Source organism: Marinobacterium lacunae (assembly GCF_000705555.1).
GTDB classification, from domain to species: domain Bacteria; phylum Pseudomonadota; class Gammaproteobacteria; order Pseudomonadales; family Balneatricaceae; genus Marinobacterium_D; species Marinobacterium_D lacunae.
Genome location: NZ_JMQN01000040.1, coordinates 115343 through 173013 on the forward strand (window position 1 = coordinate 115343; position 57671 = coordinate 173013).

Below are 57671 nucleotides of genomic sequence, written 5' to 3' on the forward strand. Positions count from 1 at the left end.
CGATCATTTTGATCATTTACAACTCCTGTCTAACGAATACCAATCTTTTCCGGTGATGTTTCATCACGCAGGCAGGCGCTCAGCATGAAAACCCGCCGCCTCGATGCCGACAATGGCGCAGCGCTCGTCGTTATCGCCAAGATCGCCGGATATCCCGACCGCACCGACCACCTCACCGGAATCGTCCCGGATAAGTACACCGCCCGGAGACGCAACGAGGCGACCGCCGCTCGCGGTGGCGAGCATCGAGAAAAAGGTCGGCAGATCCTTCGCGCGCGTGGCAAGTTCCCGCGAGCCGAAGCCCATGCCGATAGAGCCCCAGGCCTTGCCGAAGGCGATGTCGAACCGCAGGATACCGGCGCCATCCTCCCGTTTATAGGCGACCAGATGGCCCCCGGCATCGAGCACGGCGACCGCGAGCGGCGCGAGGTTATTCGCCCGCCCCTCAGCCAGGGCCGCATCGACGATTGCCGATGCCCGTGATAGTAAGAGCATACTCATGCTGATATCTCCATTTATGAACCTGTATGTTTGCTTGCCTGACACGGCGGTTATAGACGTTTTGCCGGGACCTCCCGCGTCAAACGAACATCGCCAGCACACCCAGATCCGTTTCCGGACGCGGAATCTTGAAGCTGATCACCTTCCAGTCCGCGGCAGCCGGACGCTCGAGACACGCCTCCAGCCAACGGTCGACGTTGGGCCATGCCGACATATCCAGCGCAGCAAGCCGCGCCAGTGTCATCACTGCGGACACGTTCAGATCGGCGACGGTGAATCGCTCTGCTACCAAATAGCGCCGCTCCGACAGGTGCTGGTTGAGCACACCCAAGGGGCGCGCCAGTTTTTTGAGGGCAATCTCGAGCTCCGCCAGGCTGCGCTTATCCTCATCGAACAGGATCAGGTTTGCAGCGGCGAGCAGCAGTGGCTTCTCGATCTCGGTGATCACCCAGTGCGTCCATTGCGTCATCAGCGCATCCTCCTCGAGATTGGCCGGAGAAAGCGGACTGTCATGCTTGCGCGCCAGGTATAGATTGATCGCCAGCGACTCAAACAGGCAGAGGCCGTCGGACTCATACGCCGGCACACGCCCGTTGGGATTGATCTTGAGAAACTCCGGTGTATGGGTACTTCCATCCGTGAAGTTGACCGGTACGTGCTCGAACTCGATGCCAAGTTCTTTCAGCATCCACGCCGTTCGATGTGCGCGTGAATACAGCGACCCATAGAGTCTGTTCATCTTCTGCTCCCAATCAGTTTTTTGTTAGTTGCCGTTACCTCGTCAATAGCTTCCCCCTGGAAAGCCGAGGTGTGACGGCCGGTCGTCACGAACGTACGAAGAGCGGTCGTTTCCGCTCAGCTCACAGGTCCAGAACCAGCCGGGCGCTCCTGGCCCTCGAACAGCACAACAGCATCCGGTCATTCCTTTCGCGTTCGGCGGTGGTCAGAAAGCTGTCGCGATGATCCGGCTCCCCCTCCAGGACACCGGTCAGGCAGGTTCCACAGATCCCCTGTTCGCACGAAACCGGGATGTCGATGCCCTTTTCCGCCAACACCGAAACGATTGACTGGTCCGGGGGGATAGCGATCAAGTCGCCGCTGCTGCCAATCTGAACATCGAACGCTCCGCCATCCACCGGCAGCGCGGCGGCGCTGAAGAACTCGCGGTGGATGCGCTGCTCCGACCAGCCGACCCTGCGGGCGGTATCGATAATGAGATCGATAAAACCCGACGGCCCACAAACGTAGAGGTGTGCATCCCCGTCGGCCCGTTCAAGAATGGACTCCGGCTGCAAGCGTTGCCGCTCATCGGCATCGTCGAAATGAAACTGCACCCGGTCGGCAAAACCCGACTGGCGAATGCGATCTGCAAACGCCGCCCGTTCGGGGCTGCGTGTGCAGTAGTGCATCTCGAAACACTGTCCGTTCTCTGCCAGCTGCTCAGCCATGCAGAGGATCGGCGTGATGCCGATGCCACCGGCAAAAAGCAGGCTCTGAGGTACATCTGGAGTCAACGGAAACAGGTTCTTCGGTTCGCTGATACGAATGACATCACCCTGTTGAACCTGCTGATGCATGGCAACCGAGCCGCCGCGGCTCTTGGGATCGAGCAGCACGGCGATCACATAGCGATGATCCTCGGCTGGCGGATTGCATAGCGAGTACTGCCGGACAAGGCCCGCACCGATCTCCACGTCAATATGTGCACCTGGTGAAAATGTCGGCAGACACTCTCCATGGAGAGACGTTAACTCGTAGCTGTAAACGCCGCTCGCCTCCAAACGCTTTGCGGACACCTGTACCTGCAACCATTTCGGTGTTGTCGTTTCAGTCCGGACAGACAGATTCACTGGCCAACCTCCGCCGCCTCTTGCTCGGCCTTTATCAGTGCATCGAGAACCCGCCGGGCACGCACCCCCGGACCGTCCACCGACAACAGCACCGGCTTCAGCTCCCAGAAATCGGCGTCGCACCCCATGGTGCGCTGTTGCGCCTCAAGCATGGGCAGGTCCTCTGTCTCGAACGGCTTTTTCAGGAACTGAATATCCGAACTCACCGCCTCTTTCGCCGCCTCACCGCCGGATTTGTGTTTACTCACTGCGAACCAGTAGTGCGTGGTCGTTTCGCTTTCCGGTGTGAACAGGTGGAAGAAATACATGGCGTTGCCGACGTTACGGGGCTCCGGGTTGCCGGTCGGCGCCCTGCCCACGATCAGTTCCATGACGCCGGGGGGCTCCCATCGCACATCGAGCCAGCGATCGAAACGCGAACCGGGTTCCACGCCGTTGCGCTTCTCCAGTTCGGGCGACAGGCGCTCATTACGTACCAGTCGCAGCGAATAGACCGTATCGCCCTCCTGCCGGACCTCCGTTTCGGCACTTTCGGAACCCGGGCTGCCCAACGTTCCGCTGTGCAGGTAGTCGATGTGGCTGAGGTCCATGATGTTGTCCACATCGAGCTGGTAGTTGGACAGCACGTGGAGATAGTCCTTGCCGACAAACCACTCGTCGGGCGCCATCCGCTCGAAGCACGGAATGAGCGTTTCATCCGCCCGCTCCGCATCACCCATCCAGATCCACAACAGGCTGTAACGTTCGGCAACGGGGTACGCGGTGACTTTTGCCGCTCTCGGGATCCTGCCGTCGCCGTGTGGATTGAGTGTGCAGTGGCCACTGCCGTCGAACCTCAGCCCATGGTAGGGACACTGCACACTGTCGCCGCACACCTGCCCCTTATGCAGGGGTGCAAACCGGTGAGGACAGCGGTCGGCCAGCGCTTTGGCGCGACCGGAGCTGTCCCGAAAGAGGACCACCGCTTCGCCCAGGAATGTCCGCGGTAGCATTTCTCCTGGCTTAACCTCCTCATCCCATGCGGCGACGTACCAGCAGTTGCGAAGGTAGTTGATCTTTTTATTCTGCATTATGCGACCTCTTTTTTTACCGTTCACTCTCGACGCGACACAGGTGCTCTACAGCACAGCTGTCAGCAGGACCGCACCGGCGGCGCGGTCCTGCTAACGTCAGGCCTTGCCTTCGGCAGCGAGTGCCGATGAGCGCACCCAGATACCATGGAAGCCTTCATGCACACGGCAGGGGAACTTGATCACCGCCAGCGGCCCCTGCTTGAGGTTACGCGCATCGAGAATCACCAGATCGGTACGGTTTTCCGCCCGTCTGCCGACCATCGTCATCAGGAAGCCGTCGCCCTCCTCCGCATCCGGGCTGCGCGGCACAAAGCAGGGCTCTTCGGGCGATGACTCCGGCCCCGCATAGTAGAGTTCGATCTCGCCGGTCTGCTCATCGAAATGCCCGAGGCAGGTGAATGGGGGACCCTTTGGACCCGGCTCGAGCATCGGCCACAATTCCGGGTTGTTGGTACCGAACCAGTAGTGGCGGGTTCGCTGCATCACGAAACGTGGATCGACCACTGGCATCTCGCCGATATGGTTGATGAATCGTTGAATATCGACCTCGTCGCTTTCACTCGCCAGGTCGACCGTCCAGCGCTCGCCAAAGGGCGGCATCTCCTGTGCGTTCGGATTGTGCAGATCCGGAAACTGACTGATCCACCCGGAATCGTTGACGAAATGATCCAATACGAGCTTGCCGCCCTCTTCCCAGGCATTGAAGCTGTGGGTTTGCATCGCCACCTTGGGCGCGGTGAACCAGCGGATACCGGACACACCCCGGTCGCGCGGGATCACGGCAACATAGGTCTTTTTAGTACCATCCCAGTGCCAATAGGATTCGCCCTTCTGCACACGCTCCCAGTCACAGACAACAGGACAGATGACGAAAGCAATGTAGTTACGCGAGACCAGGAAGTCATGAACCATCGAGCAGTAGGGTGCCCTGAACCGCTCCGTACTCGTGAACAGCCCCTCCTTGTCAATGGTGTAGATCTCGATCTCGTCGCTGGCGACACCCTCGCAATTGTAGGCAAAGGCGATGCATTCACCGGTCAGTGGATCGAACTTCGGGTGCGCCGTAAACGTTTTGCTTTTCAGTTGCCCGCCGAAGTCGCTCTCCCTCAGCGTCGACAGATCTTCGGGGTCCAGCTCGTAGGGGCGACCGGACTCCTTCAACGCATAGAGCTTACCGTGGTGCCACATCACCGAGGTATTGGCGGTATTGGCGTCCTCGCCGACCACCTCCGCAGAGTCGGTAAACGGGTTCCGGTAGGCACCGAACAGCGCCCGACGTGCCTCGCGCTCCAGTTCGAACTTGCGGGTGCGAACAAAGCGGGTGGTCAGATCGGCGTGGCCATTGCGGATGCTGACCTTGTGCACCATACCGTCGCCGTTCAGGAAGATATCCTTCCCATGCAACGGCGGGTAGGCGTGGTCGGCACTGTTGCGGAAATAGACACCGTCCAGCTCCGGGGGGATAGTGCCGATAACTTCCAGGTCATGCACATGACCTTCGATGCGCACAGGTGCGGCATAGCCGTTGAACACGATATCATTCGGAAATCTCAGCCCTGTGGGCGGTTTTACCAGGTCGTTCATTATTGCCTCCATGGACATGTTGAGAGAGTGTTGGCCTCAGGCGCCGGCCAGCACAGGCGTATCACTGTTTTTGGCAAGATCCCGCCGTACGCACAGCATCAGGCCGACCGCTATGCCGGCGATAACGGCAACCGCCCAGCCGAGGCCCTGATATCCGCCCCCCGAGACAATAACGCCGCCGAGCAGGGGGCCTAGGCAGGAGCCGAACATCATCATCGCCGGAGTCGCCGCAACCGCCCGTCCCGATGGATCGACCTTCGATACCAGACCGAACAGGAAGGTGTGCGTGAAGATAACCAGCGTTACGTATAGCGCCGTGGGCACGGCGTAAAACGGGAAGTCGACGGCGCTGGTCAACGTCAGCGCAAACAGAGCCTGAAGCAGCGGGCCGGCGATGCCGACGGCGATGGGCGACAGACGCTTTTGCAGCAGGGCCGCGAGTACGCCAGGCGCCAGGTTGATGAACCCCATCAACACCAGGATCATCTGGATCCGGTCTTCGCCGAAATCACGCGCCATACCGATGCGTTCCACATAGGAGAAGATGGTGGCCTGGCTCAGCGTCAGGCAGACAACGACGCCGTTGATCATCCAGGCCGCACGTGGAATCGGCTCACGCCGACGCTCGGCGTCGCGATCGGCTGAGCCCGCCTGGTCGTCAACCTGCGGAAAGAACAGCAGTGACACCAGGGCACCGCAGCCCATGACGATTGCAAAGGCATGAAACAGAGTCTGCCCTCCGATCTTTCCGATCATCTCGGGCAGCGTCGCGTACATGGCGATGGCCAGCATTCCCAAGGCGATATTGACGATACCGAACAGACGATGCGGGTTATCGGTCCGTCCGATACAGCCATGGGTGACCGACAACGCAGATCCTGCGCCAACCCCCGCCACGGCGTTCAGAATCAGGAAAATCTGGAAACTATCCGCAGAAACCGCCTGCCGAGAGGCGGCAAAGAAACAGAGCGCAGCAACGGCGAAGCCACCGGCGGCAATGAAACGATGCGGCAGACGGTTGAATTTCGGCGCCAGTACCATGCTGGCAAAAACAACTGCCGCAAGGAATACAGTAACGGTCAGCCCGGCCTGGGCGGACTGCAGCCGATAGTGCTGCATCAACACACCGATCCACAGCGGCAGAGCCGCCATGTCGATCATCCCGGCCATATGACCGACACTCAGAGCGGCCTTGCCACTCAAACTATTAAGCGTTGTCATGCTATCTCCTGATAATTATTGTTCTAACAGAGTGCACGGAAGCATCGACGCAGGTGACGACGTGATGCCGTCATACCCTGCGCCGACGGCACGTCACCTCTAGAAATTCCAACTCATGATCGCAGCCAGAGCCTGGTTCGAACGGTTGTCTTGCAGACCTTGGTGCCGTGTGTAGGAGAGTTCCAGGCGACTGCCCTTCTCCAGCGTCATCGAGACACCGGCACCGAGTACGGCATAGGTGCGCTCATCGACGAAGAGATCGAGATCATTGACATATTCATGCTCGATTCCGAGCAGGAGATTTGGGGAAGCGCTACCGGGTCGAATCTCTTTTTCCAGGCGCAGATGCCCCCAGAGCGTTCCGTAATCCTCCGTATCGCCGACAACACCGGAGGAAACCTCACCAAAGCTGTCGGCTGTCTCCTCGAGAAAGTTGCGCTGATACTGAACACCGAGGATCGGGTGCAGTGCCCAACCCTCCGGTGCCACGCCCAGATCCTGGTGGTGGAATGTCCCGATAACTTCGGCCTGGGTATAGAAGCGGTCATCGCCCTGGGCATGGCGAAGCTTGAGCCCCGGCCCCACCGCAACCTGAGTTGTGGTATCGCCCCAGGAGTATTCGGCGCGTGCGGCCACACCCCAACGCTCGCCGAACTTGTTCAGCAGGTCGACACGGATCCCGCCGCCGTCATGGTCTATGGAACCCGCACCTACGATTTCGAGATTGGTCTGCTCGACGAATGCACCCACACCCAGCATCGTGTTGGCACTGGGGTAACGCAGATACTGGAGATCGAATCGCATGATCTCGCCATCAAGCTCGACCCGGTTGTCGTCGCCGTTGGCGAATGTCCCGCGCAGACTGAACAGCAGGTCCGAGCGTCCGTCCGGCAACATGTGCATAAAGCTGAGCGGAACGATCACATCGGTCGTACCGTCGGCATAGCCCGTCGTCGGCGCGCCCGGAGCGGTTGCCGTACCGACCGTGGTACGTCCCTGGCCGATCCGCCACTGCACCGAACCGAATTGATCGTTCTCGAAGAATGACCGCATAAGACCTGCCTGACCCAGGTTCATCTTTGCCTGAATCGCCGGTGGCAGTTGGGGAGCTTGTGGAGAACTTGCCTGAGCGGCCGCGTGAGATGAGACCACGAGAGCGGCAGCCGTAACTGCGCAGCGCATTACTGTCATATTTCACCCTTGTTATTTTTATAGTTACTGTCAGCTTTCACCCTTGTAATAGTCGTGCTCATGGCACTGTCGCCGGGTGATAAGCGCGTCTGCATTGCGGATCACGGTTGAACCCGTATGCATCCTGATTACACCGTCATTGACGGTATGGGTAGAAATTACCGCTCGCGCTCCCACCGATGAAACAGATTGTATTTATGCCATCCAACGATAGAATTAATACCTAAGCCGAAAATTCAGGAGAGGCAGCGTGCGTCTGGACCGATTCGATTTGAACCTGCTGATCGTGCTCGACATTTTGTTGGAGGAGCGCAACGTGACGCGTGCAAGCGAACGCCTGCATATCGGCCAATCGGCCACCAGTGCAGCGCTCGGTCGACTGAGAGACTATTTCGGCGACAATCTGCTTGTCCCGGTAGGTCGGCGCATGGAACTTACGCCGCTTGCCCAAAGCCTGGCGGCGCCGGTGCGCGACACCCTGATGCGGGCTCGCGCTACGATAGCCCTGCGGCCGAACTTCGACCCGGCCACCATGTCACGCGACTTCTCTATCGCCGCCTCGGACTACATGGTGGAGGTTCTGGTTGCTCGCGCGGTGCGCAGCCTGGCAAAAAGCACCCCCGGATTGCGGCTGGATCTCTCCAGCTTGCCTAACGATCTGATGGAGGCGTTTGAAAGGGGCGCGATCGATCTGCTCTTCATACCGGAGCAGTATGCGAGCCGGCTTCAGCATCCACAGGTCGAACTTATGCGTGACGACCAGGTATGCATGATGTGCCAGGATGCCGACATCGATGAGCTGACCATGGAGCAATATCTGGACCGGGGACACATCGCCATTCGGCTGGGAGACGAGAGCAGTCTTGCATTCGAGGAATGGTTTCTACCGCGCTTCGGCCGCCAGCGCCGTATAGAGTGTACGGTGGATCATTTCAGCGCCGCCCCCCTGCTGGTCATGGGCACCGACCGCATCGTGACCCTGCACCGCCGCCTGGCGGAGCAGATGGCGCAGCGCTTTCCTGTCAAACTGCTGGAGGCACCATTCGACATGCAGCCCGTGGTCGAGGTCATGGTTTGGCCACACTATCTCGATGAAGATCCGGCGCACAAATGGCTCAGAAGCACCGTTCAGTCCATCGCCTGCTCGCTGACAGGCACAACGGAGACCGGTAGCCAGCCGAGTTAAGTTCACATCACTCAACCCGGAGTTGGTTGGATGAACTTAAAGCAACCACTCAACGGTCGGTTGCCTCACCATCCTCATCGTCACCGAACAGGTCTCGATATGCGTCTTCGATCACATCAAAAAGACCCTCCGGTACTCGGTACTGGTCGCTCCCTATGGCGACCATGTACATACGATCACGGCGGACAATGGCAGCGAGTTCGTCGAGCACAAGGCTATCGCCAAAGCGTTGGACGCGGAGTTTTACTTTGCCCATCCGTATTCGTCATGGGAGCGTGGGCTGAACGAGAATTTTAACGGCCTGCTGCGGCAGTTCATCCCGAAAGGCATGGATCTGAACCTGATCACGGATGAGGATGTACGGCGTGCCGAGAAGAGCTTAAACCTGAAACAGCGCAAGTGCCTCGGGTTCAGGCAGCCTGAAATCGTGTTCCAAGAATGCCTTCAGGCTGCATAGGCGGGTGTCGCACTTCGGAGTTGAATTCGCGTCCGGCGAACACCCCAGCAACAGCCTTTCCCTGATGATCCGATGCTGCTGGGCATCCTGTTTACCGGCTTTGACTGCGGACCGCTTTCTTCGCAACGCCATCTGATCGGCGGTATCCGCAATGTACTCTTGGGCGGCGGTGTTGCGCCGCAACTCCCGGGCGATCGTATTGTATTAATCCAGCCCAAACTGGACATCGCGCTCGACTTTAAGTCTGTTTCAGCGGTTTACGACAGCATCCATCACAGTACTTCCGTACGCCGACTTACCATTGAAATTAACTTCCACTGCGCCAACACTCTCTCTAAGTAGTTGACAGTATCATCCATGTAGGACATAGTTGACAAAATCAACCATATAGCAACGAAGTAAGATGATCGAAACACCTATAGGCGAAGCCCTACATCGCCTGCTGCATGCTTACAAGCGCGCCATGCGCGAAGCGTATCGTGACATTGGCATAGAGCTGGCGATCGCCCATATCCGGACCCTGAAGTTGATACATCACTTTCAAGCTTCGACGGGTGCTCCTTGCACGGCACAGGCGATCGCCATCCGCTTAGAGCGAGATAAGGCGCAAATTGCCCGGCTGGTAAAGGACCTTCTGAGCGCCGAGCTGATCGAGAAGCAAAGCAACCCCGATGATGGACGTAGCCAGCTCCTGACAGTGACTCATCAAGGCGAAACGATGCTAGAACGGATCCGGATGGCGGAACGACGGGCAAGCCAGCGCATGGCGGCCGGTTTAAGCAATGAAGAACTGACAACGTTCATCCGGCTGGGTGACACCATGACGGCTAACCTCGGCGAACCAGACGGGCGCCGTCAGTCCAGCAAATCAGTTCCACAGGAAAAATTATGAACAGACCCGCACCGCGCGAACTCACATTGCTTTACAAACAGCAACTGTCGCCCCATATGCTACGCCTGACTCTCGGCGGTAAAGGCATGGGCGACTTTCCCACTGATCAGGCAAGCGCCTACGTCAAACTGATGTTGCCTCGACCCGGCTCAGACCACCCCGTTGTACGCACTTACACTGTCCGTGCAGATCGCGAATCGAATAAAGGGCGCGAGATCGATATCGACTTCGTCATTCACAAAGATGCTGGCCCTGCCTCGTCCTGGGCGATGGCCTCCCAGCCTGGTGACAGCATACTGGTCGGCGGACCTGGACCGACGAAAATGGTCGACCATAGCGCCGACTGGTTCCTCTTCGTCGGCGACATGACAGCGCTACCCGCCATTAGTGCCAATCTGGAGCGCTTACCCGAAGATGCTCAGGGTCATGTGGTGATCGAAGTGATAGACGCCGACGATATCCAAACACTCAAGGCCCCAGTGAACATGGAGCTCCATTGGCTGGTTAATCCGCATCCGGGCATGTACGACTCCCTCCTGCTAGACAAGGTGCAGCAACTATCTTGGCTTAAAGGACGCCCGTCGGTCTGGTGCGCATGCGAATTTTCCAGCATGCGCGCATTGCGGGATCACTTTCGCCCCCATCCCGATTTGACGCGCGACAACCTATATATTTCCAGCTATTGGAAGCTTGGCATGAAAGAGGAGGAGCATAAGGCAATAAAGCAGGCAGAGGCTTGCTAGAAACTCTTTTGGGGGCGACAACCCATACCGCCCATTTTTATACGCCACGGCACTCGTGAAGCAGCTGATTTCGACGCACAGGCTCCGGCGCTGTTTCGCTGCGCTCTACTCGAACCCTGTCGAGGGTTCTCACCCTCCCTGGGCTAGATCGGTAGAACCCCAGGAAGATCTGATCTGTCATGAAGTCTACATTGCCGCACTCGCAGCAGATCTTCTTGTGTCCTTAGAAGATGACCTGTTCCGCACCTCACCAAACGTCCGAGCGCTTACATCGGCAGAGCGCTGCATAGTCCAAGCCCTCCCCCATGTTCATCGTGACGAATGGCTTGGAGAGCTTGCGGAATCTGAGCGAGAGCACATCCTGTCACAAGTGGACCTGATCGGCGGCTATCCGTTTAATCCGATACTGGCACAGGAGGCCGAAGAGGACAGCTACTCCTATGCGTATGACCCTGAGTCCTTCGACGAGCCTACAGCGTGAGCAAGCGCCCAGTGCTGGAAGAGAGAACCTTCAAGCTCCCGCGACGAGCATACAAGGAGCTGTGTAGAGCGGCTGCGTATCACCGGATGACTCCGAGCGTTTACGTTGAGTGCTTGGCGCTGAAGTGGCCCTTAGAGCAGAGCGAGAGAGAAGCGAAAGGCTGACTTGACGAGGCCCTGTGTCGGACTAAACGGCATAGGGCTGTAATCGCTTGTAAGGGAATCTTTGAGTGCTGATTCGGTGTCAACATCGGTGTCAACATTGCGTCGACTTTGTCACCGTAACTCATTGAAAAACAAGGAAAATTATAGGATGGCGGTCAGGGAGGGATTCGAACCCTCGATGCCTTTCGACATACACACTTTCCAGGCGTGCTCCTTCGGCCACTCGGACACCTGACCACTCTACACTTGAATCCGGCAATACAGGTCACCGTCTCAAGTGGGTGCGCATTCTATCAGACTGATTTGAAAGAACAAGCCCGGACTGACAACTTTCACTCAGGTTATGAATTCACAGTATCTACCACCCTGCTCCAGACCCCGCGATATCAGGCGCGTGGTTCGATTTAAGCTGACTACAGGCTCGAAAAAATCGTACACCAAGCGCCGCTTTCCCCCTGAGCTATTTCAACCGAACTGGTATAGTAGCGCGCTGAGTTTCTTGTCATATTCCGGGAGTGGATAGATGTTACTGGCAATTCTTGCCGTGATTGCGGGTTTGGCGCTTTTGGTCTGGAGCGCCGATCGTTTTGTCGATGGCGCTGCAGCAACCGCGCGTCATCTGGGCATGCCGACGCTGCTGATCGGCATGGTGATTATCGGATTCGGCACCTCGGCGCCGGAGATGGTCGTGTCGGCACTGGCCTCTGCCCAAGGCAACCCGGGCCTGGCATTGGGTAACGGCTATGGTTCCAACATAACCAATATCGCGTTGATTCTGGGTATCACCGCGCTGCTATGCCCTATCGCGGTACACTCCCAGATTCTGCGCAAGGAGCTGCCGATTCTCGCCGGCGTCACCCTGCTATCCGGTTATCAACTGCTCGACGGCCACATCTCCAGACTGGACGCTGCAGTACTGCTGCTGGTTTTCTTCGCCACCATGGGCTGGTCGATCTGGCTTGGCTTGAAACAGCGTGGCGATGCGCTGGGCGATGACTTTGCCCATGAGCTGGAGGATGGGCTGATGCCGTTGAAGATCGCCCTGCTCTGGCTGGTTGGCGGCCTGATCCTGCTGGTAGCCAGTTCACGCATCCTGGTCTGGGGTGCGGTGGAGATCGCCACCGCGCTCGGCGTCAGCGACCTGATCATCGGCCTCACCGTGGTGGCGATCGGCACCTCGTTGCCGGAGCTGGCCTCCTCCATCGTGGCCGTACGCAAAAACGAGCACGACCTGGCGCTGGGCAACGTGATCGGCTCCAACCTGTTCAACACTCTGGCCGTGATCGGCATCGCCGGTGCCATCCAACCGATGGCGGTCGAGCCCGAGGTGCTGTATCGCGACTGGATGGTGATGGCGGCGTTGACCTTCTCGCTGTTCATCCTCGGCTACGGCATCCGCAAGGCCGGCCATATCAACCGGCTTGAGGGCGGGATACTGACCCTGGTCTATGCGAGCTATGCCGGTTATCTTGTGTATACCGTCGTCAGCACGGTAACCGGCTGAAGAGACCAACAGGATGATGAGAGCATTTTCGATCGCCGACGGGCGTCTGAGCGAGTGCGAGCTGGAACACCACAATGCCGCGGAGACGCTGCGTGAGGTGGGCTGGATCGACCTGCAGGAGCCCAGCAGCGAGGAGCGCTGGCTGATCGAATCGCTCTATCCGGAGAGCCTGCCGGAGGCGCATGAGGTAGAGGAGATCGAATCCAGCTCGCGCTACTTTATCGAGGGGCAGGATATTCATGTCCACTCGCTGTTTCTCTATCAGTCCGAGGGGCGCCACCACACCTCGACCGTTGCCTTCACGCTGAAGCCGGACCGCCTGCTCAGCATCCGTGACGTGGAGCTGGCGGACTTTCGCTTGATGCGCCTGCGTGTCCGCAGAGGCTGGGTCGAAGCGGCAACACCACTGCAGGTGTTGACCACGCTGTTCGATCAGAAGGTGGACAACCTGGCCGACCAGCTCGAGGACCTGCACCGAAACCTGGAGAGCGTCAGCTCACTGGTATTGGAGAACCGGGTCAGCGGCGAGATGGAGGAGTCTCTGGACAAGCTCGCGCGGCTGGAGGACAGTAACGGCAAGATGCGTCTGGTGTTGATGGATACCCAGCGCTCGATATCCTTCCTGTTAAGGCACATTCGCCAGAACCCGGAAGAGCAGGAAAGCTGCCGCGAGATTCTGCGCGACCTGGATACCCTGATGTCCCACGCCACCTTCATGTTCGAGAAGATCAACTTCCTGATGGACGCGGCGCTGGGCTTTATCAATATCCAGCAGAACCAGATTATCAAGACCTTCTCCATCGCCGCAGTGGTGTTCCTGCCGCCAACGCTTGTAGCCAGCATCTATGGCATGAACTTCGAACAGATGCCCGAACTCAAGTGGATGCTGGGGTATCCCTGGGCGCTGGGCCTGATGGTGTTATCCGGCATCGCACCTTACTGGTATTTCAAACGCAAAGGGTGGCTCTAAGCCACCCTTTTGCTTCTGCCGATTTTGCGGCGGCTACTCGTCTTCGATCCCTTTTAGCATGCGACGAATATACAGCCAGAGCACCAACGCAATCAGCGGCACCAAGCCACTTAGAATATACAACGCGGTATCGAGCATATGCTCGACCTGAATGGTGTTTCTCAGTGAGCGCTCGATCAGGTCAAAGGCATAATAGGTAACGACGATGACGGTGAAACTTTCCAACTTGGCCTGCAAGCGTAACTGAGAACGTGCCCGGCCACTGAGCGTGGTTAACAGATCGCGCATCTGCTGTTCTGTCGACAGATCCACCTGCGAACGGATCATCTGACTGGTCCGGGCGATACGCTTTGAGAGCTTCTCGATCCTCAAACCGGCTGACTGACAGGTCAGGCGCGCAGGATCGGCCCGTCGCTCCATGAACTGGGCAATGGTCTGCAAACCTTCGATACGGGTTTCACGGAGCTCTTCTATCCGCTTATCAAGCAGCGCGAAATAAGCTTCGGTCGCGGAAAAACGGTTGGCCGTGGTGGCGGCCAGCGCCTCCACGCTGGACGCAAGACTGGTTAGTTCATCGAGCAGGTCTGCCGCAGGTTCCGTTGACATCCGCGCACTCAAGCGCGCCAGTGTCTGATCCAGGTGGGTAATGCGCGGCATAGCCCGTAACGCTTCAGGCAACGCGAGCAGTGCCATATGGCGGTATACCTCGATCTCACAGAGCCGCTGTAGCAGTCTCCCGCGCTGATAAGAAGCCAGAGACATATCCTGGACCAGGATGCGCGTCAGGCCACTGTCACGGCGGTGATGAAAATCTGTCCAGACCTTTGCATACCCCCCCATCAACTCAGAGCCGACAATCTGATGATCGAACTGGCTGCGCACCCAGGTATCCACATTCTCGACGTCAGAGGAGCATATCACCTCACAACCACACAGAAAGGCGCCCTGAAGACTGGCGATGCGTGACTGAAATCCCGAGGGCAATTCGGTGCTACCAAAACGGTAGGCGGTAAGTGTGTAAAACTCGTTATGCGCTTCAAAACGCAATGCACAGGCATCGTTTCGACAGAAAAAGAAGGATGAGAGCGGCGCGTCGAACAACCCCATCTCGTGAGCGATATTCACCACCTCGCGTTGCACATCGCTGAGCTTTGTCTGCTCATCGATGACCACGCCGATATGGATCAGCGAAAGCGGCGAATAGAGTTTCTGAAAAGGTCTGGCATGTACTTCACTAATCACCTGCTGGCGTAACGGGTGAGTCCTCATGACGGGCTTGTTCCTCTGGAAGCCTTAGACTTTAGTCGCATAATGCCCTAAATCAAGCAGCTCTGTCTCTACCTGAGAAGCCGGTATCGGCGGCAAGTAGAAATATCCCTGACCGAGGGTACATCCGGCCTCAGCCATGAAGCGTCGTTGCTCATCGGACTCGATGCCCTCAGCAACAGTCGATAACCCAAGATGCGAGGCCATGTCGATAATCGATTTCACGATCGCTTCATCATGATCGTTACCCGGTACCCCATCGGTAAAGACCTTGTCGATCTTCAGCGTGTCCAGCGGCAGCTTTTTCAGATAAGCCAACGAGGAGTATCCGGTGCCGAAGTCATCCAGCGCCACGCTGATGCCAAGCTTGCGTAACGCGCACAGCAGTCCCGCACTGGCATCGGGGTCCTGCATCAGCAGACTTTCGGTAATCTCAAGTTCAATCCGGGATGGATCAACCCCCGTTTGATCCAGTATCCGACGCACCTGTTCGGGCAATCCCTCATTGAACTGCAAAGCCGACAGGTTAATCGCCATGCAAAGCCCTGCGCTATATCGCTCCTCCCAGACCCGCTGCTGTCGACAGGCTTCCTCCAGTACCCAACCACCGATGCGCTGAATCAGTCCGGTTTCCTCGGCCAGCGGTATGAAGTGATCGGGGCGAACCTGGCCGATCCCCGGTCGGTTCCAGCGGATTAGCGCCTCAAATCCCACCAGCCCCCCCTGCTCCAGATCCCACTGGGGTTGGTAGTAGAGCTCAAGCTCACCTCTGGGCAGCGCTTCGCGAAGCGCGTTTTCCAGCGTCAGGCGTTCATGTACCTGTCGGTTCATATCCTCGGTGTAGAACTGATACCCATCCCGACCATTAGCCTTGGCATGGTAAAGTGCGGTATCTGCATTCCGGCACAGCTGAGGAAAATCGAGTCCATCGTAGGGGTACACTGCAATACCGATGCTGGCGGTCACCGCCAATTCGCAACCTTCAATATCTGTACGTTTTGACAACACACGCTGTAAACGCCCCGCCATTTCGGCCAAGGACTCGGCGGTGCCATAATCTGAGAGCAATATCACGAATTCATCGCCACCAATGCGGCTAACGGTGTCAGTTGGGCGTACAGAATAGGCAATACGACGCGCGGCAACCTTAAGCAGCGCATCCCCTGCCTCATGGCCCAGGGAGTCGTTGACGTTCTTGAAGCGGTCGAGATCGATGAACATGACAGCCAGCTGCTCTCCCTTGCGCTTACAGGCAGCCAGCTGCTGTTCGGCACGGTCACTGAGCAGTTGACGGTTGGGCAGATTGGTCAGCGAATCATACTCCTTGAGCTGCCTCAGCTGTGCTTCCTGCTGTTTGCGCTCGGAGATATCCTCAAGGGTCATTACCAGATTGACGCTGTCGTTTTCTACATTCTGAGCCAACGTCATCGACATCCAGGCCGGGAACCGATAGCCATCCTTGTGCCGGTTCTGCACTTCGCCCTCCCAGAAGCCCTCGGTCTCCAATTTTGCCCTAAGCTCGTCAAAACCGGGGCCGTCCACACCCTCAAAAAGGGTTGCAGCCGTACCACCCTCTAAATCAGCCAGATCATAACCGGTCAGGAACGTAAAAGCAGAGTTGACCTTCAATACCCGATCAAAACCATCTGCTACCAGCATCCCCTCATTTGAGGCTTCAAACACCTTGGCAGCTATACCGAGCTGGGTGGCATTTTCCTGTAGCGCCTCCTGTTGGCTCTTGATATTGCCTTGATAAGCGCCAAACAGTCCGGAGAGCCAGCGCGATAGCACATAGGCCAACACGAACCCGACAAACGCTACCAACCCCAACAGGGGAATAGCAGCTAATACCTGCTTATGCAGGTCTTCCCGATAGATCTGACGTTGTGCCGCAATCGATTCATTCCAGCTGGACCGATAGGTACCTACGATCAGAACCCAATCAAGCTCCGGCACGCTGCGTACCAGCGATAACTTGGCTTCCTTCAGCGTGCTGCCCGGCTTAAACCATTTGTAGCGCGCAAAGTTCCCTTCGGCGCTTGTCTGCGCCAGAATGTTCTGCACCGCCTCGCCATAGGCTGGGTCCATCTCGGAAAAATGCTTGCCCTCAAGCTCGGGTAAACCCGGACTCAGTAATAACCTGCCCTCAGCGGTCAAAACCGCAAAATACCCGCCGTCACCAAAGCGCCTATTGGCCAGACGCTCAAGTGCACGCTCTTTCAGCTGATCTTCGAAGTGAAAAACATAGTCGCCAGTACCAATCACCCACCCAAGCGGTTCGAACAAGCGCGCGTAAACGACTTTCTCCTTCATCTCGTCTGGATAGCCCGGCACGTACCAGCGATAACGCGCATAACCTCCCGCCGCGTTTTCAAGCGCCACTTTGATAGTGTCCCTGGCGGTATAGGTGCCCCGGTCATCAACGCTATCCCAGAACGAGCGCCCCTCCATATCAGGGCTGGGCGGAAGCAATATCATCTCGCCCTGCGTATCACCTATAAAGTAATACCCTCGCCCATCAAAAAAACGGATATCGCGCAGTGCCTCTTTTATCAGGCCCGCCACCGAACGTTTACTCTCGCCCTTGAGAAGATGTTCCTGTTGATAAATGGTATCGGCAATCTGCCAAGCCTGATTGACCTGATCTCTGGCCCCGTCCATCAGCAGCCGTTCGGCCTGTCCGTAAATAAAGCGGATCTCGGACACTGCCGAGTCCATCTCACTCTTCAGCGCTGTGCGCTGCTGCTGTTCGATATCGGATTCAATCTCGGACAGGCGTTTGAGGTTGTCGTAATAGGCACTGCCCAGAGTAAAGGCGATCGTGACCAGAGCCATGACGGTAACAGTAAGCGTCAACCCCCAGGTTTGGTAACGAATATATTTGGGCGCGTCGATATTCATACGCATGGGCTGTCCTTTTACTGTGGCTCGCTCACCACACCTACTGCTACTGTTCAGCAATCCATGTCCGGCTTACAGAATCCCGTAACGCCTAAACGCCTAAACGCCTAAACGCCTAAACACTAAAACCTGAGATCAATCTAGCATGTTATGTGTCGTCTGATGATGCCACAACTCAAGACTTATACATCGGTCTTTGCGCATAAAACCCTAGAGGATACCCGCCATTGTTGTGGCAAACATGACAAAACCACGCTGCCACTGCATTGTAGTACGACATCAAAAAAATCTACCCACCTGATTTTAAAGTACTTTTAAGAACAGTATTGGAAGGCGAGATTCTTGCTTTATCACCTCATATTTTGAATGAGGACGATGACGATGCTGTTGAATACCTATGATGATCAGGCTTTGCTCTTCAACACCAACTTTATTGAGAAAACCAGCAGTGGCGGAGTCGCCTATCGTGGCGAATTGGTTGTACAGGAGGGGGAGATTGCAGATGCCCAGGGGCGCCGCAAGCCACCCGTATCGTTATTGCTAGGCGCGGTGCTGCTGGAAGAGAATGAGCAGATTACCCTGATGGTTGGCCTTCTCAACGAACTGGCGACGCTGGAGCCGCTGCTGGAAAAGTACGGTAAGGATCTGGCCGACAACCTTTGCGCCATGATTTTCGCGCGCAATATCGACACGCCACTGATTCTCGATGCGCTTGGCAAACGCTTTTTTCTGATTCCGCTGGACGAGGGTATACCGTGGAATGCGGCGATTGACGAGCTGGCGCTGGAAAAGAGTGATTTCAAAGGCCAGTCTGCCGGCGACAAGCTGGTGACGCTGTACAACGAGATGAAAGGCTACAAAGCCAAGGGCGATCAGGTCAGTCTTGAGGAAGCGCTGGAACGCACCGTCGAGGTGAAACTTACAGCCCGCGGCCCGGTTTAACCGACTTTACAGTCAAGGGCGCCTCCTCAAGGCAGGCGCTCGTTGCTGTTTATACGATTTGAGCTTGCTGCTGAAGCCCGCTGTGCAACTCTCGCACGTTGTTGCGAACATTGACGATATTGGTGTGTTTTGAAGATAGACAGATCAGGATCTGATTTCCCTCCAGCAGGAATCCGCTGACCCGCTTCTCGCCGATCTCCAGATGCGCCTCGTCATGTGCCGAGCGTAACTTGGCCGCATTTTGAAACACGTAGTTGAACGCCTTCTTGGCGATCGTTTCATGGTTACGACGCTCAGCCGGGAACGTGGAAAACACAACCTGATCGGCCTGCATCAAGCAGCACCCTTCGATAAAATCGAGCTCATCCACGGCTTCGAGTAACTCAATCATTATCACGACTCCATTGCAGCAAATCAGCCGCCTGTTGCTTGACCACAGTCAGACTCAAACCCTTGTCAGAACACATACCCAAGGCCTGCTCTTCCTCGACGAACACCGACAGCGTCTCCTGCTCTTCTCCACAGAGCATGAAACTGTCGATGTTACCCAAGAATGCGGCTTTCTGTTCCAGCGCCGATACCAGATTCACCATCGCCTTGAGCAACGCCTGACTCTGCATACTGGCCACATTGGAACTGAGTACCTTGCGGTCTGCGCCCAGATGCATGGCGCCAGTAATACCGCGTGTGTTGATTGCCGCGTCGATCAGCGACACCGGTTTCGCTCCGCTGTCGGCGACTTCTTCAGGCACTGCGACCGCCTCGGGCACTGTGCTATTGCCTGACAGCTTCTCAGCCAACGCCTGCCAATCGACCGTCTTTTCACGTCTGCCAACCACCTCTTTCACCAGCTTCAGCACATCGGCAGGGTCACGGGCATCGATAAACAAGACGGTGGTAAACAAGCCCATGCGCTTGAGCTCGTTCATGTAATAGTTGTAATCGGGGTTCGCCCGCACATCGGCGTGAGTCACCGCGATCACCAATCGGCGCTTGACCAGGTAATCGCGAAACTCCTCAACGTAAAAACGAATATCCTTGAACGGATCAGTACGGGTATTGTCCACCAGCAGGATCAGGGCCTCGGCATCAGCCACGAGGTCACTCATCATCAGCTGCCACATGAACCTGAAGCGCTCCTGCCCCGGCGTACCGTACAGGTGAAGCTTTGCGGTGTCCGTCAGTTCCAGAACACCGTAGTCCATCGCAATAGTGGTTCTCTGTTTTCGCCGAATCACCGAGTCGCTGACCTTGGCGTCGGTATCCACAGTCTCGATCTCACTGAGAGACTTAATCGCCGTGGTCTTTCCCGAACAAACCGAGCCGGTAAACAATATTTTGTAATCAGCCATGGTAATCCTCTTTCGCGTCCGGCCCGGGAGCGCCGTGCCGATCGATTCATATACTGCATGAAACAGCCGTTTAGCGCTGCGTCGATTCTTAGCGTAAAACGTTTAAGTTTCAACCCGGTTAGGAAGCATCTTGTTCCTGAACAGGTAAAGAGTAGAGCGAGATCAATTATTCCTTTAATGCCGCTGGAGTTCTCCCTGATGGGAGCCCATCCCTGTATGAGGGGATTTGGCACCGCTTTGACTCTCCATCCTAGATCACGCCCCTCAGTTCATAAAGCAGTAATTTGACCTTTAACCACCGGTAGCCGATGATTCCGCTCACCAAGTGCACCACGTACCCCCGAGGAGATGGAATGGAGTTCGCAATTCAATACTGGCACTGGATCGTGTTCGGCATGGTGCTGATTCTGGCAGAACTGGTGGTACCGAGCTTTACCATTTTCTGGTTTGGCTTGGGTGCCTTCGTTATCGCCACGCTGCTGGCACTCTCGATAGACCTGTCATTGGGCTGGCAGCTACTGATCTGGGCGCTCTCTTCAATGGCGTTCACACTGCTCTGGTTCCGCCTTTTCCGTCCCCTGATGGTTGACCGCACCAAGGCAGGGATTGCACGCGAGGCGATCCGCGGCGAGTCCGGACAGGTCATAAAAGCGCCCGAGGAAAACCAACGTGGCATCGTTCGTTTTTCCACTCCTTTGATGGGAGACGACGAATGGGAGTTCATCTGCGCGGACCCGGTTCATCTGGGTGACCGTGTATTCGTGCTGGAGCTGTCCGGCAATACGCTCATCGTGGAAAAACGCTGAATAACATACTGTCTGCTACTTAAAGCAAGGAGAACCGCTCATGTTTATCGATGGATTGGTAATGGCCTTCGTCTTCCTGGTGCTGGTCATCGTTACCGTCGCACTCGGCGTCAAAACGGTGCCACAGGGCAGCAAATTCGTGGTGCAACGCCTTGGCAAGTATCACCGCACACTCGGGCCGGGTCTCAACTTTATATTCCCCTATATTGATGCCGTGGCCTACAAGGTCACAACCAAGGATATCGTGCTCGACATCCCGTCGCAGGAAGTTATTACGCGTGACAACGCCGTGATCATCGCCAACGCCGTGGCCTATATCAATATCGTCTCGCCGGAGAAGGCTGTATACGGTGTTGAGGACTACAGTATTGCAATCCAGAACCTTGTGCAGACCTCGTTGCGTTCGATCATTGGCGAAATGGACCTTGATGACGCCCTGTCCAACCGCGATGCGATCAAGGCCAAACTGAAAGCGGCTATCTCTGATGACATTGCTGACTGGGGCATCACCCTCAAAACTGTCGAGATTCAGGATATCAACCCGTCGGAAACCATGCAGAAAGCGATGGAAGAGCAGGCCGCTGCCGAGCGTGGTCGTCGTGCAACTGTCACCCGTGCCGATGGTGAAAAGGCCGCCGCTATCCTTGAGGCCGAAGGACGGCTGGAAGCCTCCCGCCGCGATGCTGAAGCCAAAATAGTACTGGCCGAAGCCAGTCAGACCGCCATCGAGAAGGTCACTTCAGCCATTCAGCAAAATGAGTTGCCGGTCATGTTCCTGCTCGGTGAGCGCTATATCGATGCCATGAAGGATATGTCCACATCGGACAACAGCAAGATGGTCGTACTGCCGGGCGATATTCCCGCCACTGTACGGTCTATCATGGGTGGTTTTGGCCGCTGAGAAACAGCCTCAGCCGGCCTGTGGCTCGGCTGAGGGCTCACTGAACAGATAACCCTGCGAATAATCGATCCCCAGCGACTCCACCACCGCCTGCACCCCTTGTGAGTGCACAAACTCCGCCACCGTTTTGATACCCGCATTGCGCGCAAAGTAAACGATTGAACGGGTAATTTCGTAGCTGCGCTTGTCAGTATCGATATTGCGGATATAACGCGCATCAATCTTGATGTAATCCACATCCAGCTCAAGAATACGCTCGAAATTTGAATATTCCGTGCCGAAATCGTCAATCGCCAGCCGATAGCCCCGCCGTTTGAGATCCTGCAACTGGGGCAGATGCTCACGCGTCGCGCCGCTACTCACACCTTCATGGATCTCCAGAATCACTCTGGAGCGGTCAATACCGTAATAGCGGGCTATCTCGTCAAGATGATCGGCCAGATAGCCAAGATCCAGATCTTCACTGGTGATATTGAGTGTAAAGCTGACATCGGATGACGCCATGCAGGCAAAGCTTCCGGCGATGATCTCGCGTGTCAGCATCGGCAACAGACCCGACAACTGGGCAACGGGGATAAACTCGGCCGGCGAGTGAATCGCCCCGTCCCGCTCAAGACGCGCCAGCACTTCAAAACTGTCGATACGCCCTGTGTGATTGTTCCGTATTCCCTGATACCAAGGCACGATGCCGCCCTTTCTGAACGCCTCGTGCAGCCAGCCATTCCAATGCGTAAAGTCGAGCCGACGCTTGGGTTTCAATTCGTCACGCTGACTATCGTAGAGGTGTGATCGGTTCTTGCCCTTCGAACGTGCAGTTTTCAGTGCCGACAATGCCCTGCGCATCAAATCGCGACCGCCACTTACGCCACCGAAGTTGAATGTCAGCGTAAAGCAGAGCTGGTCAACGTCTACTTCGTTACACAGGAAATGCTGCTGAATACGCAGAATCTGTAGATCAAGGTCAATTAGGGCTGGGAAATGCAGAGCAAACTGATCGGCATCTATTCGAAACAGCTCGCCCTGTATATCAAGTGCTACAAGCGCTCGTGCAACAGCGGTAAGCAGTTGATCGCCAATATCGACGCCATACGCAGTATTGATGTAGCTGAAGTTGTTCAGGTTCATCAACAGCAACGATTGCTCGTTGCCACCCTCCTCCAGCTGAAGCTTCAGCTTGGCCGTATTGGGCAGTCCTGTCAGCGCGTCATACTCCAGTGCCCGGATTCGCCCTTCACGCTCGCTTTTAAGCTCACTGAGATCGGTAAAGACCGCGACGTAATTGGAGACAACGCCATGACGGTCCCTCACGGTGTTGACCGTCAGCCACTGAGTCAGTAACGAGCCATCCTTGCGCCGGTTGGTCACCTCACCGCTCCAGCGGTCATGGCTTAACAGTTCACCCCACAACTGGTGATAAAACGCCGCATCGTGAAGGCCCGAGGCCAAAAGCTTCGGAGTTTGTCCTAACACTTCCGAGGCGCTGTAGCCGGTAATGGCTTCAAATGCAGGGTTCACTTCAATGATGCGATTAGCCCTGTCGGTTACGATGACACCCTCCGACGAGCTATTCAACGCCGTGGCAAAGAGCTCCAGACGCTCGGTGTTAACCTTCAACGCCCGTGCCTGCTCCTCTCTTACCAGCAGCATGCTGATAAGCGACGCCCCCACCTCAAGTAAGCGCTTGTGAAACGATGACGGCTGACGATGCTCGAAGGATGAGAGCGCGAATGATCCGATCGGCTTCTGATCGGCATTGCGAATCGGCATGGACCAACAGGCACACAAGTTGAAATCGTAGGCCAGTTGACGCAGATCCTGCCAACGACTGTCGGTAAAAGTATCGGTCACGAACATCGGCTCATTCCGATACACCGCGTTTCCGCAAGAGCCACCACCGGGCCCCGGACGCAGACCGCACAGAGCTTCAACACCCTCTTTAGGGACAGACGGCGCAGAAAGAACATTGAGTTCGCCGCTGGCATTATCCAGCAGCATGACGCTGGCGATTGAGTTGGGCAGAAGTGCCTGAGCCATTTCGCAGGTGCGGTCGATAATCGCCATGTAGTGGCAGTTCTCCGCCACCAGACGAAACATCTCCTGCTGCAGCGCGAGCAGCTGATCCAGCTCCTCGACTGTGACCTCCAGCTCGGTATCCGGCCGATTTAGCGGCTCGGTCCTGTGTGGGGTGTGTTCAGACCGTTCAGACATCTCCGTATTCTCGCTGCTCGGCGCATGGGACGATTCTAAACGATACTAACGCTGACGGTTCGCCTTGCCCAGCTAAACCATCAGCGTCAGTGGTTGGATCAGGCGTTTTCGATCGCTTCGCACGCTTCCAGCGTATTCTGCAACAGACACGCGATAGTCATGGGACCAACGCCGCCCGGTACTGGCGTAATAGCCGACGCTTTTTCATACGCCGATTCGAAGTCTACATCCCCAACCAGTTTGCCGGTTTCCAGGCGGTTGATGCCCACATCGATGACAACCGCACCGGGCTTGAGCCATTCGCCCTTGACGAAGTTGGGGATGCCCACTGCGGCAATCACAATATCCGCGCGCGCCAGCTCACCCGGCAGGTCTTTGGTCTTGGAGTGACATACTGTCACCGTCGCACGCGCCATCAGCAGCTCAAGTGCTACCGGACGACCAACAATGTTGGACGCGCCGATGACGACGGCGTTCTTGCCCATCGGATCGATACCGTAGGCTTCAAGAAGGCGCATACAACCATAAGGTGTGCACGGGCGCAGCGTCGGCGCTTTGCCGGCCAGACGACCGAGGTTATAGGGATGGAACCCATCCACATCTTTTTTCGGGTTAATGCGTTCAATCACCGACTGAACATCGATCTGCTTGGGGAGCGGCAGCTGAACAAGGATACCGTGGATTTCAGGATCGGCGTTGAGCTCGTCGATCAATGCCAGCAACTCGGCTTCAGCGGTGGAGGCATCAAGGCGATAGTTGCGGGAGAGAAAGCCGACCTCTTCACAAGCACGCACCTTGCTGCCGACATATACCTGAGATGCCGGATCTTCGCCGACCAGCACCACGGCCAGGCCCGGTGCTGGCAGGCCCTTTTCACGACGCTGTTTAACCTTTTCGGCAATCTCTTTGCGCAGATTTGCGGCCACGGCCTTGCCATCGATACGTTTGTCGGCTGTTTCGCTCACACCTTTCTCCTCGAAGCGCCTGCTTCGCACCATAAGTAAATTCTGCCGTTCGATCCCGGCAATATAGATGGCGCGCAATTTTACAGTGTCAGACGCCTCCCCGCACCCTTGTCGGAGCGGTCAGTAACGATAACCGAGGATGTCGGTGTATGTTGTCACCAGTTTCAAATGAAATTGAGTGGAAAGAGAGCATCTGAATAGATGCTCTCCTGGTGCGCAGGTTACTGACCGGAGCTAATCTTGCAGGTCCGTGTCCTCACACGCTCGGTTTTCAGCGATACGGATGTCAGCGGGAACAGGTACTGTATTATAATCATCGGCCTTTTCCGAATGGCCGGGCAATCCAAGATAGCTCAGTGCAATCGGCAAGATCTTGTTCCGTAACCTGTTTGACGGCTTCAATCATGAATGTTTCGGGATAACGCTGATTAGACAGAACACATCCGATGTTGCCTCACTTTAAGGCATTGAGGTATCTAGAAGACTAGGGACGATTCACTTGCCGACTCGACAAGAGCGTCAACCGGGAAAGTTGGTGTTCCCGTGTCAACTTATCACCCGATTCGCTACCTTCGGCAGATACTGACAATCCTTGACGGCATATCAGTCATACGGCCAGCCTTGGCGAAGCTAGTTTATATGGTGGCCATGCCGCACGCCTGGGGTTATACTTTCGCGCTGAAATCCTCGCAGGGCAGCTCGCTCCCGCCTCCCCCCGTTATACGATATGCTCGGTCTCAGCGTTTATTGTCGCCTTGAGTTATGGTTTTAAACTGCGGAAAAATGAGGAATCTGGGGCCGCGGGGAAAGCATGAAAACTTCGACCGCTTAGAATTTCGTTGTCCAAGGAGCTCTTTTGTACACAACCAATCTGTTTGACGAATTGCTGGTCCTGTGGGGTCAGGACTTCCCAAATGACGATATAATCGTCGTCCAGGCCGCCTTACGCATCCGTTTTCTGGCAGAACTCGAACAGCAGGCACTGCAGGATGTACTGGCCGAATTCCATATAGGCGTGGGCGACAGTGATGTACTGTTGATCCTGTCACGCCACAATACCCCCTCACGTATAAGGCCCAGCGATATTGCCGCACTCTGCAACGTTTCAACCGGTGCAATTACCGGACGGCTGGATCGTTTACAAGCACGTGGCTACATCCGGCGCGAAAACTCGTCAGAAGATAAGCGCGCCTCTTATGTAGAACTGACTGAAACGGGTAAGGCTTTAGGGCTAAAAGTTCGTCAGGCTCTGAACGAACGCTCCCGCTTTCTTCTCACGTTGCGGAACATCCCCAAAGCCGACTTGGTAGAATTCAATCGAGTACTCGATGGAATGATTACCCAGCTTGTCGACTCCAGCGCTGGGAAGAGATAGCGGGCAGAGCGGCGCATCGTCCAGAACCACCCGCAGAAGTGCCGGTTAGGTCAAGGGCGAACCAACTTGTAGGCTTCGCGCACAGCCTCGCGCTCGGCGATACGGCCCATGTAAGAAATAATTCCCGGCCAAGGTTCCAGCGGAAAATCGAGAACACGGGCCCAAGACAGAATCACGAACGCGTAGGCGTCCGCAATGGAGAAAGTCTCTCCAGCGAGGTAGGGTGTCGTTCCCAGTTGAGCATTGATCCTGCCCAATACACGCGGCAACAGCATTGTGCGTGTTTGCTCTGTGTAGGCTTCTGGCGTAAAGGGCCGAAGGAGCGGCGAAAACGTCTTATGCAACTCGGTCGCAATATAATTGACCCACGACAGCACTTGGTAGCGCTCGATACTGCCTGACGCGGGTAAGAGATCAGTGCGCCCTGCTTTGTCAGCCACATACTGCAGAATAACCGCCGCCTCAGTCAGCACTGTACCGTCATCAAGTACCAAGGCCGGCACTTGCCCCTTTGGATTAATATCAAGATAGCTGGCCCCATCAGGTAAAGTCTTTTCCTTCAGGTCGACCTTGATCGTCTCAAAATCAGCCCCGGTTTCCAAAAGGATAATTTGACAGGCCGTTGAACACGCACCTGGGAGTGAATAAAGCTTCATGGTTTTATTTCCTTTGATAGTGCCGATAGCAGCCCTTTGGGACTGCCGTCGGCGATGAATTTTCATTACTTTGGTAACGCAATCTTGTTTACGCCGCTCCAGTGCTCAGCAAGCTTGCCGTTCTGCACACGGAACGCATCGAAGAGGTAGTAATCATATGTCTCACCGGGCCTCTCGGGATCGGGCTGAGGAAGATATCCACAGACGACAACCATGTCGTTCTCGGCCACCATGAAGAGTGGGGGGTTACGCATTTCGTCAGGCGCCTTCACAGGCCCATCTGGGAAGATCATACGCACAAATGCTTGTAATCCTTCGCGGCCTGGCGGGATATGATCGCAATGCTGGACATAGGATTCGGCCACAAATTCCGGGACAATCTCAGCGTTCTGTCCATCAAACACCTGACGGTAGAATTGTCGGACGAGTTCCTTGTTCTTTTCCTGTTCGGTCATGTTCTTGCTCCTATAGATATAAGATTTCTATCCCGATGGTTCTCAAGGCATTTTTCGAGGCGAAAGGCCGGTTGCGGCGCTGATGTCCCATACCAGGTTCAAACCAAAAACCCAATCGTCTTTAAGCCGAGCATCTGAAAAATCTGCTAACACAGTCGTGTTAGGATTTATTAGGTAGGCCGCCGTCGCCTCAAGAAAAGCGAATTTTCCGATCGGAGTTGATGCGTGAACATCAACCAAAAATGTATCGCGCGGCTGCTTTTCATCAACCCCAGAGAAGAAACGACGAGCGTTCCTTTCATATTCGGCGCGTTTTTTGTCCAATTTAATGTAACGAGCTGACGATCCGACCGTCAAAAGCGGATTACTCGGCAGAAACCCGCTATACTCTGCCCCAGCGTATATTTCCCAAGGATACGCTACACCCTCACCAATCGTGTGGAACAATCCACCATAAACAGCAAGACTTTTACTAAAGGGAGCAGATGGATTTTCCTTCCATATCGTTTTCCTAGCCTGCCCGTATAGTGTTGTCATTCCTTCATGGGTAATAACGGTTGGTGAAAATGGAAATTCAGGGTTCCCGAATCCAGAGCTGTAAAGCGCATCTTCGTAAGACGAGGTTGTGTGCGCAATTCCAACTTCATATTTCAGTGGTTTGGGGTTAGTCATCAAGCTTTCTTCATGAAAAACGTTTGCGACAAAGTACAAGCCATCTCGATCACCTTCATCCCAATCCCATCCATTCCCCGTTTGCCAGTTTTCTGGATTATCCTCTGCGATGGCAAAGTTGAAAGTAGTCTCAGGCGTAGGACGATATGACAATTGGCTGCCCCATACCGCAAGCGTTTCACCCGGCATGCTGAGATTTACAGCTTTAGTTGAATTTATGCAGCCATATCCAGCACAAAATTGCCCTCGCATGAAGTCCAGAGCTATCGGTATACGCCCCGCCTCGAGCGTCAACCTGTCATCAGCATTATCGATCGCAAAAGAAAATCGAGTTACATCCGTTCTAGAGTCAATTACCGGAATAGGGAAAAAGACGTTAGAAATCTCAAATGTGTATTCATCTTCATTGTGCGATATTTCGTTTATAGTTTCAGTTAAGTTTAAGCGTAAGTTGTCATTCACATGCCAAGTCGTATCAACAATCAAGCCGCCGATATTGACATTAGTTCCACCGGCAAATCCGAAATCCGGTGCGTTTTGATATATATCAAGATAGGTTAAATTTAGCTCAACGCCAGCGTTGTCAAGTAGCCTACCAATGTTAGATAGTGGGCCTTCGAAGTTTGATTCGTTCGGCATAACCTGAATTTCAGTGCCGGTATCATCCGACTTTGAAATTTCTTTTGCTGCAGACGTTTCCGTTAAAAATATTGCAGTAAGCGCAAAGCATATGACGAATTTTATATTCATTACATCCTCTCTTTTATTATTTTTTTTGAATGTTGGGTATTTTTTGTTTAAAAACCACTCAATTATGTGAGTTTGTTTTGGAGTTGGGTGATACGTAAATCAGACTGAAGCCATTTTGGGTGGTGTGGCCAGGAGCATTGCTGGCACTAGGATTAGGCAGAGCATGATCGATACCCAAAACGCAATCAGGTAAGTTCCAGTTGCATCGAAAAGCGCACCCGAAACGCCAGCGCCGACAGCCGATAGAATCGTCGAGGGGGGCATCATCACACCGAAGAGCATCGGAAATGAATTCTTACCGTAGTAGTTGCCAATCAGTGCCATGGTGCAAACTTGCGTAGCGCCATACCCTATTCCGAGCGGCAGTGCATAGGCTAGGATCCCCGTCATGTCCTCAGGGTGCATCATGAGAAAAAGCCCGACAGCCATCAGCACTACCGCGACAACCGCGATATAGTGCGGGGGAATACGGTCTCCCCAGACACCTGCACCCACGTTGCCGATGAACGAACCGACAACCAATATTGCGACGGCGATCGCACTGTCGGCAGAGCTCAAGCCGATATCCTGCAGGTGCACAACCCCGTGCGCCATTACGAATACCCAGCAGATTCCCACGAACGAGACAAACAGAAGCAAAAACCAGAATGTACGGGTCCTGATTGCCTGTTTGAGAGTCCACTCGAAAGTGCTCTTGTGGACTTTTGGGTTCATGAAAACCGCACTGTCGGCAGTCAGCGTTTGTGCAACGGCTCGGTCAATCTTAGCCTCATCGATCACCACGGTAGCAGTAATCAAAGCGATCGCTCCCAGTGCAGCGATAAACCACCAAGCCAGCCTCCAGTCGTTGTCAAGTACGCTCAGCAACGCATCCAATCCCGGCGGTGAAATGAACCCCCCGACCTCGATTGCCGAAAGCACCACCGAGATGGCAAGCGCCCGACGTAGGAAAAACCACTTGGCCACAACCGTTTGTGCCGGCAGCATACCGGCAAAAGCGACACCAGCACCGATCAGCAAGCCAAAAGCGACCGCAAACTGCCAGCCACCCGTCACCCAGGTCGCCATTGAGACTGCACCCAGCACAAATAGACTGCATCCGATAGTCGTCACCCATTTGTACCCAAGCCGCGTGGTGGCTATCGCCACCACAGGCCCAGGTAGACCCATCATCATGATGAACAACCCGAACCCCATACCGAAGGCAGCTCGATCCATCTGCAGATCCTGAATCATCTGCGCATTCAGGATCGAGGCACCAATCGTAGGTACTGCCATTACCAGGAGCACCATTAACCAGAGCGCTCCGAGAACCTTCTTAGCGTGAAAACTGTATTCAAACCCCTCCCTATTCTCCGCATCCTCGAAAGCCATATCACCCGTCGGCTTCTCAGCCGGTACAGCACTTTCCATGATTTACCTCCCCATTGAGCTTGTCGCTCATACCTTGTAAACAGGCGCTCAAGGCGCCTTGTATTCTTTTTATTTTCTTAAGGTTTATGGATTGCGGTAGGATCCGGCAGCCCGCCGCCAAACATAGGGAATGGTTCAACACCAAGCAGGTGCCGGCCATAAATTTCCGCCATCGGTTCCAGACGGATCGCGCCATGCAAAAGCGCAACACGGATGTCTCGTGCAAACCGCTGAATCGGGTTTGTTTCCCAAGCAGTCGCGGATCCAATTGTCCGCTGCAGCATCCCCACCACATCGTCGAGAGCATGCCCTGCCCATACAGCTTCCATTACCACCGATTGCTCGACGTCAGCCGGGATCTCTCGACCTTCCGATGCGTACTGGTCAAGAAGGTCTGCGCTGGCCAAGACCACAGCTTCGGAAGCCCGGATCGCACCATGTGCTTTCGCCGCCGCAACCTGAGTCGAAGCCATATCCGCCACTCGCTCATAGGGGAGATTGAACGGCTTTTGTTTCTTGGCCATATCAATAAACACTTCGAGCGTGCCTTTAGCCATCCCTAGCACGATCGCGATCACACTCAGGTTAGTGAGCAGCATCAAGCCGCGGCCATCAAACTTACTCGCAAAACCGCTATAGCGATAACGTGCCTCATCCATGCGCTGTGGGAACTCCATCATGTCCATGAAGCGATGTTCAGGGCAGAATGCCTCCGCCTTAACGGTCAGGCTGTTCGACGAACTGGCCTTTAGCCCCATCACATGCCAGTTGTCGATAATTTCAACCTGATCCCGCTCCAGTATCGCCATCCCACGGCCTTTTCCTCCACTAGGCAGGTCGTAGTCGCAGCCGACACCTAGCCATTTGGCATGTTTGCACCCGCTACCGAAATGCCAGAACCCGCTGACCATGTAACCGCCATCGACTTTGCGTGCCTCACCTACCTTAGTTGCGAAGATTGAAGCCCCTGCCGCAATCGGCCCGTGCCAATTTGCCACATCTGAGAAGATCTCTTTCACTGCTTGATCGGGGAAGGTCAGCATGTTGCGTAGCCCACCCGCAACAAAAGCAGTCCAACCCGCAGCACCGTCACCACGAGAAACCTCTGTAATAATCTCCACAGTATCACGCGCGCCAAGAGCCAGACCGCCAAAATCGGACGGCAGAGTCAGACGAAAAACACCAGCCTCGCTCAAGGCCTTCACCGCCTCAGGAGCCAATGCTCCCAATTTCTCTCCCTCAAGGGCGGTTTCACGCAACATCGGTACAAGATCCACCACCTTGTCACGAATGGACCGCCCAACTGTGGTCGACCAAGGAGACTCGAACGGCTCCGCTGCCGTCCCCTGCACTTGTTTAATTGCCGCTTCCATTATTTTTTTCCTTATGAATTTTTATATTAAACAATCCGACTCAACGCCTATCAGTGCGAGAGAGAGATCGGCCTCTGTAGTTCATGAAAGCTACTCATGAACCACGCAGTGGGTTCACACTGGATGTCGCTCAGGTCGACCCCTTCGACCGCACAGATGACAAGGTCATGGTCACCGGCCGGCCGAAGCTCAACGAGGCGACAAGATAGGCAGGTATTGAAGCCCGACAGCATCGGCAGCCCCTCCTGCGACTCTTCCCATTCCAGATCATCGTTGAACTTGTCCGCTGATCGACTCGCAAAGTGCATGGCCGCCGAGCGATTCGGGTATTCGACAAAGTGAACAGCGAATCGACCAGTCTGGCGAATCGCCTCAAGTGTCGCCGAAGTCTGGAACATGGCAAAAACTGCCATTGGCGGATCCATGGAGAGTGACGAAAAACTTCCGATCGTTGCGCCAAAGGGCTTTCGGACCTCATCGAATGCGGTGACGATAACCACACCGCTTGGCAGGCGAGCGAAGGCCGAAAGACATTCTTTCTCGTGTGTCAATTTCATTCCTCCCTAAGTAACAGCGTTAGCCGTCCACTCTCAACAGAGACTGGTGCCGCAGCTGATTTATACCAAAGCTAAAGCAATATAATTTAGCTTGTAGGTAAACTACATTGCTTTAGAGGCAAGGTAAAATATATTTGCTGCTTCGTCAACTGATCCGCTCCCCACTTTCTAATCCATGAAGCTCTTAGAAATGTTCAGGACGATGAACATAAAGGAGCGATTTATCGAAGAGCAGATCACCCCTATCTTGAAAGGAGCTGAAATAGACCATAAGAGGGGCTATTGCTTATACCAGCAGGCAGAGTTGGCCGTTCGCAAACGTAGGCGCCGCAAAGGCATGATACTGGAGCGTCATCCTCTGACACGGCCTGATTGGCCCCAGCTAGAGCTGGTCAATGGACTTTATCATGGCCTCGCTCTCGAATGGGCGACGCATCAAGTGCCAGACCAACGTGGATGACTTCACTAAAGAGTGCCTGGATATCCAGTTACACTGGGCATATCAGGCGAACAGGTCTGTCGGTCACTTGATGCCATAGTGGCGTTCAGAGACTACCCTAAAGCCGCCGGAACGGTGAATTCACCGGCAAGGCACCCGACCTAGTACAGAGTGAAGCTGATACAACCAGACAAACGATGCGAAACGGGTATAAAGGGAGGTTCAATGGCTAATTCAGGGGTGAATGTCTGAACGAGCACTAGCTCGAGGACTTAGCTCAAGCTCGACAGCTAATCAGTGAGCGGCGAGTCAATGCAATGAACAACGATCGCACTCATCACTGGATAATCAGACTCCGATAGAGTTCGCGTCTGCGTTCAGGATCACCATATACCCAAGTGACTGAGCACCACCGCAGCCAGATTCTGTACGAACTAAAAAATACGACAGATCACCCTAACGGGTGTTCGCTTCAGTATATTGAAAATAAAGGATTTTAATGGTCGGGACGGCAGGATTTGAACCTGCTACCCCTTGCACCCCATAAAAGAAAAAACCATTCTCAGCGCTTCTCTCAAATTCCCATCGATTCCAAGATATCAGAATTTATCAATTATTAAACAATAACTTAGATATAATTTTATTTTCAGCAGTTCCCATGAGATCTCACCTAAGCTAATCTCAAATGGCAACCGAGTGGCAACCAGAGAAGAGATTAGACCACATGGCTTCCATTACCGACCGCCAAATCAATGCCAAGCCAGGTGAAGGAAGTCGCTGGTTAAGCGAAAGTGTTATCAGAGGACACGGCGCCCTTGTAATTCGAATCACCCCAAAAGGAGAGCGGATCTTCTACTTCCGGTACATCGACAGCCGAGGCAAGCGGGAAACCATGCCAATCGGCAATTACAGCCGTGAAGAAACGCAAGGTTGTCTGACCCTCATACAAGCCAGAATGAAAGCAAAAGAGCTTGCCGGATTACACCAAAGCGGTATTGCTGATCTGCGCCAGCACCTCGAAGCAGAAGAACAACTCCGGCAGGCAAAGGAAGAAGCCGAGCGTATCCGACTGGAACGAGAGAACCAGTTCCACCGCAGCCGCATGACAGTCAACGATCTGTTTGAACACTGGATGAAAGTTGATCTGATTCGCCGCAAAGACCAAGGAGAGGAGATGCGCCGTCTCTTCTCCCGTGACATTCTTCCCGCCATAGGCTCAGTTGCGGCAGAAGACATTCGCCGCCGTCACATTACCGAGATAACAGATACGTTCCTATCCAGAGGAACACCACGCATGGCTAAAGTAGCCCTTTCCAGCCTTCGCCAGATGTTCCGTTTTGCAGTTGTAAGGGAGATTGTCGAGGCCGATCCCACAGCCGCCATCAGCAAAAGCAATATCGGTGGGCAGAGTGTTGAGCGTGACAGAGTTCTATCTGAGGATGAAATCCGCCAGCTGGTAAAGAAGATGCCGGATGCTGGACTAATGCCTTCTACAGAACTTGCCGTCTGGATCCCCCTATCGACTGGCTGCCGTATTGGTGAGCTTCTTTCAGCCGAGTGGAAGCATATCGATTTTGAACGGTGCGAGTGGTTCATGCCCGACACAAAGAACGGCAAACCACATACCGTTTACCTATCCAGTTTTGCAGTCGAACAGTTCAAAAGATTACAGCAATACACTGGCTCAGGATCCTGGTGCTATCCAAACCGAAGCAATTCTGCTCCAGTCTGTCCCAAGACAATCAACAAGCAGCTCCAGGACAGGCAACGTCAGCCAGAACAAAAGCCCATGAGCGGACGAAGCAAAAGCGGAGCAGCACTGCTATTACCTGGTGGAAAGTGGACACCACACGATCTACGCCGCACTGCTGCAACGATGATGGTCGAATCAGGGATCCTTCCCGAAGTAGCTGAGCGCTGCCTCAACCATACCGAGCAGAACAGAGTTAAAAGGACGTATCAACGCCATAGCTACGCCCGTGAGATGCAACATGCTTGGGAGGTACTGGGGCAGAGACTATCAGTTTTGACCCAGCCTAAAGACAGCAACGTTATCAGCGCCACTTTCGGTTACAAAGCTTAGTTTAGAGTTTGGCTGATCTACCGGGACGCCGGGAAAAGGTGGTACCTCACCGCCCTGGTCAGCCTCCTATAAATGAGGGGACACGGGAGGAAGTGTCATGGGTTGGCATACCATGCCGAGCTACTCAATTAATGAAGCAGCTCTACTGATTGCAGAGCTCGATCCTAGCGAGGTCGAGAGTCCGGAATCTGCCAAAAGACTGAACTACGATGGTTGGGAATCAGCCATCAGCTGGAATAAAGCCATTAGCGAAGGGATGAAAGCCAAGGAGCTTGAGCCATACCATCGCGCCGTATTCGTTGAAGCAGATCCAGTCAGTCAAAGGGTTGATGTAGAGACCCTAGATTATTGGGCGGACCTGGATTGCTCCAAAACGAAAATTTCCAGAAGTGAATTGAGGCGATGGACCTCACTCCACGATTCAGCCCCGGTCTTCTTGTTTAACGCCCAAGAAAGAGCCATCAATGAGAATATGGGCTACGAGGCTGCTAAAGCGAAGTTTTTCCGCAACGAAGCAGCCGCTGATGAGGGACGCCAAGTATCTGATGAGGCCGTTTCTGCCAGCCCAGTCTTTGAGACCCCGCCCGACCTATTAGAGATCCAGAAACTGCTGGACGGCAAACATGTGCACCAGGCCGAACAATTGGCCTTGGCATTAAAGGCTTGGCTCGGCGTGTCACACCTCTACAAACAGAACCTCGGGTCAGCAGCATCCCCCAAAGGAGATGTTGTGGAATGGCTGAACGACAATGCCTCAGAACTGGGCAAGACCCAGCAGGAAAGGATCGCTTCATTGGTCAACTGGGATAAGTCCGGCGGTCGCCCTACCACAGGAAAATAAAAAGGGTACCAACCCTTTACTGAAAAGGGTCATCCCCATTATAGGCCCCGTGATTCGGGGCCATCAGCCCTACAACGCAAAACCCTTCCCCTCTTTCACATCAATAACAATACCCACCCTTTTAGGCTAAATCACAAACCCTTTCATCTGTTTACAGCCAACCAGCAGCGCCAACATTCCCATCACGACACATTCACAACTGATGGGTACCAGCATGAATAAGCACGTCATTCTGACTCGCAAGGAAGTAGAGAAACGCACTTCATTTAGCCGCACTTCCATCTACCGCTTAATGGATCGTGGTGAATTCCCCAGGCCTATTCGTCTGAGCGCAAACCGGGTTGGCTGGTTGGAATCTGACCTGGAGCAGTGGTTGGAGCAGCGTACTGCTGACAGTCAGCCAGCGGCATGAGAACGAGGTGAGTGATATGCAGAAGTTAGTAGCAGCCCCCGCAGCCACCAATTTGCAGTCCACTAATACCATCAAACCCGCTCGCAAAATCGAGCGTGTATTAATTTACGTGCTCAATCACGGCTCTATTAATCGCCGCGAGGCTGAGAAAGATCCCGTGTTTGATCACTGCCTTCCAAGCACTATTTCTGAGTTCAAATCACGAAATGGTATCGAGTTTATCGGTGCACCGGAAAAGCTCACTGGCTATGAAGGCCACACGGCCATGATGAGCCGGTATCGCCTGACCGCCCCGGGAGTGAAACAGGCTCGCAAACTGGTCAACGAGCTGCGCCGCAAGCGCGGTCTCCCGCCGATCGCCTGGGGGGAGTGACAAAGTGGCCGGCGACTGGATCAAGATGCGCAGCAACCTCTGGGATGATCCCCGTATTGCACGCCTGTGCGATCTGACAAATCAGGGAGAGGCGACGATCATCGGCGGCCTCTATTGGCTCTGGATGTCAGCCGATCAGCATACCGAGACCGGCCTGATGCCTGGTTTGTCTATTCGGCAGATCAACCGCAAGGCGGGTATCGATGGCTTTGGCGAAGCATTAGTCGCGATTGGATGGATCTCGGAGAGCGAAGACGCGATACACATAACCAACTTCGAAGAGCATAACGGCCAGTCCGCTAAGCGACGGGCCACTGATGCCAAAAGGAAGGCGCGTTCACGCAGTAGTTCCGCCGTTTGTCCAAACGATGTCCGCGACATGTCCGCAACTGAAGCGGACAAAACACGGACTCCAATAGGACGGAGTGTGGAGCTAGAGAAAGAGAAAGAGAAAGAGAAAGAGAATACCCCCTGTAGTCCCCCACTGGGGGACCACGCGACACCGGAACAGATCGATCAGATTTTCACCCGTGCCTACAGTGATTCATTTGCTGGCGCCTTTGCCATGACCTTCGACTGGGAGCCTGGCCGCTCTCTGGATGCCAGGCTGGCGCAGATGGGTATCAACCTTGCTGTCCACCCCACTCTCTACGCTGACGCCTTGGCCGCTTTCCGTAACCACCATGAAGCGACCAGCAAAGTAAAACGGCAAGCACAGTGGGAATCCGCACTGGCTAGCTGGATACAGCGCGATATTCGCAAGCTGGAGTCCTCCCAGGGCTCAACCGCCCGCGCCAGCAATGGCGAATGGTCGCCTCCTCCCCTTGCTGACTTTCCGGAGGAGGACTGAGCGATGACCAGAATGGTTTTTGATATCGCCGAGGAGATTAGCAGCGAAAAGCACCTGGCTCTCGAAGAGGAACGAGCCACCAATGCGGAAGCCTCATTCCTCAAGGTATTGATGGTCGATAACAGCCTCTATCCCTCGCACCCTATCAACCGGCACTGGTTCGCTAACGTCCGCTTTCGGAAGGTCTACGAAACAATCGGGTACCTGATCAAAGAGGGCCGCACAGCTGAACCGACTACCGTAGCCGACATACTGGAAAGCCAAGAGCCCAATACGCGTTGGCTCGAACTGGTGGTGGATATATTCCGCAACCTGATTGCCTATCCTGAGTCGGTTGATACCTACCTCGAGATCATTCAAGAGGCCCATACCAAACGCAATGCACGCGCGATCGCACGTCGTTTGTTATCCGACATCCACAAGGGTCGGGAAGCAGTAGACACAGCCACCAGCAGCTTGATGGAGCTGTACACCGATAGCACCAAACACGACTTCGACTCGAAGGCCGTAATCAAAGCAGCCATAGAGCGCACTGAAGAAGCGTTCGAGAAGAGCCAGAACGGCCAGATTGTGGGTATAACCACTGGCCTGATCGATCTGGATAACGCCACCGGTGGGTGGCATGACACGGACCTGGTGGTGATTCCTGCTCGGCCAGCGATGGGCAAGACTGCCCTCCTGCTCAACCTGGCACTCAACTCAGGCGTCCGGTTCGGCGTGATCTCCAGCGAACAGGCACACGATCAGATGGGTGTGCGAATGCTCAGCATTGAGGGGCATGTATCCGGCTCTAAGATTCGGCGCGGCAAACTCTTGAGCGATGACTGGGGCAAGCTTTCCAATGGCGCGCATGGGCTTGCCAATCGCGAGTTCTGGATCAACGACGACCCCACCATAACGATAGACGGTATCCGCCGACAGGCTCGCAAATGGGCCTATACCAACGAGATCAAGATCCTGTTTGTCGATTATATCCAGCGCATCTACCCCACCGATGCCAAACAGCCAAAGCACCAGCAAATCGAGGAGATCACCCGAGGCCTGAAGTCTCTCGCCAAGGAACTACACATCCCAGTTATCGCGTTGGCGCAGGTCAACCGCGAGTGCGAGCGACGCCCCGACAAGCGGCCAGGCATGGGCGATATCGCAGACGCTTCGATCATCGAGAAAGAGGCTGATGTGATTGCGACTCTCTACAGGGATGAGGTTTACACCCCCGACTCTCCCCATAAAGGCGTTGCCGAAATCGGCATCTGCAAGAACCGACACGGGCCGACCGGAAAAATTCTGGCGAAGTGGGACGGCTCCACCTTCCGATTCGAAAACTTGCACCTCAATAGGGAAAACCAACAGTGAGCCACCAAAGAGGAAACACCATGAATGCAATCACCCAGATGCTGACAGGCAATACCGCGATCACAGGCGCTATGAAGCGTATTAACCGGATGAAGGAGATCGAGCAGCGGCTTGATGAGCTGAGCGACCCACGATCCGACGCTCAGCAAGTCGTTAGACGCTGCGAGTACGACATTGAACAGCTCGAGCGCGAAGCGGTTGTACTTCCAAACCAGCGCGGTCCTCGACGCCCTACCGCCGAGATTGACAACGATATCAAGCGGGCTAAGACCGAACTGCGGCAAGCACAATCCATTCTCGACCAAATCCTGGCTGAACACGAATCGCTGACTGAAGAGCAAAAGAGTCTGCAGGCAGGCGGGGCCAAAGTAACAGCCAAGGATCTGCAGGCCGCGAACAAAACTGTCGGCGATACCCAGGCGCAAATCGAAAGGGTTGTGGGCGCCCTGGAGCAAATGGTTATCTCGGAACCGACCGAACTGCAAGCCGAACATGATGCCCTGGCCGCCGAGCGCGATCTCCTGGCTGCGGATGTCGCTCTTGGTGAAGCCCCTCAGACTGAGTTGACCGCAATGGAGAAGCAACTGGCGGCACTCGCTAAGAAGCTGACTGGCGCCCTTGAAGCAAAACGCACAGCCGAATCCACCGCCCGGGGCTACGCTGCCAAACTGGAGCAACTTAAAACGGACCTGGTAACAGCGGAAGAGGCTTTTAAAGAACTAATGGGTCATTGGCTGACAGCCGAGCGGGAGAGTGTCGTTGCCGAGATCAACGCCGCAACCGAGAAGCTGGGCGCGACCTATGCCGACCTATGCGCATTGCAGTCGATCGCGCGCCGCACCGGTGCAACGTTGGGCGGACGAATTCCGTCTGAACTCAACCTGGTCGTCGGTCGTCACGAAGATCTGCCACCTGATTTTCTACACACCCGCTTTTCACCTGGAGAGGCAAGCGCCCAGTTGGCCGAACAGCGTCTGAAGAAGATTCGAATTCAGTAACTCACTTGGTGGTGAGCATTGCCCGTCCGTTCCGCCATGCTGCTACATGGATAGAGCTCCTCCTTGCTGCTACATGGTTGGAGCCGGGCCTTTTTCCACCACAACACATTTGGAGATATACCCATGACAGTAAAAACCATGGCTCTTCCGGCTGGCTCCTTTCTCGCATATAGCGCGCCCATATCAACTGACACTGTAACGATTCAGCAAGGGCAGATCCTGAATGCTGGGCACGTATTGGGCGAAGTGTTGAACAGCATGCTCACTTCGATTGCCGACACGGGCAATACCGGTGACGGAACAGTAACCGCGCTCTCAACCTCCACAAAACTCAAGAAGGGAACTTACGAAATAAAGATCATTGAGCCGGCCCCAGATGGAGGCCTGTTCCAGCTGCTCAACACTCGCGGCAAAGTTGCTGGCGTTGGGACGGTCGGCCAGGCATTCGAAGCCGAGGGGCTCAGCTTTACGCTTCAAGACGGCACCACAGACTTTGCCCTCAATGACCGGTTTACGATCACCGTTGAGAGCACCGGCAAAATGATCGAGTGGAATCCGAGCAACACTGATGGAAGCGACACACCGGTAGGGATTCTCTTCGACGTAACCGATGCAACAGACCAAGACAGCCCAGGCGTCATGATCAGCCGCGAAGCCAATGTAACCACAGAAGACCTGACATTTTTCGATGGAGTCACTGCCGATGACATTCAGGTCGCACGTGAACAGCTGGCGCTGAAAGGGATCAAGCTGAGCTGACCGGAATAATGAAAAGCCTGCCTCGTAACCCTGTGAACGAAAGCCAGGGTAACGGTAACGAAAACGACGGGGCCCCTAGCGTTTCTATTCAACCACGGGGGCGGAGCAGGCACGCGGTTTTCGAGAAATTTTCGAGTTTGCATGTGATCCACCACAAGTTAAATAAACCTATTTGTTTCAGATAATTAGCCAGATCGAGGTGCTGATATGGCAAACAACGTGAACGGTATTCAAGATGCCTACTGCTGGTCGATCAACAAGATCGCCATACAGTTCGAGATGGACCGGCGCACTGTAACCGAGCGCATCCGAGCTGCTGGTATCAGTCCGGCGGGAATGAAGAATGGACACCCGGTCTATGCCTTACGAGACGTAGGACCCGCACTGTACCGCCGGCAGATGGAGACCATGACAGTTGAGTTCAACGAGGATGGAGAACCACTGCTTGAGCCTAGGGATCGGCTGCACTGGTACCAGGCCCAGATCTATAAAGTCCAGTTTGAAAAAACCGCCAAGGCGTTGGTAGACGCCGGTGATTACCGGCGAGAAATGGCAAAAATGGCTGCCGTAATGCTTCCCTTTCTGGAGTCAGTCCCTGATCACTTAAAGGATGCGACCGATCGGGAGGGATGTGGCCTGGACGATGCGACCCTTGCCTGTGCGGAACGGGCGGTATCGCCGATTATTGAGCACCTCCGGGAGGTGATAGACGACAACAATATTTAATTGTTACCACCGTCAATGCGTTTCCATCAAAATTCACTTGAACGTGCAAGGCGGAGGTTTGAGTATTAAGACTCTACCCACTTAAGAAGAACTGGGGCCCGCAATGTCTAAGACACGTCATGAGTTATTAAACAAGCCATTTAACTGCCCGGAAGTTGGTGAAAGAGTATCTATCGAAGAAACTTTTTCCATTCTGTTAGGAAATAGCGGAGAGGAACTCGCTCGGTGTATCAGCTCGACAAAGTGCAGCCACATGGATAACTGCGTAATTGCAACCAAACGCGCAATGTCAACGTCTTACGACTGGAGTAAATGTGCTTATCTAAAAGCGAATAAGACTCGCTGATCGAAAGGCTACCCCATTCGAATATAACCAGCAGAAAGGGAAAAAGATGACCTACGCGGACGAGAACGGTTTCAGTGAACGAGATGACGACGAATCCTACATTGTGACTAGTCGTTACCCTGTAACCGACCATTTCTCAGACATCTGCCAATGCGACAGTCTTTCACTAAAGTACAACGGCGAATTCGTTGAACTCGAATCAATATACTTCGTAAACGATGAAGAAGGTGGGATCTACTGGGGGACAGTCTGCGGGATCGATCCACCTTTCGGACAATGCAATAACGAGCTCGGTCTAGAGACCGGGGATGAAATATCCTTCGAGGAATACCACGTTTTCACCTGCAATTTAAAAGACGCCTAGACATTACCAAGCCTAACCCACTCTCTGGACAAGGAAGACCAAATGGAAACAGGTGTCTTTATCTCTGCCGCCGCTGCAGTGATCGCCGCCGGGGCAGCCCTTATATCTGCAGGTACGCTGAGAAAAGAGCTTCTCACCCAGCGTATTGAGGCCGCTAAGTGGAAGAAGGATTACTTCTCCGATCTAACCCATTGGTCCGATGAGTCGATGAGACTGCTCTCCGAAGCCCTCCACCTGTGTGATTTGGCACCCACGAAGTGCGAATCCCCAACCTTTTTTGACCGCCGGCACCAGCTCAGGGTGAACCTGTCAGCCCAAATAGACAAAGGCCGCTGGTTCTTTCCAAATGACGCCACGGAAGATCATGGTCAGCACAAAGAGGCGGCTTATCGGGGATACCGCCCGGCAGTACTCGATGCGCTAGTCGATGCCTACAGTGCGGTTTCTGTTCTGGACCACCAGGGAAAGAGCAACCACCCCCACATGAGGAAAGAAATTCAGCAGGCCAAGCGGATTTTCACCAGCGAGATACAGCAGGTTCTAGATCCACAGAGCCGCGACAAGGAGTTCAAAAAACTTATCGGGCAAGCCACTAAAAATGGATAACATCCCCTGTCTGCCAAGGCATGCCTACCCCTTTACCGTGGTATCTTGATCAACAATCTAATCACAAGGAGGTGTTTATGAAGTGGTTGAAGCTCTGGTGGCCAGTACCCGCCGCGTTGGTAGCTGCGTGCGGACTCTATTGGCTCATCGATCGCACTATGATTTTTGGCCTCGCTCCGTCCTTTGCTCTATCCAACGTCGAAGCAACTACCCGGGCAAACTGGGGCGCTCTTGGCGACGTCTTCGGTGGGCTACTCAATCCTTTGCTGACTCTCTTCACGATCATCCTTCTGATCAGAACCATCTGGATATCACAAGAAACGCTGAAACAAACTGAAGAAGCTTTACGGGTCTCTAACGAAACATTGAAAACTACAAAAGCCCAGCTAGAAGTTAACAGGGCCGAGCTAGCCGACAGCAGGGCTGAGATGGCCCGGTCAGCGTCGGCACAAGAAAGTATCGCTGAGACACAAGCAGTTCAAAGTCGCCAAAACGCCTTTTTTGAAGTGTATAAGTTGTATACCGAAGCTGTTGGTGAATCCATTTCAGTGAGCGGGAATGTAGGTAGAGGAGATGAAAGCCCTATAACATTCATACTTCGCCATGCATTATCCATGAATACCGATGATGACCTGGTTAGATGTCTGGAAAGTAATATTAAGGATCACGCTGCGCTAGGTTCGGTTGTGAGGCTATGCGTATTGGCATACGCACTCAGCGACGGAGATAGTCAGTTAGATCTTATGGTCTCAGCACCTTTAGATTCACAATGGAAAGCAATTTTCTGTTTATTCGCAAACTTCTCAGATCAGAGAGAGGCTAATTTATTAGCGGAAGCGATAAGGGAGGGGCGCCTGTTTGGAGATGAGTTGCTTAGGAATCCGAGATTTCCTGATTATCACGGATATCTGAGTAATGCCACTAGAAATCTAAATGTTAGCTATCAGTCTTAGTAATAAAAATCCGGGTGAAAACAATGGATAAAATTTATGTTACCTGTTCGGCTTGCGATGATCTAAGAGGCATAGTGTTAATTAAAATTTCACTTCTATACCTTAATAGCAGTGACTAATTTATTACGACTCAGTACTATTTTTAAATGAAATGGATTTCTATGAATAACTTCAAAATCAATACCATTAAAAAGATTCTCGACAACAAATGCCCCGTTACTATTCCTAGATCAGGGGATAAAGGAAAAGCCGTTAACTGCTATTCAATCAGTCTTTATTCTGGCGACAACCCAATTTTACTAGTTAATGAAATAGGAGAAAAAGGGCTAATTGGCGCTTATTTCGAAAGTAACGAGTTTGTTTATAATGCTACAGTTCCATTTTCTCTTATGGATGGCATGACAGTTCGCATTGATCATTACCATAGGCTTACTTGCCACATATATAGTGGAATTTACGACTATATCATTCATGAATGGACGAAATTTTATATATTACAAGAGCTTTACTACTCACTTAAGAATAAAGTCCCACAGTTCTTTTTCAATAGAAAAAGAATCCAATTTCAAACACGAATGACAATCCTTGAAAAAATAATAACAAAACAAGCATCAGCTCCGCATAGAACATTCGGTTCACTTGACTTGATGACATACCTTTATGGTATGCGTTGGTATTTACACCCTAAAAAAAGAGAAGCAAGAGAAAAATTAGACCTATATCTTGAATCATTTGTGGCTTCCGGCGAACTTGTAAAGCCAGTTACTCTTGAATATAAAATCACAGGTAAAGCTATTGCAACATTAGAGCAATATCAAATAGAAATCGCCAGAGAAAAAGATAACGCTAGAACCCAAAAAGCTATAGCAATTCTAACTTTTATTCTTGCTTTATTTTCTGGAGTGCAGTCGAATATTATAGAAACAACCTACAAATTTAATCTAGATCCTCTCATAAAGTTTATTATATCGTTATTTGAATAAACCGTGCATACGCCTTGACCACACTAACCTTCACTGCTAATTTCCACCCTTGAGGCGTCGAAACCTCCACAAACCGGATAGCCCAACCCCGTCAGCGTTGGTTTTTTTGCGCCCAAAATCTGCCAAGATTAAGGGGCAAGCCCCCGTTGCGTCGGGAGGGCGACGAATACAACACCCCTTGTGGGGAATAAGTCCGCGGTCCGTTTGTGCCGTTTCGAACCTCCCGACACCCATACGGCTTATGGGTACTTCGAAGAAAACAAACGGAGGCAGTCATGCCTAAAGCTCGCCAGATCCACCAGAAGCGCCCTACCGGCGCGCTACTCGCTCATCACACCAACCCTAGCCCTCTAGCCCATGCTCTCACTCTGCGCCCCCAAACTGGGGATGCAGGGCAGCCCAATGGCCGGGAGGTGCAGTCATGAACTCATACTACCTCAAAGACAAAAGCGAACTGCTGAACAACGCCGGTCTGTTCATGATCGGCATCAAGCAGGTTATGGATCTCCACTTCGACCAGGAGAACAACGACAACGGCACCCCTCTGAAACAGAATGCCTTGTACAACTTGATGCTAGGTCTCGAACTCGCAGGCACTCGCCTGGTATGCGAAGCAGAGGAGATGGCAGAGCAGATAGAAGAGGAGACCACGCGATGAGCAACCATAAGAACAAGAGCACATCCCGGTGGTTTCATGTAGATGCCCAGCTGTTCGATCTGAGCTGCCTCCTGGAGCGTGCTGAGGTGGTTGGCAACTTGGGACTCGAGAGCTTTGACAGCCTGCCGGAGCACGATCGGGAGGTTCTACTAGTAGATCTTCTGTTCCGGATCCGGGAAGCGCGTGCGGCCGTTTCAGCTTGCGCTGAGGTCAACCGCCCAACACCAATAAATCCTGCTACTCACTGAGGTAGTGGCTGGCGCTGCCGATCCTGGTAGTGCCAGCCCTGACAACAGCAGCCGCCCTTTGAGTCTCGCATCTGAAACGAATCTATCGCAATATCAACGCATCACAGATGGAGTACTGCTCGATACTGAGTACTTCATACAGGAAAAATGCGCATGCGCATTACGATGTTAAGGGGCCTCTCTGAACTAACATGGATATCCTGAACAGCCGCGAATGGGCCATTTTAGTTTGGGTACTCATTGCAATCGGTTACATCAGTCGACCGCAACGATGGCGTACATTAAAAGAGCCCTTCCTCGGAGTGCTCCACGCCCTCGGCTCACGGCATCTCGTTTCTGCAATCACACTAATGACCATTTATGTGATCGCGGTGATTTACGGCTTGTCACATTTTGGCCTGTGGGATGTTACCCAGCTCAAAGGCACTTTGATTTGGTTTTTCTCTGTTGCACTATTTTCGCTATTCAGAATCGAAGATTTTTCGGAATCACCTCAAAAGCTCATGGGGTTGGTAGCAGACAGCTTCAAATTAATAGTCTTAATAGAATATTTAGTTGGAGTATACACATTTCACTTTGCTATTGAATTCGCTCTGATCCCCCTTGTTGCATTCCTTGCTGCTGCTGTAGCGTATGCAGAGGGTAAGCCAGAATACCAATCAGTGCATAAGTTCCTAAACAGCGTGATGTCCATAATTGGCACGGTTATCCTCGGTTCGGTGGTATATCTACTGGTTCTCGACATTCATCAAATAGCAAACAGCCAATCTGCCTTTGACTTCATTGTGCCGGTAATTCTTTCTACTCTGTACACACCGTTTATGGCTTTCATGGCCGTTTACAGTACATATCAAACCGTGCTGATAAGGCTGCGTTATTCCATTAATAAGCGGCATGTCGAACTCTACGCTCGGTTGGCCGCAATGGTAATCTTCAACATAAGGATTAAGCTGTTGAAACGCTGGTCTGCTGATGTCGCAAAGTACCGGCCCCAAACGATACGCGAGGTCAACAGCTCGTTTAGTCAGCTCTTTCAAATGCTCGCCCGAGAAAAATCCCCTGAAACAATTTCTCTCCCTGAAGGCTGGTCGCCAACACAAGCGAAGAACTTTTTACGCTCTGAGGGAATAGAGACTGGACACTACAATCCAATTGACCCAAGGGACCCTTCAGAGTGGTTCTGCTGCTCAACACTGGTTGAGTTTGGCTCAGGATTATTTCGGAACAATATCGCGTACTACCTCAACGGCGACGAACGTGCGGTTAAGTGTTTGAAGTTAAAACTAAACGTCAATAGTCCTGAGCATGCTGAGGAAGCTCATGCAAAATTGCTGTCTACCGCAGACACTCTGGCGTACGCCGCTCTAGGACTCAACTTACGAGAAGAGCTTTGCGAGGCTATCATCCCTGGAGAGGAGGGAACCTTGAATGGGCCAAATTTTAGAATCATGTTTACTAAGACCGCGTGGCCGAACAAGGCTGTAGAGGGGTACGATCTTGGTGTTGAGGTGTCCAGCCTCTAACAATCACACGAAATTCGCCCTGGATATTAGCTGTATGCCGCCACTAAGGTGACATCCTAGAAGGATCTTTCAACAAAATCCGTATCAGCCTATGCTGAGCCCATTCAAACACGGAAGGCAGCACAATCGATGGACCCGAGAATTCCCATACCCACAGACAACTTCCATAAGTTCCTGGCTACCTTTGGTCTCTACCTGACCATGCTCTGCCTTGCACTCCTGGTGATCAACATCAACTATTCGAACAGTGTCATCGGCGAGACGATCAACGCTATGTATGACTTAGGTGATATCAGCACGGGCACTGAGGCTGAGATCTCTGACAAGACAGCAATGCAGTCATACCTGAAGTCAAAACTCGACAATGCTCTATCTGATCGCAATACCATTACCTACTGGTTATTGGGCTTCCTCGCCGTAGGCATACTTATGACAGCTAAAGGTTTCACAGTTTGGTACAAAAAAATCCAACCCCAGCAAGATCGGATGACTGACCTGGAGGAGGAGAAGCTGTCCCTGGAGGTCGCCGAGCTCAGGCGACAAGCAGCGAGTCATAACAGCACCGCCCCAGACGGTAGCGAGTAACTGCCTCCAACAGAGGGTAACTGCGCTGGATACGATTGCCCCACTCGCTCCCCCCTGGATGCCTCACAGAGTTAGATAGACTATGAACTTTTAGCTCCGAGAATCTGAGGGGGTCAATATGGTTCTTTCTACAGATCCAGCGCGATGCCCAAAGTTGACGGGGCGACCTTCCCCGAGGGGATCAATTTAATCCTCTGACACATCCTCTCTCATCCCGGGACTACATACGAAACAACAGCAGGACCTGGCAAGTACGTGGTTTTCTTGAAACTGATCGGTGTAGACTGAGCAAACAAAGGAAGGATCAACGACCGCAGGAGGCGATCAAATGGACTACAAGGTATTGGCAACCCGTAACGGTGTGCGCCTACTATCTACTGGCGACACGTTTTCCCTATCCAACGCTCTACCCCTACCCGACATTTTTGACGCTGAACTGATAGATATTCTGCCAATCCATACAGATCAAAAGCTGGTGGCTGTGGTTGCTGAACCGATTTACCAAATGCTGATTGAGAGCTCACAGATAACCACTTGAACTGCAGCAATGTAAAGCCGATCTGACAGTAAATGTCTTTACGCTCCCGGCGAGCCATTTAACTTGGAGAAGCCTCCCCCATGACAAAACTTGGAGCTATCGAGTTCGACGACCGCATTCTGGACGCGCTACGTGACGACCGCCTTGTCGTCTTCGCCGGTGCTGGCGTTTCAATGGGACCGCCGTCGAACCTAGCCAGTTTCTGGGAGCTGACCTTCGACATCGCGCGTGGCACCGGCCTCAATCCCAGCGAACCACTAGATCGCTTTTTAGGTCAGTTGCATCACCGCCAAGTCGCTGTTCATGAGCGAGCCGCCCAGCTCCTCTCACCCGCTAAAAGCGCTCCGAATGCACTGCATCACGATCTTCTACGGCTGTTTCGGACGGCAGAGCGCGTCAAACTGGTGACCACCAATTTCGATTTGCACTTCGAATCTGCCGCCAACATCTTGTTCAACACCGCCCCCAACGTATATCAAGCACCTGCTTTGCCTCTCGGCTATGACTTTTCAGGCATCGTTCACCTTCATGGTGCTCTGCCAAGCGCACGGCATCTAGTACTGACAGACGCTGATTTCGGCCGGGCCTACCTTACCGAGGGCTGGGCACGTCGATTCCTTGTAGATGTGTTCCGCAACTATACCGTGCTGTTCGTCGGCTACCGCCATAACGATGTAGTTATGAACTACCTTGCACGTGCGTTGCCTGCCGACAGTGTCGCGAACCGGTTTGCCTTGACGGATGAGGATGGAAGCTGGGACCTTCTGGGAATCAACCCCGTCCGCTTCGTTAAAGGTACTGACGAACATGCGTACAGGGAGCTATACGAAGGCGTGCAGCGACTCTCAGAACGAACAGCACGCGGGGCACTGGACTGGCAGTCACGCCTCGCCGAACTAGGCAACCGCGCCCCGCCAACAGATGAAGAAGCGATAAGTGAGATCGAGCAGGCAATGCGCGAAGTCCACACGACTCGTTTTCTACTCAACGTCGCACGCGATCCTGAATGGCTCCGGTGGCTGCATAAGCGCAAGTATCTAGATGCACTATTTGTCACTCTCGACCTCAAAGAGCGAGACATATTACTTGTCGAATGGCTAGCTAGGAATTTCGTAATCGAGCATCCCACGGAAGTGTTCGAGATTGTGGCGGCGCATGGACTACAGATGAACTCAGTGCTCTGGTGGTCGATTTGTCGCGAGTTTGGGATCATGTCGGAAAAGCCGCTGGAAAACTCTGCGCTTAGCCGCTGGATCACAATATTGCTTTCGAGCGCATCAACGCCTGCGGATCCCCACGCGTTGATGTGGCTGGCTGAACGCTGTGCGCGCGAAGGTTGTGTCGAACTGACCCTAAAGTCGTTCTTAGCCATGTGCGAGCACCGGATCAACGTTAAACCAGGCTTTTCATGGCCCGATGACGAGGAAACCGAACACCGACGGCAACTGGAAGCGGATTGTCCGCTGCAAGCCGATCATTGGTCTTTGGATGAAGTTTGGACGAAGTTCCTAAAGCCACACCTGGCACAAGTTGCGCAACCGCTGTTGTCGAGCATCGCGCTGCGACTAGAGCAAATGCACAGCGATCTGTCAGCTTGGGACAAGGCATCGCGTGAATGGGATCCGATTAGTTACGGGCGTTCGGCCATCGAGCCACATGATCAGGATGAATATTCAGATGCCATTGACGTTCTGATTGACGCCGCGCGCGATACACTTGAGTGGCTCGGAGAAAATTCTCCTGCCCTACTAGACGCTTGGATCGAGATGCTGGTGATCTCGGACGCCCCTCTGCTGCGTCGCCTGGCTATACACGCGATAACGGTGCATCCTGAGCGGTCGCCTGAGGAGCGCCTGCAGTGGTTGCTGGATCGTGTAGGCCTTCATGAGCTTCCCGAGCATCATGAAGTCCATCGCGCTGTAGCTCTGAGTTATACATCTGCGGATGATCAAGCGCGGAAAGCCGTCGTTGATACAATCTTGGCACACACCCTGCCGACTTACGATGATTGTCCTGCCGAGAAGCGAACCGCTCGCTCACATTTTGACTGGCTATCCTGGCTGCTTCAAGCTAAGCCCGATTGTCTGCTGGCTGAAGCGGCCTTGGCACCAATCAAGGCCCAGTATACGGAATGGCGGCTTTCGGATCATCCAGACCTCACTCACTGGGTGGGATCAGCGGATTGGGTAGGCTCGGAGAGCCCTTGGTCCGTCGATCAACTCCTCGCTCGGGAACCTTGTGAACAACTCGATGACTTGCTGAACTTCACAGGCAATCGCTTCGAAGGCCCAAGCCGCGAGAGTTTATTGGCCAACTGTCGCGAAGCTTGCAAACAAAACTCTAGTTGGGCATTCGCTCTGGGTAAGGCTCTAACAGAACGAGCACTGTGGTCGTCTGACTTATGGCCGGCGTTGATCCGAGGACTACAGGAATCTGAGCTGGCCGCAGATGGTTGCCGTGACTTACTGACCTTGGTATCCAATCCGTTAATGTGGTCAACGCATGCGTACGAGATTGCGAATCTGCTTTACAGTTTGGTAAGAGACGGTGGTAAACCGTATTCGCTCGACTTGCTGGAACAAGCGAATGCCATCGCACTCCCCGTATGGAAAACCTTGGAAGCAGGCACTCAGGACCAAGATATTGACGACTGGCTATCTCGCGCTATTAACCGTCCAGCCGGCGTCATCGTCGAGTTCTGGATCAACAGCCTGTCACTGCTTTTACACGGAAAGACTGGAGCTGATCGAAGTCTACCCGAGAACTACCGCCATTGGTTCACGCTAGTTGCGCAAGATGAGACATCAAAGGGTGGAATGGGCCGCAGCCTTCTTGCCAGTCAATCTGCTTTCCTGTTCGGCATAGATGAGGCTTGGACGCGACAGCATATTATTCCGCTCTTCAGTGATCCGGATCGGACTAAGTTTGGGCAAGCATGGGATGGCTTCCTCATGTGGGGCCGTTTAAATCCGGCACTTGTCGATGCACTGCTGCCAGCTTTCATCGCTGCGATGCCAAGGCTAGCTGCAGATATGGGCAACCGCCGCCGGCGATTCATCGAGTTCTACGCAGCGCTCGCCGCATTTCACGTATCAGATCCGACTCAACAATTGCTACCTGCGCTTTTTGATCACGGATCGCTAGAAGATCGATTGACGTTCGCAACGCATCTCGGATACTTCCTGCGCAAAATGGAACAATCAGCCAGACAGCAATTGTGGAATGGTTGGTTACGCCAGTATTGGCAGGATCGACAGCAAGGTGTGCTAGCTACCTTGGATGATACCGAAATTAGGAAGATGCTAGAGTGGCTGCCTTACCTTGGCGACGTCTTTCCTGATGCTGTAGCCTTGGCCGGTAGCTTCCCCGTTATCCGAATTGAACACGCTTATTTTCTCTACGAGCTGCGTAATAGTGAACTAATCACCCGGTTCCCCATTGAATCTGCAGAGTTGCTTATCTACCTTGCTAACTGCATCTGCCTTTCGGGATACTCTCCCGCTGATCTAGAAGAAATCAACGCACGTCTACCACAGTTACCTGACCAATTGAGGCATAAAGTCAATGAGGCGCTAGCTCGCGCTGGTGTACTGAATGCAAGCAATTAAGTGTTGGTTGCATCAAGGACTCGATTAAATACTTGTAGAGTGCTCACCGACTGATTCCAAAGCCTAATTCTGACGGCCGATGTCAGAGCTGATAGCGCCTAACACACCTTACAGACTGCCGGAGATAGGAATCGAATCTCTGGAGCTCAATAGCCTGGTAACATCCGCGCCCAGCTTATTTCACGAGCACGAAGGATGACATACCGAGCTCTGTAACAAAAACAGCGCAGTACTTTGCAAATGGCAACCGAGTGGCAACCAGAAAGGACGTTGAGCCAGAAACGAAAAAATCGCCACATGGCGATTCATATAACTACTTGATTTAAATGGTCGGGACGGCAGGATTTGAACCTGCGACCCCTTGCACCCCATGCAAGTGCGCTACCAGACTGCGCTACGCCCCGACTAGGCGGAGACCTGAAGGTCTCGAAGAGAGATGCGAATACTACATTAAGGTTTTGATAAATGGAAGCTTTTTATCTAACCGATTTTAGTAAATCGCGAATCGTTTCAAGCTCGGTAATGGTCTGACGCAACAGCTGACGATAGCGTTTGGCATCGTCACCCGCTTGCTCGCCTTTGAGCCATTGGCGTGCTCCAACAATCGTAAACCCCTGATCGTACAAGAGGCTTCGAATCTGCCTGATCAGCAAGAGGTCCTGGCGCTGGTAATAGCGGCGATTGCTGCGTTTGACCGGCTGTATCTGCTCAAACTCCTGCTCCCAATACCTCAGAACATGAGGTTTAAGATCACAAAGTTTGGCAGCCTCGCCAATGGTGAAGTAGCGCTTGCCGGGTATGGGCTCCAGCTCAATCTGCTGAGTTGGACTGCTGTCCGGCATAAGCTTCTACACGTTCCTTGAGCTTTTGGCCTGGGCGGAAGGTTACGACCCGGCGTGCCGAGATCGGAACCTCCTCTCCAGTTTTAGGGTTCCGGCCCGGCCGCTGTCGCTTGTCGCGCAGATCGAAGTTGCCGAAGCCGGATAGTTTCACGTGCTCGTTTGATGCCAGACTGGCGCGAATTTCCTCAAAGAAGGACTCAACCATCTCTTTCGCTTCGCGCTTGTTAAGCCCCAGTTCCTCGAACAGACGCTCAGCCATATCAGCTTTTGTCAAAGAGCTCATGACACTCACCCTGTCTTAGTCTCTTAATGTTGCTCCGACTTTTTCACTCAGAGCGGTAACAACAGCGCTCACCGCGCTGTTTATTTCTTCATCATTAAGAGTGCGTGATGGATGTTGCCAGGTCAAGCCCATAGCCAGACTTTTTCGTCCCGGTTCAATACCTTGGCCCTGATAAACGTCGAACAAGGTGACCTGTTTAAGGTACTCGCCAGCATTCTCCGCCACCACTTCACGAAGCTTCGCAAAGGGTGTTTCGGCACTGACAAGCAGCGCCAGATCGCGACGCGACTCGGGGAACTTGGACAGTTCGGAGAAACGTGCCACACGGCCGTCGACCACCGCATCCAGCGCGATTTCGAACAGATACACCGGACCGGTCAGATCCAGCGACTTCTGTAATGACGGATGCAGGGCACCGATACGACCCACCAGCTCGCCATCCAGCAGGATTGCGGCGCTCTGGCCCGGATGCAGTGCAACATGGCTGTCGGCACGGAAACTGAATCGGCCGGCGTTGCTGCCCAGAGCCAACAGCGTTTCCAGATCGCCCTTCAGGTCGAAGAAGTCGACCTTATCGTTACCGGCACTCCACCCCTCCGGCTGACGGCTACCGCAGATGATGCCGGCCACCACGTTCTGCTGCTGCAGTCCATCGGTGCCGGGAATGAAGCGTTGACCGATCTCGAACAGGCGCACACGCGACTGCTGACGATGCTGGTTATACTGCACCGCCTTGGCCAGACCCGGCCATAGCGTAGTGCGCATTACCGCCATCTCGGCGGAGATCGGGTTGGCCAGCGCCATCGGCGTGTTCTGGTCGTCGAACTGCTTGGACAGGCCCGCTTCGATGAAGCTGTAGGTAATCGCCTCCTGGTAGCCCAACGAGATCAGGTGGGCACGCACGCGGCTCTGGTTCACCTTCGCTTCAGCGATCGGCGGAATCGGCAGCTCGGCGCGCGGCGTACGCACCGGCAGGTTGTTGTAACCGTACACACGGGCGATCTCTTCGATCAGGTCCATCTCCAGGCTGATATCGAAGCGATAGCTCGGCACGCTGGCCAGCCACTCACGCTCGCCGTTGCGCTCCAGGTTCAGGCCCAGACGGGTCAGAATCTCTTCGATCTCCGCAGCCGGGATCTCCAGCGCCAGCATGGAGGTGACCTTGTCGTGGCGCAGGCGCACCTTCTCCGCCTTCGGCAGCTGATCTTCAGCCACGGCCTCGGTCACCGGACCGGGTTGACCGCCGACGATCTCGAGCAGCAGCGCGGTGGCGCGCTCCATGGCGCGACGCTGCAACTGCCAGTCGACACCACGCTCAAAGCGGTGGGAGGAGTCGGTGTGCAGACCATAGCTGCGAGCACGACCGGCGATCGCCAGCGGTGCGAAGAAGGCGCTCTCCAGCAGGATATCGCGGGTCTCATCGGTCACCGACGTCGGCTCGCCGCCCATGATACCGGCCATCGCTACGGCGGCGCCGCTGTCGGCAATCACCAGCGTATCGCTGTTGAGTTTGACCTCCTGCCCGTCGAGCAGGGTCAGCGCTTCGTCCTGCTGCGCCATGCGCACCTGGATGCCACCGTTAAGCTTGTTCAGATCAAACGCGTGCATCGGCTGGCCGAGTTCGATCAGCACATAGTTGGTCACATCGACCACCGGATCGATGGAGCGGATACCAGAGCGGCGCAGCTTCTCCTGCAGCCACAGCGGCGACTCCACACCGGGGTTGATGTTGCGGATCACGCGCGCCAGATAACGTGGGCAGCCGTGCGGCGCCACCAGCGTCGCCTCGATCTGATCATCGATCTGCGGCGCTACCGGCGAGCAGTCGATCTCGGCCACCGGCACCTTGTTCAGCACACCCACTTCACGCGCCATACCGGCGACGCTGAGGCAGTCACCACGGTTCGGCGTCAGATCCACATCGATGATCTGGTCGTTCAGTTTCAGGTAGTCGCGAATGTCGCTGCCAACCGGCGCATCGGCGGCCAGTTCCATCAGACCGCCATGGTCGTCGGACAGACCCAGCTCATCCTCGGCGCAGAGCATGCCGAAGGACTCAACCTGGCGCAGTTTCGCTTTCTTGATCTTGAAATCGCCCGGCAAGATTGCGCCTACCTGGGCGAAGGGCACCTTGATTCCGGCACGCGCATTGGGCGCGCCGCATACAACCTGTACCGTCTCCTTGCCGTCACTGACCTGACAGACGCGGAGCTTATCGGCATTCGGGTGCTGTTCGGCACTGAGTATCTCACCGACCACTACACCGCTGAACGCGCCGGCAACCGGCTCGACGTCGTCCACTTCCAGCCCCGACAGGCTGAGCTGATCGGCCAGGGTCTGGGTATCAATCTCGGGCTGCACCAACTCGCGCAACCAGTGTTCACTGAATTTCATGCTGCTGTCCTGAAATCGTTCAATTCTGGGTGGGGCCGATCAACGGAACTGGCCAAGGAAGCGCAGGTCGTTCTCGAAGAACAGACGCAGATCGTCAACGCCATAGCGGAGCATCGCAAAACGCTCAACGCCCATACCGAAGGCGAAACCGCTGTACTCTTCCGGATCGATACCCGACATCTCCAGCACTTTCGGATGCACCATGCCGCAACCCAGCACCTCGAGCCACTTGCCATCACCGCGGTCGATATCCACCTCGATGGAGGGCTCGGTGAATGGGAAGTAAGAGGGACGGAATCGCACCTTCACATCCTCTTCGAAGAACTCACGCAGGAACTGCTCGAGCGTGCCTTTGAGGTCAGCGAAGCTGATGTCCTTGTCGATCAGCAAGCCTTCCACCTGATGGAACATTGGGGAGTGTGTCTGATCGTAGTCGCAGCGGTAAACGCGACCGGGGCAGATGATACGGATCGGTGGCTTCTGCGCTTCCATGGTCCGCACCTGCACCGGTGAGGTATGGGTACGCAGCAGAGTGTGTGCATCGAAATAGAAGGTATCATGCATCGCACGCGCCGGATGGTGAGCCGGAATATTCAGCGCCTCGAAGTTATGATAATCGTCTTCTATCTCAGGCCCCTCTTCGACGGTGTAGCCGATACTGCCGAAGAAAGCTTCGATACGTTCCAGCGTCTTGGTCACCGGGTGCAGGCCACCGAGCTGCTGGCCACGGCCGGGCAACGTGACATCCACGGTTTCCGATGCCAGCTTCTGTTCCAGCGCCGCACCTTCGAGCTGCGACTTGCGGGCATTCAGTACGTCAGACAGCTCATCCTTGGCCTCATTGATCTTGGCGCCAGCTGCAGGGCGTTCCTCGGCGGAAAGCTTGCCAAGCCCCTTCAGCAACTGGGTAAGATGCCCTTTCTTACCGAGGTACTGAACACGCACATCGTCCAGCGCCTTTACGTTATCGGCCTGAGCGACCGCCTGTTTGCCTTCCTCCAGGAGGGCGTGAAGATTTTCCATGTCCGGCTCCAAACAAAAATAGGGGAAGAGTTGGCACCCTTCCCCTATTCGATTCGATCAATTACCTACTGATAGGCGGGTGTGACTTACGCCAAAGCCGCTTTGGCTTTCTCAACCACCGCAGCAAAAGCCACCTGCTGATGAACAGCCAGGTCAGCCAGTACCTTACGGTCGATTTCGATGTTGGCCTTTTTCAGACCAGCGATAAAGCGGCTGTAGGACAGACCGTTGATACGGGCAGCAGCGTTGATACGGGCGATCCACAGAGCGCGGAACTGACGCTTACGCTGACGACGGTCGCGGTAAGCATACTGACCAGCTTTGATAACCGCCTGCTTGGCTACACGGAACACACGGCTGCGAGCGCCGTAGTAACCTTTAGCCTGTTTCAGGATCTTCTTATGACGGGCACGAGCCTGTACACCACGTTTTACGCGAGGCATAGCAATTCCTTCCTATAAATAAAAGTTGATTCAGACTAAAGCTTACAGATACGGCAGCATGCGCTTAACCAGAGCCTGGTCAGCAGCATTAACCTGCAGCATCGGGCGCAGCTGACGCTTACGCTTGGTGCTTTTCTTGGTCAGAATGTGGCTTTTGAAGGACTGCTTGTGCTTGATGCCATTAGCAGTTTTCTTGAAACGTTTTGCCGCACCGCGGACAGTTTTAATCTTAGGCATTCTCAATCTCCACGCATTCGTTTGTAATGCGCCAGCCTGAACCGACAAAACCCACACTCTCGATTACAGGAATCGACAGCGCGGGCTTAGACGAACAGCTGACTATTTCTTTTTCGGGGCGATGACCATCACCATTTGGCGACCTTCCATCTTCGGCTGCTGTTCTACAGTGCCGAGCTCGCCGAGGTCTGCCTCGACACGCTGCAACAGCTGCATACCCAGCTCCTGATGAGCCATCTCACGACCGCGGAAACGCAGGGTTACCTTGGCCTTATCCCCAGCTTCAAGGAAACGTATCAGGTTGCGCAGTTTTACCTGATAATCCCCTTCTTCCGTACCGGGACGGAATTTCACTTCCTTGACCTGCATCTGAGACTGTTTCTTCTTCGCCTCATTTGCTTTCTTCTTCATCTCATACTGGTGCTTACCATAGTCCATGATCTTACAGACAATGGGATCCGCATCAGAGATCTGTACGAGGTCAAGTTCGGCTTCTTGAGCGAGCTCAAGAGCCTGATCAATCGTTACGATACCAACCTGTTGGCCATCCGCGCCGATCAGTCGAAGTTCACGTGCACGGATGTTTTCGTTTATTGGCGGCAAATTCTGACGAGGGCCGCGCTTGTTATCACGCCTGATAGTGTTATCTCCTGAAGAATTTTATTGTTGACGCCCTTTACGGTTCACTTCCTGACTTAGCAGTTCAAGCAGGGCATCAACCGGCATGGTGCCGAGGTCCTCACCGGAGCGCGTACGCACTGCAACGGAGCCGGACTCTACTTCTTTATCAC

Annotated in this window: 58 protein-coding genes, 2 tRNA genes and 1 pseudogene (2 of these 61 running past the window's edge); 31 read left to right on the plus strand and 30 right to left on the minus strand. The window is 54.0% G+C overall.

The genetic code is table 11. From position 1 onward, the window contains the following. The 8 genes from ADIMK_RS13100 to ADIMK_RS13135 all read right to left on the minus strand — a co-directional run. Positions 1-16, minus strand: the 5' portion of a protein-coding gene (locus tag ADIMK_RS13100) for an EthD domain-containing protein (RefSeq protein WP_036188933.1). The gene continues 731 nt to the left of window position 1, outside the view; only the first 16 of its 747 coding nucleotides appear in the window; it begins with the start codon at positions 14-16; its stop codon lies off the left edge, out of view. Positions 17-63: 47 nt separating this feature from the next. Then, positions 64-501, minus strand: a complete 438-nt coding sequence (locus ADIMK_RS13105) for a GlcG/HbpS family heme-binding protein (protein WP_036188934.1) — start codon at positions 499-501, stop codon at positions 64-66. A 79-nt stretch (positions 502-580) separates the two neighbouring features. Beyond that, complete coding sequence (locus ADIMK_RS13110) at positions 581-1240, minus strand: glutathione S-transferase family protein (RefSeq protein WP_036188935.1); 660 nt, start codon at positions 1238-1240, stop codon at positions 581-583. A 121-nt stretch (positions 1241-1361) separates the two neighbouring features. Beyond that, positions 1362-2351, minus strand: coding sequence for a PDR/VanB family oxidoreductase (locus ADIMK_RS13115; RefSeq protein ID WP_231517054.1), 990 nt, complete (start codon positions 2349-2351; stop codon positions 1362-1364). Continuing rightward, positions 2348-3421, minus strand: a complete 1074-nt coding sequence (locus tag ADIMK_RS13120; RefSeq protein WP_197027536.1) for an aromatic ring-hydroxylating dioxygenase subunit alpha — start codon at positions 3419-3421, stop codon at positions 2348-2350. Before ADIMK_RS13120 ends, ADIMK_RS13115 begins: the two co-directional genes overlap by 4 nt. Positions 3422-3520: 99 nt before the next feature. Next, complete coding sequence (locus ADIMK_RS13125) at positions 3521-5008, minus strand: carotenoid oxygenase family protein (protein WP_051692933.1); 1488 nt, start codon at positions 5006-5008, stop codon at positions 3521-3523. Positions 5009-5044: 36 nt separating this feature from the next. Then, entirely contained in the window at positions 5045-6229 is a 1185-nt protein-coding gene (locus ADIMK_RS13130; protein WP_051692934.1) for an MFS transporter, read from the minus strand. A gap of 99 nt (positions 6230-6328) precedes the next feature. Beyond that, a complete protein-coding gene (locus ADIMK_RS13135) occupies positions 6329-7420 on the minus strand; it encodes an autotransporter domain-containing protein (protein WP_156042915.1) in 1092 nt (363 codons plus the stop codon). A 250-nt stretch (positions 7421-7670) separates the two neighbouring features. On the opposite strand from ADIMK_RS13135, the gene ADIMK_RS13140 reads away from it, so the two are divergent. From ADIMK_RS13140 to ADIMK_RS21980, 6 genes and pseudogenes are all read left to right on the plus strand, one after another. Continuing rightward, on the plus strand, positions 7671-8606 hold the full coding sequence (locus tag ADIMK_RS13140; RefSeq protein ID WP_036188937.1) for a LysR family transcriptional regulator: 936 nt from the start codon (positions 7671-7673) through the stop codon (positions 8604-8606). Between the two features lie 151 nt (positions 8607-8757). After that, a pseudogene (locus ADIMK_RS13145) lies at positions 8758-9063 on the plus strand (IS30 family transposase); the annotation flags it as partial. A gap of 72 nt (positions 9064-9135) precedes the next feature. After that, on the plus strand, positions 9136-9405 hold the full coding sequence (locus ADIMK_RS13150) for a hypothetical protein (protein ID WP_036188942.1): 270 nt from the start codon (positions 9136-9138) through the stop codon (positions 9403-9405). A 61-nt stretch (positions 9406-9466) separates the two neighbouring features. Continuing rightward, positions 9467-9955: a MarR family winged helix-turn-helix transcriptional regulator gene (locus ADIMK_RS13155; protein WP_051692935.1), complete on the plus strand. Its 489-nt coding sequence runs from the start codon at positions 9467-9469 to the stop codon at positions 9953-9955. After that, complete coding sequence (locus ADIMK_RS13160; protein ID WP_036188944.1) at positions 9952-10698, plus strand: siderophore-interacting protein; 747 nt, start codon at positions 9952-9954, stop codon at positions 10696-10698. The genes ADIMK_RS13155 and ADIMK_RS13160 overlap by 4 nt, the downstream gene beginning before the upstream one ends. A 217-nt stretch (positions 10699-10915) precedes the next feature. Continuing rightward, positions 10916-11179 (plus strand): hypothetical protein, encoded by a 264-nt coding sequence (locus ADIMK_RS21980; RefSeq protein WP_156042917.1) that lies wholly within the window; start codon positions 10916-10918, stop codon positions 11177-11179. 313 nt (positions 11180-11492) lie between these two features. Here the strand turns inward: ADIMK_RS21980 and ADIMK_RS13170 are convergent. Then, positions 11493-11580: transfer RNA gene (locus tag ADIMK_RS13170), tRNA-Ser, on the minus strand. A gap of 286 nt (positions 11581-11866) precedes the next feature. Here ADIMK_RS13170 and ADIMK_RS13175 point away from each other — a divergent pair. Further along, on the plus strand, positions 11867-12847 hold the full coding sequence (locus ADIMK_RS13175) for a calcium/sodium antiporter (protein ID WP_036188949.1): 981 nt from the start codon (positions 11867-11869) through the stop codon (positions 12845-12847). Positions 12848-12860: 13 nt separating this feature from the next. Next, positions 12861-13817, plus strand: a complete 957-nt coding sequence (corA, locus tag ADIMK_RS13180) for a magnesium/cobalt transporter CorA (RefSeq protein ID WP_036188952.1) — start codon at positions 12861-12863, stop codon at positions 13815-13817. A 33-nt stretch (positions 13818-13850) separates the two neighbouring features. On the opposite strand, the gene ADIMK_RS13185 is transcribed toward corA, so the two are convergent. Beyond that, positions 13851-15086, minus strand: a complete 1236-nt coding sequence (locus ADIMK_RS13185) for a DUF3422 domain-containing protein (RefSeq protein WP_036188955.1) — start codon at positions 15084-15086, stop codon at positions 13851-13853. Positions 15087-15110: 24 nt separating this feature from the next. Continuing rightward, positions 15111-17990 (minus strand): bifunctional diguanylate cyclase/phosphodiesterase, encoded by a 2880-nt coding sequence (locus ADIMK_RS13190; RefSeq protein ID WP_036188957.1) that lies wholly within the window; start codon positions 17988-17990, stop codon positions 15111-15113. 375 nt (positions 17991-18365) lie between these two features. On the opposite strand from ADIMK_RS13190, the gene ADIMK_RS13195 reads away from it, so the two are divergent. Continuing rightward, on the plus strand, positions 18366-18926 hold the full coding sequence (locus tag ADIMK_RS13195) for a hypothetical protein (protein ID WP_036189497.1): 561 nt from the start codon (positions 18366-18368) through the stop codon (positions 18924-18926). Between the two features lie 49 nt (positions 18927-18975). Here the strand turns inward: ADIMK_RS13195 and ADIMK_RS13200 are convergent, their stop codons facing one another. Continuing rightward, complete coding sequence (locus ADIMK_RS13200) at positions 18976-19317, minus strand: hypothetical protein (RefSeq protein WP_036188960.1); 342 nt, start codon at positions 19315-19317, stop codon at positions 18976-18978. Beyond that, a complete protein-coding gene (locus ADIMK_RS21410) occupies positions 19310-20278 on the minus strand; it encodes a GTP-binding protein (RefSeq protein ID WP_051692937.1) in 969 nt (322 codons plus the stop codon). Before ADIMK_RS21410 ends, ADIMK_RS13200 begins: the two co-directional genes overlap by 8 nt. A 353-nt stretch (positions 20279-20631) precedes the next feature. Here ADIMK_RS21410 and ADIMK_RS13210 point away from each other — a divergent pair, with 353 nt between their 5' ends. Together ADIMK_RS13210 and ADIMK_RS13215 are read left to right on the plus strand one after the other, a co-directional pair. Next, complete coding sequence (locus ADIMK_RS13210) at positions 20632-21084, plus strand: NfeD family protein (RefSeq protein WP_036188963.1); 453 nt, start codon at positions 20632-20634, stop codon at positions 21082-21084. 40 nt (positions 21085-21124) lie between these two features. Next, complete coding sequence (locus ADIMK_RS13215; protein WP_036188965.1) at positions 21125-21985, plus strand: SPFH domain-containing protein; 861 nt, start codon at positions 21125-21127, stop codon at positions 21983-21985. Positions 21986-21994: 9 nt separating this feature from the next. Here the strand turns inward: ADIMK_RS13215 and ADIMK_RS13220 are convergent, their stop codons facing one another. Together ADIMK_RS13220 and folD are read right to left on the minus strand one after the other, a co-directional pair. Further along, complete coding sequence (locus ADIMK_RS13220; RefSeq protein WP_036188969.1) at positions 21995-24193, minus strand: sensor domain-containing diguanylate cyclase; 2199 nt, start codon at positions 24191-24193, stop codon at positions 21995-21997. 98 nt (positions 24194-24291) lie between these two features. After that, the gene (gene folD, locus ADIMK_RS13225; RefSeq protein ID WP_051692972.1) at positions 24292-25191 is read right to left on the minus strand and encodes a bifunctional methylenetetrahydrofolate dehydrogenase/methenyltetrahydrofolate cyclohydrolase FolD; all 900 of its coding nucleotides are present in this window, start codon (positions 25189-25191) and stop codon (positions 24292-24294) included. 823 nt (positions 25192-26014) lie between these two features. Here folD and ADIMK_RS13230 point away from each other — a divergent pair. Next, a complete protein-coding gene (locus ADIMK_RS13230; RefSeq protein ID WP_051692938.1) occupies positions 26015-26533 on the plus strand; it encodes a MarR family winged helix-turn-helix transcriptional regulator in 519 nt (172 codons plus the stop codon). A 50-nt stretch (positions 26534-26583) separates the two neighbouring features. Here the strand turns inward: ADIMK_RS13230 and gstA are convergent, their stop codons facing one another. The 6 genes from gstA to ADIMK_RS13260 form a co-directional block, all read right to left on the minus strand. Beyond that, positions 26584-27189, minus strand: coding sequence for a glutathione transferase GstA (gene gstA, locus ADIMK_RS13235; protein WP_036188971.1), 606 nt, complete (start codon positions 27187-27189; stop codon positions 26584-26586). A gap of 65 nt (positions 27190-27254) precedes the next feature. Next, positions 27255-27644 carry a nuclear transport factor 2 family protein gene (locus ADIMK_RS13240; protein ID WP_036188974.1) on the minus strand — a complete coding sequence of 130 codons (390 nt, stop codon included), beginning with the start codon at positions 27642-27644 and terminating at the stop codon, positions 27255-27257. A 42-nt stretch (positions 27645-27686) separates the two neighbouring features. Next, entirely contained in the window at positions 27687-29066 is a 1380-nt protein-coding gene (locus tag ADIMK_RS13245; RefSeq protein ID WP_051692939.1) for a carbohydrate porin, read from the minus strand. A 99-nt stretch (positions 29067-29165) separates the two neighbouring features. Beyond that, a complete protein-coding gene (locus tag ADIMK_RS13250) occupies positions 29166-30479 on the minus strand; it encodes an MFS transporter (protein ID WP_197027537.1) in 1314 nt (437 codons plus the stop codon). Between the two features lie 77 nt (positions 30480-30556). Continuing rightward, entirely contained in the window at positions 30557-31852 is a 1296-nt protein-coding gene (locus tag ADIMK_RS13255; RefSeq protein WP_051692940.1) for an acyl-CoA dehydrogenase family protein, read from the minus strand. Between the two features lie 50 nt (positions 31853-31902). Then, entirely contained in the window at positions 31903-32409 is a 507-nt protein-coding gene (locus tag ADIMK_RS13260; protein WP_051692941.1) for a flavin reductase family protein, read from the minus strand. 1163 nt (positions 32410-33572) lie between these two features. Here ADIMK_RS13260 and ADIMK_RS13270 point away from each other — a divergent pair. From ADIMK_RS13270 to ADIMK_RS13355, 19 genes are all read left to right on the plus strand, one after another. After that, positions 33573-34931 carry a tyrosine-type recombinase/integrase gene (locus ADIMK_RS13270; RefSeq protein ID WP_051692973.1) on the plus strand — a complete coding sequence of 453 codons (1359 nt, stop codon included), beginning with the start codon at positions 33573-33575 and terminating at the stop codon, positions 34929-34931. Between the two features lie 97 nt (positions 34932-35028). Further along, positions 35029-35772 (plus strand): hypothetical protein, encoded by a 744-nt coding sequence (locus ADIMK_RS13275; RefSeq protein WP_036188977.1) that lies wholly within the window; start codon positions 35029-35031, stop codon positions 35770-35772. Between the two features lie 214 nt (positions 35773-35986). Next, on the plus strand, positions 35987-36184 hold the full coding sequence (locus ADIMK_RS21740; RefSeq protein ID WP_081849788.1) for a helix-turn-helix transcriptional regulator: 198 nt from the start codon (positions 35987-35989) through the stop codon (positions 36182-36184). Positions 36185-36200: 16 nt separating this feature from the next. Continuing rightward, a complete protein-coding gene (locus ADIMK_RS13280; RefSeq protein ID WP_036188980.1) occupies positions 36201-36557 on the plus strand; it encodes a hypothetical protein in 357 nt (118 codons plus the stop codon). A 4-nt stretch (positions 36558-36561) separates the two neighbouring features. Further along, entirely contained in the window at positions 36562-37407 is an 846-nt protein-coding gene (locus tag ADIMK_RS21415) for a DnaT-like ssDNA-binding domain-containing protein (RefSeq protein ID WP_051692943.1), read from the plus strand. Positions 37408-37410: 3 nt separating this feature from the next. Then, the gene (locus ADIMK_RS13290) at positions 37411-38763 is read left to right on the plus strand and encodes a replicative DNA helicase (RefSeq protein WP_051692944.1); all 1353 of its coding nucleotides are present in this window, start codon (positions 37411-37413) and stop codon (positions 38761-38763) included. A 20-nt stretch (positions 38764-38783) separates the two neighbouring features. After that, entirely contained in the window at positions 38784-39761 is a 978-nt protein-coding gene (locus ADIMK_RS13295; RefSeq protein WP_036188983.1) for a coiled-coil domain-containing protein, read from the plus strand. A gap of 123 nt (positions 39762-39884) precedes the next feature. Then, positions 39885-40520, plus strand: coding sequence for a head decoration protein (locus tag ADIMK_RS21420; protein WP_051692945.1), 636 nt, complete (start codon positions 39885-39887; stop codon positions 40518-40520). A gap of 207 nt (positions 40521-40727) precedes the next feature. After that, positions 40728-41246, plus strand: a complete 519-nt coding sequence (locus tag ADIMK_RS13305) for a DUF1441 family protein (RefSeq protein WP_036188986.1) — start codon at positions 40728-40730, stop codon at positions 41244-41246. A 392-nt stretch (positions 41247-41638) separates the two neighbouring features. Further along, the gene (locus tag ADIMK_RS13310; RefSeq protein ID WP_036188989.1) at positions 41639-41956 is read left to right on the plus strand and encodes a hypothetical protein; all 318 of its coding nucleotides are present in this window, start codon (positions 41639-41641) and stop codon (positions 41954-41956) included. Positions 41957-41998: 42 nt separating this feature from the next. Beyond that, a complete protein-coding gene (locus tag ADIMK_RS13315) occupies positions 41999-42562 on the plus strand; it encodes a hypothetical protein (RefSeq protein ID WP_051692946.1) in 564 nt (187 codons plus the stop codon). Between the two features lie 77 nt (positions 42563-42639). Then, a complete protein-coding gene (locus tag ADIMK_RS13320; RefSeq protein WP_036188991.1) occupies positions 42640-43515 on the plus strand; it encodes a hypothetical protein in 876 nt (291 codons plus the stop codon). A gap of 161 nt (positions 43516-43676) precedes the next feature. Next, on the plus strand, positions 43677-44498 hold the full coding sequence (locus tag ADIMK_RS13325; RefSeq protein ID WP_051692947.1) for a hypothetical protein: 822 nt from the start codon (positions 43677-43679) through the stop codon (positions 44496-44498). Between the two features lie 421 nt (positions 44499-44919). Beyond that, a complete protein-coding gene (locus ADIMK_RS13330; protein WP_036188993.1) occupies positions 44920-45156 on the plus strand; it encodes a hypothetical protein in 237 nt (78 codons plus the stop codon). Further along, entirely contained in the window at positions 45153-45404 is a 252-nt protein-coding gene (locus ADIMK_RS13335; RefSeq protein ID WP_036188995.1) for a hypothetical protein, read from the plus strand. Before ADIMK_RS13330 ends, ADIMK_RS13335 begins: the two co-directional genes overlap by 4 nt. A 191-nt stretch (positions 45405-45595) precedes the next feature. Continuing rightward, positions 45596-46927, plus strand: a complete 1332-nt coding sequence (locus ADIMK_RS13340) for a hypothetical protein (RefSeq protein WP_036188997.1) — start codon at positions 45596-45598, stop codon at positions 46925-46927. Positions 46928-47056: 129 nt separating this feature from the next. Next, entirely contained in the window at positions 47057-47512 is a 456-nt protein-coding gene (locus ADIMK_RS13345) for a hypothetical protein (RefSeq protein WP_036189000.1), read from the plus strand. A 328-nt stretch (positions 47513-47840) separates the two neighbouring features. Continuing rightward, positions 47841-48050: a hypothetical protein gene (locus tag ADIMK_RS13350; RefSeq protein WP_036189003.1), complete on the plus strand. Its 210-nt coding sequence runs from the start codon at positions 47841-47843 to the stop codon at positions 48048-48050. An 80-nt stretch (positions 48051-48130) separates the two neighbouring features. Then, positions 48131-51658: a DUF4020 domain-containing protein gene (locus ADIMK_RS13355; protein ID WP_036189005.1), complete on the plus strand. Its 3528-nt coding sequence runs from the start codon at positions 48131-48133 to the stop codon at positions 51656-51658. Positions 51659-51985: 327 nt separating this feature from the next. Here the strand turns inward: ADIMK_RS13355 and ADIMK_RS13360 are convergent. From ADIMK_RS13360 to thrS, 9 genes are all read right to left on the minus strand, one after another. Next, positions 51986-52062 (minus strand) — tRNA-Pro (locus ADIMK_RS13360). 72 nt (positions 52063-52134) lie between these two features. Next, a complete protein-coding gene (locus ADIMK_RS13365) occupies positions 52135-52500 on the minus strand; it encodes a MerR family transcriptional regulator (RefSeq protein ID WP_036189008.1) in 366 nt (121 codons plus the stop codon). Beyond that, positions 52469-52783, minus strand: a complete 315-nt coding sequence (ihfA, locus tag ADIMK_RS13370) for an integration host factor subunit alpha (RefSeq protein WP_036189011.1) — start codon at positions 52781-52783, stop codon at positions 52469-52471. The genes ADIMK_RS13365 and ihfA overlap by 32 nt, the downstream gene beginning before the upstream one ends. Positions 52784-52798: 15 nt before the next feature. Then, positions 52799-55177 (minus strand): phenylalanine--tRNA ligase subunit beta, encoded by a 2379-nt coding sequence (gene pheT, locus ADIMK_RS13375; protein WP_036189013.1) that lies wholly within the window; start codon positions 55175-55177, stop codon positions 52799-52801. Between the two features lie 39 nt (positions 55178-55216). After that, positions 55217-56200, minus strand: coding sequence for a phenylalanine--tRNA ligase subunit alpha (gene pheS / locus ADIMK_RS13380; protein WP_036189015.1), 984 nt, complete (start codon positions 56198-56200; stop codon positions 55217-55219). Positions 56201-56286: 86 nt separating this feature from the next. Further along, on the minus strand, positions 56287-56643 hold the full coding sequence (gene rplT / locus ADIMK_RS13385; protein ID WP_036189018.1) for a 50S ribosomal protein L20: 357 nt from the start codon (positions 56641-56643) through the stop codon (positions 56287-56289). A 42-nt stretch (positions 56644-56685) separates the two neighbouring features. Continuing rightward, entirely contained in the window at positions 56686-56880 is a 195-nt protein-coding gene (rpmI, locus tag ADIMK_RS13390; protein WP_036189021.1) for a 50S ribosomal protein L35, read from the minus strand. 102 nt (positions 56881-56982) lie between these two features. After that, positions 56983-57483 carry a translation initiation factor IF-3 gene (gene infC / locus ADIMK_RS13395; RefSeq protein ID WP_231517055.1) on the minus strand — a complete coding sequence of 167 codons (501 nt, stop codon included), beginning with the start codon at positions 57481-57483 and terminating at the stop codon, positions 56983-56985. A 57-nt stretch (positions 57484-57540) separates the two neighbouring features. After that, on the minus strand, positions 57541-57671 hold the final stretch of the coding sequence (gene thrS, locus ADIMK_RS13400) for a threonine--tRNA ligase (protein WP_036189027.1). Its footprint extends 1786 nt past the window's final position; only the last 131 of its 1917 coding nucleotides appear in the window; the start codon falls outside the window, past its right edge; its stop codon occupies positions 57541-57543.

What these genes read in the sequence shown, in the direction of transcription:
- ADIMK_RS13105 (WP_036188934.1), bottom strand. Translation starts at nt 501, where the DNA reads ATGAGTATGCTCTTACTATCACGGGCATCGGCAATCGTCGATGCGGCC.
- ADIMK_RS13110 (WP_036188935.1), bottom strand. Translation starts at nt 1,240, where the DNA reads ATGAACAGACTCTATGGGTCGCTGTATTCACGCGCACATCGAACGGCG.
- ADIMK_RS13120 (WP_197027536.1), bottom strand. Translation starts at nt 3,421, where the DNA reads ATGCAGAATAAAAAGATCAACTACCTTCGCAACTGCTGGTACGTCGCC.
- ADIMK_RS13125 (WP_051692933.1), bottom strand. Translation starts at nt 5,008, where the DNA reads ATGAACGACCTGGTAAAACCGCCCACAGGGCTGAGATTTCCGAATGAT.
- ADIMK_RS13130 (WP_051692934.1), bottom strand. Translation starts at nt 6,229, where the DNA reads ATGACAACGCTTAATAGTTTGAGTGGCAAGGCCGCTCTGAGTGTCGGT.
- ADIMK_RS13135 (WP_156042915.1), bottom strand. Translation starts at nt 7,420, where the DNA reads ATGACAGTAATGCGCTGCGCAGTTACGGCTGCCGCTCTCGTGGTCTCA.
- ADIMK_RS13150 (WP_036188942.1), top strand. Translation starts at nt 9,136, where the DNA reads ATGCTGCTGGGCATCCTGTTTACCGGCTTTGACTGCGGACCGCTTTCT.
- ADIMK_RS13155 (WP_051692935.1), top strand. Translation starts at nt 9,467, where the DNA reads ATGATCGAAACACCTATAGGCGAAGCCCTACATCGCCTGCTGCATGCT.
- ADIMK_RS13160 (WP_036188944.1), top strand. Translation starts at nt 9,952, where the DNA reads ATGAACAGACCCGCACCGCGCGAACTCACATTGCTTTACAAACAGCAA.
- ADIMK_RS13175 (WP_036188949.1), top strand. Translation starts at nt 11,867, where the DNA reads ATGTTACTGGCAATTCTTGCCGTGATTGCGGGTTTGGCGCTTTTGGTC.
- corA (WP_036188952.1), top strand. Translation starts at nt 12,861, where the DNA reads ATGATGAGAGCATTTTCGATCGCCGACGGGCGTCTGAGCGAGTGCGAG.
- ADIMK_RS13185 (WP_036188955.1), bottom strand. Translation starts at nt 15,086, where the DNA reads ATGAGGACTCACCCGTTACGCCAGCAGGTGATTAGTGAAGTACATGCC.
- ADIMK_RS13190 (WP_036188957.1), bottom strand. Translation starts at nt 17,990, where the DNA reads ATGCGTATGAATATCGACGCGCCCAAATATATTCGTTACCAAACCTGG.
- ADIMK_RS13195 (WP_036189497.1), top strand. Translation starts at nt 18,366, where the DNA reads ATGCTGTTGAATACCTATGATGATCAGGCTTTGCTCTTCAACACCAAC.
- ADIMK_RS13200 (WP_036188960.1), bottom strand. Translation starts at nt 19,317, where the DNA reads ATGATTGAGTTACTCGAAGCCGTGGATGAGCTCGATTTTATCGAAGGG.
- ADIMK_RS21410 (WP_051692937.1), bottom strand. Translation starts at nt 20,278, where the DNA reads ATGGCTGATTACAAAATATTGTTTACCGGCTCGGTTTGTTCGGGAAAG.
- ADIMK_RS13210 (WP_036188963.1), top strand. Translation starts at nt 20,632, where the DNA reads ATGGAGTTCGCAATTCAATACTGGCACTGGATCGTGTTCGGCATGGTG.
- ADIMK_RS13215 (WP_036188965.1), top strand. Translation starts at nt 21,125, where the DNA reads ATGTTTATCGATGGATTGGTAATGGCCTTCGTCTTCCTGGTGCTGGTC.
- ADIMK_RS13220 (WP_036188969.1), bottom strand. Translation starts at nt 24,193, where the DNA reads ATGTCTGAACGGTCTGAACACACCCCACACAGGACCGAGCCGCTAAAT.
- folD (WP_051692972.1), bottom strand. Translation starts at nt 25,191, where the DNA reads ATGGTGCGAAGCAGGCGCTTCGAGGAGAAAGGTGTGAGCGAAACAGCC.
- gstA (WP_036188971.1), bottom strand. Translation starts at nt 27,189, where the DNA reads ATGAAGCTTTATTCACTCCCAGGTGCGTGTTCAACGGCCTGTCAAATT.
- ADIMK_RS13240 (WP_036188974.1), bottom strand. Translation starts at nt 27,644, where the DNA reads ATGACCGAACAGGAAAAGAACAAGGAACTCGTCCGACAATTCTACCGT.
- ADIMK_RS13245 (WP_051692939.1), bottom strand. Translation starts at nt 29,066, where the DNA reads ATGAATATAAAATTCGTCATATGCTTTGCGCTTACTGCAATATTTTTA.
- ADIMK_RS13250 (WP_197027537.1), bottom strand. Translation starts at nt 30,479, where the DNA reads ATGGAAAGTGCTGTACCGGCTGAGAAGCCGACGGGTGATATGGCTTTC.
- ADIMK_RS13255 (WP_051692940.1), bottom strand. Translation starts at nt 31,852, where the DNA reads ATGGAAGCGGCAATTAAACAAGTGCAGGGGACGGCAGCGGAGCCGTTC.
- ADIMK_RS13260 (WP_051692941.1), bottom strand. Translation starts at nt 32,409, where the DNA reads ATGAAATTGACACACGAGAAAGAATGTCTTTCGGCCTTCGCTCGCCTG.
- ADIMK_RS13270 (WP_051692973.1), top strand. Translation starts at nt 33,573, where the DNA reads ATGGCTTCCATTACCGACCGCCAAATCAATGCCAAGCCAGGTGAAGGA.
- ADIMK_RS13275 (WP_036188977.1), top strand. Translation starts at nt 35,029, where the DNA reads ATGGGTTGGCATACCATGCCGAGCTACTCAATTAATGAAGCAGCTCTA.
- ADIMK_RS21740 (WP_081849788.1), top strand. Translation starts at nt 35,987, where the DNA reads ATGAATAAGCACGTCATTCTGACTCGCAAGGAAGTAGAGAAACGCACT.
- ADIMK_RS13280 (WP_036188980.1), top strand. Translation starts at nt 36,201, where the DNA reads ATGCAGAAGTTAGTAGCAGCCCCCGCAGCCACCAATTTGCAGTCCACT.
- ADIMK_RS13290 (WP_051692944.1), top strand. Translation starts at nt 37,411, where the DNA reads ATGACCAGAATGGTTTTTGATATCGCCGAGGAGATTAGCAGCGAAAAG.
- ADIMK_RS13295 (WP_036188983.1), top strand. Translation starts at nt 38,784, where the DNA reads ATGAATGCAATCACCCAGATGCTGACAGGCAATACCGCGATCACAGGC.
- ADIMK_RS21420 (WP_051692945.1), top strand. Translation starts at nt 39,885, where the DNA reads ATGACAGTAAAAACCATGGCTCTTCCGGCTGGCTCCTTTCTCGCATAT.
- ADIMK_RS13305 (WP_036188986.1), top strand. Translation starts at nt 40,728, where the DNA reads ATGGCAAACAACGTGAACGGTATTCAAGATGCCTACTGCTGGTCGATC.
- ADIMK_RS13310 (WP_036188989.1), top strand. Translation starts at nt 41,639, where the DNA reads ATGACCTACGCGGACGAGAACGGTTTCAGTGAACGAGATGACGACGAA.
- ADIMK_RS13315 (WP_051692946.1), top strand. Translation starts at nt 41,999, where the DNA reads ATGGAAACAGGTGTCTTTATCTCTGCCGCCGCTGCAGTGATCGCCGCC.
- ADIMK_RS13320 (WP_036188991.1), top strand. Translation starts at nt 42,640, where the DNA reads ATGAAGTGGTTGAAGCTCTGGTGGCCAGTACCCGCCGCGTTGGTAGCT.
- ADIMK_RS13325 (WP_051692947.1), top strand. Translation starts at nt 43,677, where the DNA reads ATGAATAACTTCAAAATCAATACCATTAAAAAGATTCTCGACAACAAA.
- ADIMK_RS13330 (WP_036188993.1), top strand. Translation starts at nt 44,920, where the DNA reads ATGAACTCATACTACCTCAAAGACAAAAGCGAACTGCTGAACAACGCC.
- ADIMK_RS13335 (WP_036188995.1), top strand. Translation starts at nt 45,153, where the DNA reads ATGAGCAACCATAAGAACAAGAGCACATCCCGGTGGTTTCATGTAGAT.
- ADIMK_RS13340 (WP_036188997.1), top strand. Translation starts at nt 45,596, where the DNA reads ATGGATATCCTGAACAGCCGCGAATGGGCCATTTTAGTTTGGGTACTC.
- ADIMK_RS13345 (WP_036189000.1), top strand. Translation starts at nt 47,057, where the DNA reads ATGGACCCGAGAATTCCCATACCCACAGACAACTTCCATAAGTTCCTG.
- ADIMK_RS13350 (WP_036189003.1), top strand. Translation starts at nt 47,841, where the DNA reads ATGGACTACAAGGTATTGGCAACCCGTAACGGTGTGCGCCTACTATCT.
- ADIMK_RS13355 (WP_036189005.1), top strand. Translation starts at nt 48,131, where the DNA reads ATGACAAAACTTGGAGCTATCGAGTTCGACGACCGCATTCTGGACGCG.
- ADIMK_RS13365 (WP_036189008.1), bottom strand. Translation starts at nt 52,500, where the DNA reads ATGCCGGACAGCAGTCCAACTCAGCAGATTGAGCTGGAGCCCATACCC.
- ihfA (WP_036189011.1), bottom strand. Translation starts at nt 52,783, where the DNA reads ATGAGCTCTTTGACAAAAGCTGATATGGCTGAGCGTCTGTTCGAGGAA.
- pheT (WP_036189013.1), bottom strand. Translation starts at nt 55,177, where the DNA reads ATGAAATTCAGTGAACACTGGTTGCGCGAGTTGGTGCAGCCCGAGATT.
- pheS (WP_036189015.1), bottom strand. Translation starts at nt 56,200, where the DNA reads ATGGAAAATCTTCACGCCCTCCTGGAGGAAGGCAAACAGGCGGTCGCT.
- rplT (WP_036189018.1), bottom strand. Translation starts at nt 56,643, where the DNA reads ATGCCTCGCGTAAAACGTGGTGTACAGGCTCGTGCCCGTCATAAGAAG.
- rpmI (WP_036189021.1), bottom strand. Translation starts at nt 56,880, where the DNA reads ATGCCTAAGATTAAAACTGTCCGCGGTGCGGCAAAACGTTTCAAGAAA.